Below are 50,865 nucleotides of genomic sequence, written 5' to 3' on the forward strand. Positions count from 1 at the left end.
TGTTAGTATTATTTTACCAGGATTTGTTGGTCTCGTCATCCATCCGCCCACTCCTCAAAGCTATGCTTTGAGATTGTGAACAGATGGAATCCTCACCTCACACGCCTTTCATCCCACACTAACCGAGACGGTATAGTGTGGGGATTCCCGTCTGTCTAGCTAAAGTTTAATGGTTAAAGCGGATATCAACAACCACAAAAAGCGCTTTTTGCATGGAATTGATTAAATTTATCGAATTTATCCATGAACAGACCGATCGCCCATCTGCCACAATAGCGAACTCAGCCTGACTAGCCATGCTATCACAGCAATTATCTATTAAAAAATTAATAGGTTTTTTTAATGATGTAACTTAAATTTTTGTATTATAACTTATGACTTTCTTGCTAAAGTAAAGAAATGTATGGCTACTCTTGATTTACTTAAGGTTTTATGTTAATTGCACCCGCTGCGGAATCGGAAAACGCTCAGTACAAGGTACATTCAGAGGCGGAATCGTCGGCCCCAATGACTGTATTTTGCGATTTAGACGGACCGATCGTCGATGTATCCGATCGCTACTACACCACATATAAACAGGGATTAGCAGACACTCAGGCGGTGTATCTGATCCGGGGCATCAACCTCAACCTGGAAATACTCAGCAAACAGCAGTTTTGGCAAATGAAGCAAAATCGGGTGCCGGATACTGAAATTGCCAAAAGTTCGGGTTTGAGTGGAGAAGAAATTGCAGTTTTTCTCGGATGCGTCAGTCGCATTGTCAATCAGCCGGACTTGTTGCACTTAGATCGTATCCAGCCGGGAGTGCAATGGGCGATCGCCCTGCTTCATTCTCGTGGTGTCAGACTGGTATTAGTCACTTTGCGGCCAAAACATCAAGCCGTTCAAATTTTACAGAATTACGGTTTAGCCAGACTGTTTACCAGTATTTGCGGAACTCAGATGGCCGATGCAGCTTATCACAACTATACCGCCTTAAAAACCGAATTATTGGCTGAAGTTGCCGAAGAATTTCAGTCATCTCTAGGTAGTGCTTGGATGATCGGAGATACCGAAGCAGATATCCTGGCAGGACAAGCATTGGGAATACCGACAATTGCCGTTACCTGTGGCATTCGCAGTCGTCATCAACTACAACAATACCAGCCCAGTTTTATCCTCAGCGACTTGATTATTGCCGTTCATCACTTATTAGGTTCCAGAGGACGGGTTTAAGCGCAACTGATATCTCAGGCTGCAACACTAAACCGGGTTTTTTGCGTCCAGGAATGTTGATAAAACCCCGATTTATTAAATAAATCGGGGTTTTGGAGATTTTATTTTTTTTAGCCGTTGTTCACGATTTTTCTAAATTCCTGGTCATTTCCCACAAACGATTCAGGGGAAAATAAAGCACGGGAGCCCAGAGACTGCTGAGAATAGCAGAACACAACGCAATTCGTTGATGATCCATCCAAATGTCCATTAAAGCCCGATCGCCCATGGCAAAAAATTGAATCCCCATCACCGTTTCCGCCAACAAAGCCATCCCAAACACAATTAAGGCGATCGGAATCGGATCTCTCTCCACAATATCCGCCGGAATCGACCAAGTTTTCAGCAAAACAACCGTGAGTACCGCTACAATCACCAAACTCACAGCGTGGCTGGGATGAGGAGCAGTCATCCCATCTTGCAAAAATCCCAAAACCAGCCCCATACAGGCAGCGCCCCAAATTGTGCGTTTCCGCTTAATACTCCAAGCTACCACCCACATTAACAGCCAGTTTGGACTAATACCCAAAAGTTCCATTCCCGGCATACGGGTGGGCAAAATTAGCAAACACAGAAGCACAGAAGTAAAAGTGACGGTGAAGTTAAGAAATTGACGCGATCGCGAAGACATCCGACGTAAAGACTTCATTTTTTCTCAACTCCCCCTTGCGGTGTAGAAGTTGGAGATTCCGAAGCATTTTTGTCTGGTTTCTCTGTTTCCTTAGAATGAGGATACACCACCGCCCACTCCAGAGAATTTATCGGTGCAGAAAACTCAATCATAGCTTCAGGAGCCGGAGTTTTATTCATATCCACCGAAACCACTTTTCCCACCGGCAAACTAGCAGGAAACAACTGACTAAAAGAAGAAGTTGAAACCACATCCCCAGGTTTAACATTAGGAACATTATCAAAAAATTCCATCACAGCTTTATTTTTTCCCTTACCCCGCAGAAAACCCATATGGCGAGTCCGAGTAACTGCCACACCTAATTGACTCGTAGGGTCACTGATTAAAAGTACCAAGCTAGTATTAGGAGTAACGCTCACAACGCGGCCGACCAAGCCACCTGGACCCATCACAGTAAAATCAGTTTTAATACCATCATTACTGCCCCTACCCAAAGTGACCTGTTGCCACCAATGGTCGGCACTACGGCCAATAATAGGAGCTACGACCCCTTTCTTTTTCTGACCAGAAACATAGTTTAAAAGCTCTTTTAGTTTCTGGTTTTGAGTTTCTAATTCTAATAACTGTGCTTGCAATTCCTGAGTGCGGGCCAAGATTAACTGTTCTTGCCCAGAGCCGTTGGCATGAAAGGGGCGAGTCACAAAATTGTAGACTTCAAACATTGCCGTACCTTGTGTTTGCCGAACTCCCCAAGCAGCAGTTACAGCTAAACCTAAAAGTGCAATTGGCAATCGCAGATCCCACCACCTGCGGAGTGTGTTTTTTAGCATAATTTCAAACTTTAAAATTGTTTTGTCAGGATTTTAGAGTTTAGATGGCAGCCAAATTCCTAAATCCAAAATCCCAAATTTGTTAACTACAATTACCGCGACTGCCCGCTAAAGACCCGTTCCAACATTTTGTTTTCCAATACCCGACCAGCTCCCAAAACCACGCAGCACAGAGGGTCTGCTGCAACGTGAGTCACAATTCCTGTTTCGTGACTGATCAGAGTATCTAAACCTTTCATCAGAGCCCCACCGCCTGCCAGCATAATTCCCCTGTCAATAATATCTGCCGCTAATTCCGGGGGTGTCCGCTCCAAAGTACGCTTCACAGCTTCCACAATTACTGAAAGCGGTTCCGACATACTTTCGCGAATTTCAGGACCTTTAATGGTAACAGTTCGTGGCAAACCAGACAGTAAGTGCAAACCCCGCACTTCCATCACCACTTCGTTATCCTCAGCCGTTGGATATGCTGAACCCACCTGAATTTTAATTTCTTCAGCAGTACGTTCGCCGATGACCAAATTGTGAACTTTTTTGACGTATTGGATAATCGCCTCGTTGAGTTCATCACCGGCAACCCGGACTGACTCGCTGATGACGGTACCTTGCAAACTCAAAACCGCAACTTCCGTCGTGCCCCCGCCGATGTCTATAATCATATTGCCCGTCGCCTCCGCCACAGGCAATCCGGCTCCGATCGCTGCTGCGATGGGTTCGTCAATTAAGCGGACCTCGCTAGCACCAGCTTGAGTTGCCGCTTCAATCACCGCCCGCCTCTCAACACCGGTGACACCGCTGGGGATGCCAATGATGATCCGAGGCTGAGATAAAGTTTTACCACGAACCCGACCAATAAAAGTCTTGAGCATGAGTTCCGCCGTATCGAAGTCAGCAATCACTCCATCGCGGAGTGGTCGAACAGCGATCACATTCCCAGGCGTTCGCCCAAGCATTTTTTTCGCCTCTTCTCCCACAGCCAACGGTATTTTCAGGTCTTGATCGATCGCAACTACAGAAGGTTCTTGGAGAACTATACCTTTGCCAGATACATAAACGAGCGTGTTAGCAGTACCGAGGTCGATACCCATATCGTTTCTAGATAAGGAAAATCGATTGAGAAGACCCACTGATTTGTACCCCCCCAAACTAAAATACTATTGTGTGCAATAATGTTGTTACAAAAGTGTAACCGAGGTGGATTCTATTACGTTTTTCATCCTGAGTCTAGTCAAAGCTGTACATTGTTGCACTTAAACTCCCTGGTGCCACTACACGGTTGAGTCAGCGTAGTCGAAGGAGATCGACCACTCTGTTACCGCTACCGTTACCATCAATGTGTTCTGGTAAGTGGGTGTAAAATCAGGATGAAGCTTGTATCAGTGCTGTTACCATTGTCATTCCCAGGGGTGTTTGGATGTAAGTACAGAGATAACGGGTAACAGATATAAGATTTTGACCAAGAAAATGGGATACAAGCCCCGTGCTTTTAGGACGGCTTTAATTTTGATTTTTTCCTGTTGATGGTTCAGTTTAAAAGTATTATTATACTTTATATGGTCACAGACCCGCCCGGATCAAAGATACTCCGAAACAAATAGCAAGGTTGAAAGTCCTGTCAGAGTTGAGATTAGAAACAGGGGAAGCAAAAGGGCAATGGAAATCCAACCCAGAAATGCAAAACAAGTATTTTGTACTTGCGGAAACAACAAAAAAGTCGCCCTAGGGCATTGGGAGACTCTAAACGGACACGGATCGACCGTAAGACTAATTCGTTAGCAAGTTGAAATGATGTGTCAAGAATCACCGCACTTATGACGGGCGGTGAGTATGTCAATACAGTATGGATAGACCTCATTCCTGAAAAATTTTATGAGCATTAATGTTGTAACTTTGGTCGGCCGCGTCGGTGGCGACCCGGACGTGAAATATTTTGAATCGGGTACAGTTAAGTGCAGTTTAACTCTGGCAGTGAGACGGCGATCGCGCAACCCAGACGAACAAACAGACTGGTTCAATCTGGAAATCTGGGGCAAAACAGCCCAGATTGCTGCTGACTATGTTCGCAAAGGCTCTTTAATTGGAGTCACAGGCTCTTTAAAGTTCGATCGCTGGCAGGATCGTAATAGCGGAGCAAATCGCTCCAAACCCGTAATTAGGGTAGACCAGTTAGACCTGCTCGGTTCCAAACGCGACAACGAGTCCAGTATGTCGCAAAACAACAGCGAATTCTAGTATTTGGCGGATGTGGGTAGTAAAATTTGGGGATTGGGTGGAATCAGGTGACTTCAGAAAAGCTAGAAATTGTTCAGAATGAATACCAAACTGGCAAAGTCGCCTTTGAGAGTGGTCGATATGCTCAAGCTGTCAAAAGTTTGGAAACAGCCAGAGGTTTAGTCGATCGCGGTTCCCGTCTAGGTGGCGAAGTGCAAATGTGGCTAGTGACAGCCTACGAAGCCTCTGGTAACACAGAAGATGCGATCGGGCTTTGTCGCCAACTCACCCGCCATCCGCGCCTAGAAACCCGCCAACAAGCAAAACGGCTGCTATTCATACTCGAAGCACCCAAACTCAGCATTCCTCCCGAATGGATGGTAAAAATTCCCGATCTCACAGCACTAGAAGAAAACGAATCTTCAAGTTTTCAAGTAGGGCCGAATGTCTCTTTTGTCAAGCCGACAATTCCGAAACGAAATGCCATAGATGAACCTGTGGATTTTAGTCAGGTGAATACGCAGGATAATCGATTTATTTGGGTGGCTTTAATTGCCATATTTTTGATTTTAGGTGGCTTGTTTATTAGTTATTAACCAGTTAACCAATGGCTTTTAGCAATTATAAAAGTATCAGCGCCGTCGCCAAGGAATTCCAGATTAATTACCTGCGGGATAACTTCATTGTCGAAACAGAATTTGCAGTCAGCGACATTTTTCGGAATGAATTAGAACTGATTTTCAATGAAGGAGTATTTGACAACTCAGAAATCGCCATTTGTGAAAATATCATTTATCCTGTATTAAAAGAAGTTTGGAAAATTTATCGCAGTAATTTCCTCCTCTGGAGTCACCAAACCTTAATCTACAATGAAAATTTGTCAGTGATTCCAGATTATATATTGGCGAAGCGCTCCACCCTTGGTACTGTAGTTTTTGATAAGCCATATTTCATCTTAGTTGAAGCTAAGAAAGAGAGCGCCTTTGATGAAGGATGGGGGCAGTGTTTGGCAGAAATGATCGCCGTACAGCGACTGAACAATGAACCAGAGCAAACTATCTTTGGGATTGTTTCTAATGGGGCAATGTGGCAGTTTGGCAAGCTCAAGTTAGAAATGTTTACTCAAAATAAAGTTTTCTATACAATTCAGGATTTAGAGCGATTGTTTGGAGCAGTTAACTATGTTTTCAAACAGTGCGAATTACAATTATAGACGATAGTGCGAGATATGAGTTATAATGGAATTTAAAAAGCTCCATATCTCGATCGCACGCGATCGCGACAAAAGTACAGAATTAAAACGCATTCAGTCGCAGTCAGAAAATGAATATCGAGTAATTTATATAGAGGCAGATCAGGAACTGGATATTAATGATGCTGAATATACCGATCTATATTTGCTATTTATCAAAAAAGTAGCTGATGATTTATTTTACTGATTGTTGATAACTTAGATCGTATTCCTCCAAAAGTTGGTAATCATTTGTTTTTTGATTATGCCCCTCAACTTCAGGGATTACACTGTACAATTATTTACACAGTCCCGATTTCGGTAATTTATTCATATAAAAATGTCAGCAATTTGTTTGGCAATCCCAACATCGTGCCAATGGTGAATATTTATGAATTTAACCGCAGTGAGTGCGATTTAAATTACAATCAGCAAAGATTAGAGGGAGTTGCCAGCTTGATCGAGCAGCGGGTTGATGTTAGTGCCGTATTTGACGATCGACAACAGTTGCTAGATTTGGCAAAAGCTAGTGGCGGTCATGTGCGACAATTGATGCAGACGACTCGATCATCTTGTCTGACAGCTACAACTCGCAAACACAGTAAAATCCTGGCTGAAGATGTCACTTACGCTTTAAATCAACAGCAATTTGACTTTGAAAGGTCTACTCCTACACCAGAATATTATACAATACTAGCGCGAGTTTGCATCGACAAAGATATTGCTAAAGAAGAAATCGGACAAAATTTATTATTCAATCTTTCCGTCTTAGAATACAACGGCAATAGTCGGTGGAATTATGTCAACCCACTCGTAAAACAAAGCTATGCTTTCCAACAAGCCCTTAGATCAATTCAAGGAAATCCCTGAAATATACCGACAAAGGATTGTTGAACTCAATCAAGAATCTTTTGACCAATTGCTGACATTTGTCGATATTGTTCCCGACGATGCTTTTGATTTGGGATTTATCCAAAGTAATTTTGCTAGGGATAGAGATGCGATTATTCAGGCTTTAATTAGTCATCCCGATTGTCAAGAGATGCAGTTTGAGATTTGGGATTTTCCCGATCCTGAGATGCGCTTTTTGCTGGACGAAATTCTGAAGATTTTGCCAACAGTTAAGGTTGAAGCAGACAAGAAGTTGATTTTCATGGTGCGGGGAGTCGAAAATGCGATCGGGATGACGGGGGAATATCCGCCGATGTTGGTGGATTTCAATTGGGTGCGAGATGCTTATCCGGTTATGGTGCCGCATCTCATGCTGTTTTGTTTGCCAGATTATGCGATTACGCGAGTTGCTAATTATGCGCCGGATTTCTGGGCCTGGAATTCGGGAACTTTTGTGTTTAAAACTCCCGTAAATACTAGAGATGATGCGATTTCTCAAACTCTGGATGCTAGCAAAGGAATTACAAATTGCGAGGTTCCAGAAAAGCAGGAACGGATTGATTTATTAAAACGGTTATTGATGGAATACACTCCCTCGAATGGGCGCGAGGAAACTCAAGAGGATTTGAAAACTCGTATTAGGGTTTTGAATGATTTGGCAATTGCCTATCGCAGTCGGAGTGAATACTCGACAGCAACATACTATCTGAAACAAGCGTTAGATTTGGCGAAAGATGATGAAGATTTCATATCTTTAAAGGCAAATACTTTATATGAACTAGGATGGATTCAGGACGATTGGGGAAATAAAAAAGAAGCGATCGCATTTTATCAACAATCTCTCGAAATTTACGAAAAAATTGGCGATGTTCAAGGGAAAGCAGCTACTTTGCACTGTCTAGCAATAATCTATGCCAATCAAGGGGATGTAGAAAAGGCGATCGCATTTTATCAACAATCTCTCGAAATTTACGAAAAAATTGGCAATGTTCAAGGGAAAGCTGCTACTTTGCACCAACTAGCAATAATCTATGCCAATCAAGGGGAAGTAGAAAAGGCGATCGCATTTTATCAACAATCACTCGAACTTAAGGAAAAAATTGGCGATGTTCAAGGGAAAGCTGCTACTTTGCACCAACTAGCAATAATCTATGCCAATCAAGGGGATGTAGAACAGGCGATCGCATTTTATCAACAATCTCTCGAACTTAAGGAAAAAATTGGCGATGTTCAAGGGAAAGCAGCTACTTTCGCAATGTTAGGACAGTTGTTAGCGGCGCAGGGAGATTTTGACCAAGCTTTGAATTATTTACAGCAATCTTTGGAGATTTTACAGCATTTGAAATCTCCTGATGCAGAGATAGTGAGGCGAATTATTGCTGCTGTTCAGCAGATGGCTGGAGATCGATCGTAAGTTGGCGCGCGGGATTTAGAAACCGGGTTTCTCACGAATATCTCGTGAGGATGCGTAAAATCTCGTAGAAACCCGGTTTCTGGCCACGCATAAAACTAAAGAAACCGGGTTTTTCGCAGTTTTTGGGCGGTGTATCGATGTTATTGGAAAAAACCCGGTTTCTTGCCACGCCCAAAATCTAATAAACCGGGTTCTCAGCAGTTTTTTGGTGTGTATTGATGTTGTCTGAAGGTCAGTCAGACCTGCAATGTTACAATTAAAAAAACGTTAGGCTAAAAAATTGGAGGTTGGCTCGCCCATGATTGAGTTGCAATCAGATTTAGAGTATGTGATGACCGATCGCTTAAAAGTCTCTCTAGATGCGATCGCCCAATTTTGCCAGCGCTGGAACATTGTCGAATTTGCCTTGTTTGGCTCAGTGCTCCGGGATGATTTTCGTTCTGATAGTGATGTGGATGTACTGGTGACCTATGAGCCATCACATCGCCTCACGTTTGCTCATTTATTGAGTATGGAGGAGGAGATCGAGGATTTATTTCACCGTTCTGTGGATTTGGTAGAAAAAAAATTGTTAAAAAATCCCTATCTACGATCGAACATTTTGAAAACCTATCGAGTGATTTATGCAAACGGGCGATCGAGATAGTGCTTCACTTTGGGATATGGCGCAAGCAATCCGTCGGATTCAAGAGTTTACGGCGGATGCTTCATGCGACACTTATCTTGAAAATGTTTTTATGCAAAGTGCCGTAGAGCGACAGTTGGGGATTTTGGGGGAGGCCGCTCGGAGAGTTTCTATGGAGTTTCAGCAGTTCCATCCCGAAATTGATTGGCGAAATGCGATTAACTTACGAAATATTTTGGTTCATCGTTATGACCAAGTAAGCTCGGAAGTTATTTGGAATATTGTTACGAGTGTTTTGCCTAGTTTACTGGTACAAGTAGAGGCATTATTGCCACCGTTACCTGATGATAGTTGATCGATCGCACAAACACAGAATGCGCGATCGTCTTCTACAGTTGACCCTTTAAATCGTTCGCTTTAAATCGAAGCGAACGATTTAAAGCGAACGGCTACGCTCAGGGCACCGCAGTTGACAGAGGTAGTGCGAGGTTTTACCCGGTTTCTGGTCACGCATAAAACTACCAGGATTTAGAAACCGGGTTTCTCACGAATATCTCATGAGGATGCGTAAAATCTCGTAGAAACCCGGTTTCTGGCCACACACACAAAAACCCGGTTTCTGGCCACACCCAAAATCGCTAAAATAGAACAAAGACCAACCTCAAAGGCGATTATCGTGAGCGATTCCACCATAGAACAGATATTGAAACTGGCATCTGGGCGCGCCGATAGCGCTGAAGTATACTACCTATCCAGCCAAGATACGCCGATCGAATTTGAAAACAATCGCCTCAAATCCCTCCAAACCAAAGCCCTACAAGGTGTCGCACTCCGACTGATTCACAACGGCAAAATCGGCTTTGCTAGTTCCACCGATTTAACGCGGATAGACGATTTAGTCGATGCAGCCATTCAAACTGCCGAAATCGGCGATGCAGCCGAATTTGAACTAGCCTCCAACTACCACCTAACCACCCCGGAAACCACCTACATTCCGCCCACAACCGCCGAATTAGTCGAAAACGGCAAAAACCTCATCGAGCAAGTTCACGCCTACAATCCCGATATAATCGTGGATGTCGGCTTCCACGTCCGCAGCGGCCGCGTCAAAATTGCCACCACCCAAGATGTCTATGCCGAAAGATGCAGCCAAATAGTCAGTGGCACTATTGCCGGCAACTTGGTGCAAGGAGAAGATTTTATGCAAGCATACAGTTACGATGTAGCGTGCGATCGCCCCCTCGACACCAACAACATCCTGCAAACACTCCTGGAAAAATACCGCCTCGCCGAAAATGCAGCCAGCATCACCAGCGGTTCCTACCCCGTATTATTCACCCCCAACGCCGCCGCTAGCACCCTCGGTGGCCTATTTGACACCATCCTGTCGGGCCAAGCCGTCGTTCAAAAAGCCTCTCCCCTAGCCGACAAAATCGGCGAAACCTTATTTGACGAACGCTTTACCTTTTTAGAAGACCCCACTTTAGGACCCTATGCTCGTCCCTTTGACGACGAAGGCACTCCCACCACTCGCAAAGTCTTAATTGACAAAGGTACTGTAACCGGATTTTATTGGGATCGTAGATGGGCTGCTCGTGGAGGTGTAGAATCTACAGGCAACGGTTTTCGGGGGGGACTGTCTCGCCCCGGCCCAGATTTGAGTAACTTTTGCATTCTCCCCGGAAATACTCCAACTCAAGAATTGATTGCTAGCATGGACGAAGGCTTGATAGTAGAGCAGGTTCTAGGTGCCGGTCAGTCCAATCAATTAGCCGGCGAATTTTCAGTCAATTTGGCTTTAGGCTATAAAGTAGAAAAAGGCAAAATAGTAGGCCGCGTCAAGAATACAATGGTAGCGGGCAGCATTTTTGAAGCCTTTAAAAATTTGGTAGATTTGAGTAGCGAATCCGAATGGGTAGGCGGCGGGGCTTATTTACCGAGTATGCTGTTTAAACAGTTGGGCGTTGCCTCTAGACAATAAACAGTGGATGGGGAGGGTAGGCACGGGGGCACTACCCCTACAAAATGATGAGTTACTCGTTACCAGGCTCTGCCTGGTAATGAACATCCAGAGGCTCTGCCTCGAATTTGCATCAAAGCTGGCGAGGCAGAGCAAGAGTGACATGGGTTCCCAGGCTCTACCTGGGAACCAGTTAAACAGGGAAAAAACAACAATGAAGCAGCAAATGGTCAAGGATGAAACAGGGAAAAGGAAACAACACTTCTTGTTTCTTTTTCCTTTTGTATTGTGCCTTTTAACTTTGGTAACAGGCTGCGTTCAGTACGATGTCGGAGTTAACTTTGAAAGCCAAACTCGTGGCGAAATTGTGCAGCACATTAAGCTGGGGGAACGGCTGACGAGCTTCAGCAGCGAGATTCTTGGAGATTGGTTGGATAGTGTGGAACTTAGAGTGCGCTCTTTGGATGGGAAAACTAAACGGCTTTCAGAGGGAGAGATTTTAGTGAGGATTCCTTTTAATAATGGTGCAGAGCTAGAGGAAAAGTTTAACCAATTTTACAATCCCGTACCCACCAAAAAATCTAGGGTTGCTACTCCCTTAGAAACGGATTTGCCGAAGTTTGAATCTCACCTAAAGGTCAAGCAAAATAATTTGTTGCTGGTGCTGCGAAATCGGTTAAGTTTGGAGTTGGATTTGCGATCGATTTCTTTGCTGTCGGCTAACGGTAATCTGATTGTCAGTCCTGGGGGACTTTTAGAGCTAGACTTTAGCTTGAACACCCCTTGGGGAGCCGAAAGTATTCAAACTGTCCCCGGTGCGATCGCACCGGAAATCTCTGACCAGGGAAAACAGTTGGTTTGGAAGCTGAAACCGGGGGAAATTAATTATTTAGAGGCTGTATTTTGGGTTCCCAGTCCGGTAGGCATTGGTGCAGTGATTATTGCTTTATTCGTTCTTGCTGGTATTGGTTTGAAATATCAACTCTTGCCAGCCATGGGCATCGGTCACAAAACTCAGAAAATCCCCCAAACCTAAAGCAGTTGCTCAGTCACAGCTAAAAAACAGAAGCTCTAGCACCAGGACTCCTGGAAAAATTCGGAAATCTAATAGTTTATCGAGACACAAAAAATTGTACAGTTTGAGAATTAGGAACAGAGAAAATGCGGGTACTAAACTTCTTCTTCATCTTTCTGATTTGTTTGGCTTTAGTCTTGTTCAGCATAGAGAATACAGAGCCGACAACTATTCAAATTATCAAAGGCTTCCAAGTTAAAGCTCCTTTGTCAGTAGAATTAATTATGGCAACTGGATTGGGGGCAGTTTTAGCGTGGCTGTTTAGTTTGTGGTCCAGAATGCAGCGAATGCTCGCCTCTCGTGATGAGACTCGTCAAGTTCGCGAAAAGGAGCAGCAAATTCAAGCTTTAGAACAGGATATCGAACGGTATAAAGCAGAAGTTGAAGCGAAACAACTTTTGTTAGAAAGTACAGAACCGTCCACCGTGGAAGATATCAAGAATGCGGTGGCGATCGCTAATTAAATCAAATATAGCAATCCTAAATCATTTGTGAATTTCTTACTCCCGGACCTTAGTAAGGTCCGGGTTGGGTTTGGGTAAAAATATTTACGACTCCTACAAGGATTGCTATATAGGCTCGATCATCTAAAATCTAACATCAACATCGAATGACCATTGCCAAAGCCCAAGATGGTTTACAGACGATTTCCGAGGGGATCGCAATTTTAATTGACTTAGCAGAACGGGGAGAAATCAATCCTTGGGACGTTAAGGTGATTGAAGTGTTCGATCGATGTTTGAACAAGCTAAACGAGGCGCGTGACGCAGATCAGAGTGGGGATTTCTCCGATTTGTCCCACTCCGGTCAGGCATTTTTGTATGCTTCGATGCTGGTTTTGCTCAAAGCAGAAAGTATAGTCCTCTCGGAACCCCCCGTGAATGACTCTACAGATGAGGTGCCACTGGAAGAGGCAGAAAACTCAGGAGGGCGACATTTGCCGCAGCATTTGGAGCGGCAACTGCGGCGTCGTGGTGTGGCTAAACTACCCCAAAAACGCCCGGTGACGCTTCCAGAACTGATCGAGCAGTTGCAGCTAATGAAAGCGGCAATGGAGGAGACAGTTGTTCCCCGGCGACGCAGTAGCTCCAAAATGCGGTCTCAAGCGGCGCGGGCTATATTTGAGCTAGCTCACCAAGAAAATCTGGTGGAAACTGCTAGTGAACTGGAGCGGTTTTTGGGAGAACGCAATTCTGAAATTGATGAGGGTTGGCTGGACTTGGAACAACTGCTGGAACTCTGGCCTCATCACGATTTGCACTCTCCTGCTGAGTCGCAAATTACGGTCTCTATGGAGGAAACGGAGGAAACAAATTCGCCCAATCATGACCGCGTTGGTATTTTTTGGGCGCTGTTGCTACTGTCGGCTCAGTCTAAAGTAGAGTTGGTTCAAGAAGAGTTTTATCGAGACCTCAAAATCCGAGTTCTCTAAACTTAAACGGAAATGAGACTGACTGCTCCGAAACTAATAACTATGTTACTCCGTCGGTTAATATTCCAGGCAGAAGCTCCCTAGCCGGAATTTTCTGGCTCAGTTTGGGAGTAAGACACTCACTCCAGTGCTAACTGAGTCGTGATTCCTGAGTGCTGAAATTCAGGGAAATCCCGAATCAGTGATTGATAGCCTGGTACTGTGTGGAAAATAAACAGGTCAGGATTTTAGTGCGATCGACAAATATAGATCGTAACCGCTAGCATCTAAGTGTTGAGTTGATATCAATTAACAAAGGGTTGAGGAAGTTAATAATGAAAGCGATGATTCTGGCGGCCGGTAAAGGTACTCGTGTCCGTCCCATTACTCAGACAATACCGAAACCAATGATTCCCATCCTACAAAAGCCTGTGATGGAATTTTTGGTTGAATTGCTCCGTCAGCATGGATTTGACGAGATTATGGTCAATGTTTCCCACCTAGCGGACGTGATTGAAAATTACTTCCGCGATGGTCAAAAATTTGGGGTACAAATTGGCTATTCTTTTGAGGGACGGATTGAAGAGGGACAAATGATCGGAGAAGCCGTCGGCTCGGCTGGCGGTATGAAGCGGATTCAGGAATTCTCGCCATTTTTTGATGATACTTTTGTGGTGCTGTGCGGAGACGCTTTGATTGACCTGGATTTGACGGCTGCTGTCAAGTGGCACCGGGAAAAAGGAGCGATCGCTACTATTGTGATGAAATCTGTTCCCCGCGAAGAAGTTTCGAGTTACGGAGTTGTGGTAACAGACGACTCTGGTAAAGTTAAAGCATTCCAAGAAAAACCCTCTGTCGAAGAAGCTCTGAGTACCGATATCAACACTGGTATTTACATTTTTGAGCCTGAAATATTCAATTATATTCCATCTGATACAGAGTACGATATCGGTTCGCAATTATTTCCTAAGCTAGTAGCAGCAGGCGCGCCTTTTTATGGGATTAGCATGGACTTTGAGTGGGTGGATATCGGCAAAGTTCCTGACTATTGGCGGGCGATTCAAAGTGTACTATTGGGAGAAGTTAAAAATGTTTCGATTCCGGGAATTGAAGTTCGTCCCGGCGTTTATGCTGGTTTAAATGTAGCTGTGAATTGGGACAAGGTTGATATTACCGGACCTGTTTATATTGGCGGGATGACGATCATTGAAGATGGAGCAAAAATTGTTGGGCCGACGATGATCGGCCCCAATTGTTGGCTTTGCAGTGGGGCGACAGTGGAAAATAGCGTGATTTTTGAGTATTCCCGTTTGGGGCCAGAAGTACGCTTAGTTGACAAACTGGTGTTCGGGCGCTACTGCGTTGATAAAACGGGGGCTGCGATCGATTTGCAAGCGGCGGCTCTCGATTGGCTGATTACTGATGCTCGTCAAGTTTTGCCAACTCAACAACGAGAAGAACGGCGGGCGATCGCAGACATTCTCAGCAACACTAACTAAGATTGAAGATAAGTATACTGGCTAAGACTCCTTTCATAATTTTGCAGCAAAAGTTGTGACTCCGAAAGAGTTATTTTATTTTGCTGCAACGCTTCCTCTGTCTGACGGCGGATGCTTTCAACCAAACTTTCTGCATCGTACTGTACATAGCTGAGAACTTCTTTCATCGTGTCTCCTTTCACAACGTGTTCGATATGATAGCCAGAAGGCGTTAGCTGAATGTGTACTGCATTTGCATCGCCAAATAAGTTGTGAAGGTTCCCCATGATTTCTTGATAAGCACCTCCCAAAAATAGGGCTAAATAGTAAGGTTGTCCGGGCTTCATGGGATGCAGTTCCAAAACAGACTTGACATCTCGCAAATCGATAAATTGGTCGATTTTACCATCACTATCGCAGGTGAGATCTGCCAAAGTTCCTCGCTGAGTTGGTTCTTCATCAAGTCGGTGGATTGGCATAATAGGGAACAATTGGTTAATTGCCCAACTGTCTGGCACTGACTGAAAAACAGATAAGTTGATGTAATAAATTGAGGCCATCACCTTTTCTAAGTCTTCCAAATCGTCGGATACATATTCTTTTTCCCGCGCGATCGCCTGGATTTTTTCGCAGCAAGCCCAATACAATTGCTCAGTTTTAGCCCGTTCGGCAATTCCCAAATAGCCTAAGTTAAATAAACTGATTGCTTCTTCCTTAAATTGGATAGCATCGTGATAGACTTCTTGGTAATTTTCTGGACTAATAGATTGGTAGATTTCGTAGAGATTACGCGGAATTTGGTGGGCGTTTGGGTCTACTGGTTCTGGTACTTCCCTCAGAACTTCGCTGGTACCAAGTACATCAAAAATTAACACTGATTGGTGAGAAGCGATCGCCCGTCCGCTTTCACTAATGATAATTGGCACTGGTACTTTTCGCTCGTCACAGGCATCCTTTACTCCGGCTACTACGTCGTTGGCGTAGTTTTGCATATTGTAATTTTTAGAGGCATGAAAATTAGTTTTAGAACCATCATAGTCAACGCCCAGTCCACCACCTACGTCCAAGTAGTTCATATTAGCTCCCAACTTAGCTAATTCTACATAAATGTGGCTGGCTTCTCGGATGGCATCTTTGATGACGCTAATCGATGAAATTTGAGAGCCGATATGGAAGTGCAACAGTTGCAAACAGTCTAGCATTCCTGCTTTTTTCAGCTCCTCGACAGCGCGGACAATTTCAGGAATAGTCAAGCCAAATTTTGCTCGATCGCCTGTGGAACCTCCCCAGCGGCCAACACCGGTGGTACTGAGTTTGGCTCGCACTCCCAAAACCGGTTTAATTCCTAATGCTTTGCCCGCGGCGATCGCCAGTTGCACTTCCTCTATTTGCTCAAGCACAACTACTGAAGTTTGCCCTAACCGCTGAGCTAAAATTGCCGTTTCTATATATTCGCGGTCTTTGTAACCATTGCAAATTAATAAAGCGCCTGGGTTTTTTAAAGTGGCTAAAGCTATCATTAATTCCGGTTTAGATCCAGCTTCCAAACCGAAGTGATGCGGTTGACCGAAACGCACCAAATCTTCAACTAATTGGCGGTGCTGGTTGCATTTGACCGGAAAGACACCGCGATAGACATTTTTGTAATTGTAGCGGGCGATCGCTCTGGCAAAACAAGAATTTAACCGCTCAATCCGGTCTTCCAAAATATCAGAAAATCGAATCAGTAGTGGCAGTGCCAAGTTTCGCTGTTTGAGAGATTCTACCAGTTCGCACAAGTCTAAGGAGCCACCACGATCGCCCTTGGGAGATACTGTAACGTGACCGGCTGCATTGATCGAGAAATAGGGTTCCCCCCAACCTTGAATTCGGTATAGTTTTTCGCTATCTTCGATTGTCCAAGATTTCTGTGGAATTGGAGCAGTCGTTGACAAAGTAGTGTCTGGTGTCACCAAATTTGGGATAGTTGGTGGCTGAGTCGATAGTGGCTCCATCGGGGAGGAAGCAGCAGTGGCAGGGGAACTCATCTTCTCGGAAACCTTAAAATGACTGGTCGAGTAGTTAGTTTATCGCAGATATCGGGTTTCCTGATGTACTGGAAAATTCACTTTGTGACTGTGGGGCGATCGACCTCAAGGTTAGATCGATGAAAATTGCGATCGGGTATTTTCCACTAACAGATTTTAGGCCCAAATCATTTCAGGTGGTGCCATATCAGCCCCCATAATCATGCCCCCATGAGTGGGAGACTTTTTCACACCAGGTTTAGGTGCGGGGGTGTCGCGGGCCGCCGCTGGCGCAACGGACGCAGGTGGTGTCACCAAATTTGCCGGTACTGGCTGCCCCCCTGGCACAACGGGTTGTTGCGATAGCCAAGCCACACCCCCCACAGCCCCAGCCATTAAAGCTGTATACCCGATGTACAAATGGGCTGAATTCATTTGAAAGCCATCGTCTGATTCCGATTCGGAAACCGACAAATAGGAGTTGAGATTGCCACTGGCATCTAGTTGGGGCAAAGCATCTGCCATTGCACTACCGTTGAGTCCCACGGCATCGCCGATCCGACGGATGAAACCTCTAACGTAGATGTCTTGGGGGAGTTTCTCAATTTCCCCATTTTCGATCGCTTCGATGTGGTGCAGCGGCACCAGAGTTTGACTGTGGATGTGTTGGATAGATAAGGCTCTAAGTTCCCTTCCCAGGCGCAATTCTCTCCCCAACTCGCACAAACAATCTTTCCGTTGTTGAATAGCCAAAGCTAGTGCTTCTTCCTTAGTAAGTTTCTTGTGTTTCTGAAGAAAAGAAAATCCTGGGAAGGAGTTTCCTTTAACTACCACAGCACCGGGTGTAGCTGACTCAACTTGACCTTCGTCTGGGGGAAATTGTTGCTGTGCTTCGTGAGTTTCAGTATCTCGAAGATCGGCATTTTCAGTGTCCGACTCTGTTTTGGGCGACAATTCTAAAGTAGTGCTACGACGATAAAAGATGGGAACAGATACTTGTGACGGTTCTAATTCTCTGACTGCCGTAAATTCTGTAGCCTTGCTCAGCAGCGGACTTGTCAGGGCAGAACTTCCCATAGTAGAACTTGCCATGACGAGACTTTCTGGGGCTAGTTGTAGTTCAGTTTTTTGTGATTTGGGGAACCGCTGAAATGCTAGTTTGACCGCTTCTCGGCTAACAGCTCTAATTAAAATTTCCGCTGCCGATGCCGCTTCGCCCAACATAGTTTGCAAGCTAGCTAGAGCGTGGCTGTAGGTGTCGCTACAAAGTAGTTCAGCTTCTATTTGACCAAGGACAGAGCGAAAACTTTCTTGAGAAACTTCAATAGTTGTGTGATCTGTTACCCCAAAATAAGCATCGGGTTTCAGTGCCATGATATTTATGTTGTTTTACTACAAGGTATCTGAGTAACTTATTCGACAAGTTGGTACTGATTCCGGATGCCATTAGGGGGAGAGTCGAGTAGGGCTAACGGCAGTTGACACAATATCTATATTTACCTATATTTTAAATAGGTAATTCAAGGGTTAGCAGTGGACAGACTAATTAGTATAGGCGAGCTAGCGGAACTCAAAGCTGTTAGTGTAGACACCATCAGGCGTTGGGAGAACGAGGGAAAAATTAAATCAGTCAGAACTAATGGCGGACACAGGCGTTACAGACTGGCTGACTTCGTAGAGCAAAAACTAGGTAATATCAAATCCGGTAACATCGGAATTATTCATCTCTCTTATCTCCCTCTGTGTTCTCTGCGTTCTAGTAAGGTTAAATCATTCCGATGCAGCCGGAAACGATATCATCTCATCAGCCAAGGGTGCTGTAGATAGTGCTAAGGAGTGCCGTATTTCACATATAAAAACCTTGGAAGGTAAAGCTAAGTCTTGCTAGGTTTACCTAGATTTTTAAAAGCGGCTAAGCTCCCTTGATTTGCTATTGATGCAGTGGTCGCTGGGGATTGGTAACTGGTGATTCATGCTTGGGATCTTGCCTCACCAATAACTAATAACCAATCACTAACAACCCTTCGACTACGCTCAGGAAGCGCGAAGTCGAAGGGCAGGGCGACGCCAATAACTAATAACTAATAACTACTGCTTGTTGATGCGATCGAGCAACCACAGAGCTCCGACAATCCCGACAAAGTGAGCTAAAGTAGCGTGAATGTTTGCCAGCACTACAAATATATCTAGGGGCTGAATGAACCGACTGAAATCGACGGCTGCACCGAACAAAACTTGGGGCTGAGATATAGATTTGACGAACAAGGTACCACCGATCGCTTCTGCTCCCAGCAGCGTCAGCAGCATTCCCGACAAATTACTCATCAATGTCAATCGTACTTCTTGAATCGTCTGTGCCCTTTTGGGGCGGACACCCGTGGCGGGCGATCGCAATTCTTTAGACAAGCGAGTAAACCGAAAAGCCCGATAGGCGCTGTAGCCGAGGGCTAACAGCCCGCACACAGCCAACAATACACCTCCGCCGGTTCCAGCACTGGTCTGGCTCGTAGCGGAGGCACCACTCGACAGGGCAGACGGGACTGCCAGCAGCAAAATTAGCCCCGCCACCACGCCCAGCACTGCTTGGACCCAGAAGCAAGTCCAGCCCGCAGTCTGCAGGGCAAAGGCAACTCGCTGTGCCGCTAGGGGAAGGTTATCTGTATCTAACTGATTTGTCATATATGCAAGCAGTGTAACTGGTTAGGTTTAGCTAGGAGTTTTTGGTAGCAGGGACTGGGGACCAAAAGAGTTTAGGGTATCAAGCCGTGGGAGCAATTCTTTAATTCTTCAATCTCAAATCTTAAATCTCAAATTGATTTATGGCGGGTTAACCCCTTCTAAAAATCTAGGTATTTGTCAACTTTCACAAACCCTCTTTACAATGGGAGAAGAAACGTTTAAGAATTGTAACTAACTAACATTGGATTTCACATTTAGATACTAGGCACTGAGGCAATTAAAGCAATGACACCAATACAACCCACCATAACTCCGAAACTGTCACAGCCAAAATTTGGCTTCAACAACTACGCCGAAAGGCTCAACGGTAGAGCTGCGATGATCGGCTTTATCCTCACTTTGGCGATCGAGTATGCCACAGGGCAGGGGTTACTGTCCTGGTTAGGCCTCAACTAATTTTAGCGTGCTGTCAGCCTCACATCGGCTCGATCGCCAGGGAATAGTCGGTGTGAGTTCTCTGTTGAGTGTCACCAGTTCTCGAATTGATTAGAATATGCACAAGAAACAATATCAGAGACTTTTCGGTCTTGGGATACTTGTTATCAAAACGGTAGAGCTGGATTATGATGTGTCGATCGGGCAAAAAATTGATTTGACGAGGTTGGCAATTTGACCGGACTCCCGTACAATGCCCCACAGGCGAGAATGTTAATCTAGGTTAAGCTAGTATTTGAGCTAGAAATCCCGAATGTTCCGCCAGCTCTGAGCTTTAGCGGGCTGTTAAGAAGCCCACATCATAATCTGTACTCAGATTTGATGTGGGAGTATGTCACAGATTGTAGATAAATATAGAAAAGAGTAAACAGCAATGAATGCTTCATGGACGCGACTTTTAAGGTCTGCTTACCGTAGAGATCCTATTACCAGCTTTGTTGTGACAGTGGGCGTTGTCGATGCAGCGATCGGCAGTATTGGTGCTAGTGGCTCTTTATTGGCTTTTGGGCTAGGTACCGCTGGGGTGGCGATCGCCCTGAGATTCTGGCAGATTTACCGCTCAGGAGCCGAACAGCCGGCACCTGCTCCCGAATACTATCTCCCCCCTCAGTCTTCTCGACCTCAGTTACCCACACTCAACAACCTATCTAAAAAAAATCCTCCCTATATCCACGGCGACTAAAGTCCCTTGAGTCTTGTTTCCTCTCAGCGCTGAAGCGACTGAGTTTCCACACATCCCATGAGGTTTTATGAGTTCTGATTGAGAGCGACTTCTGAACGCGATTGCCACAACTTGAACAATCCTGGGAAGTGTACTGAGGGGCAACAGCAACTACTGTTTTACCGTACACTTTTCCCAAATATTGCAACCATTGAGCAAACTGCGACCATGCTGCATCGCTAATTGATTTAGCGAGCTTATGGTTTTTCACCATGTTCCGCACTTGAAGGTTTTCATAAGCTACAAAATCGCTAGATTTCACTACGCCGGGCGCCGTCTTAATGGCGAAGTCTTTACGTTGCCTACTAACCTTTAAATGTTTTCTTCCTACCTTAGATGATTCTATCATGCTTACAAGCAATTGTAGCTATCAACTTGTAGCTTGCAAGACATCTTTACACTTGAATTAAAGCCGTCCTATAAGGCGATGTGCTGAGCGTAGTCGAAGTAACGGGGCTTTAAACCCAAGTATTTGGTAATCGGAATGAGCTGAGGCAAATATCACAAAAGGGAAGGAAATGTGAGTTTCCTTCCCTTTGTTTTTGTTGTTTTGTGTGTAGTTTTGGCGATCGCCTGATTGATGGTTTTGGGCTTTTAATTTTTTCCGCAAAGTTTGCTGTTGTTTTTTTAGCTGTCGAACTCTGGCGGAGCCACCTTTTCCTTTGGAGTTTCTGCCTTCGCTGCGGGGAGACTCCCAACTCTTCAGTCTCATGTTGTTATTTTTGTATACTACTTTTATATTACACTCTGGCAATTTCACTGTCAAGTAGTTTCAGTATCTGGGAAACCAAAACTAAAAAGCGTAGTGGCACGGATTTATCCATTAGTATCAACTTAACGTCAAACCCTGTCACAGACTGCTGTTTGACTATTAAGGCCAGATCCCCCCTAGCCCCCCTTAAGAAGGGGGGGACAGGAGTCTTCTCTTTCGTCCCCCTTCCCCCATCCCCCCTTGGGGGGGCAGGGGGGGGGTGGGGATTTAGAGGGGGATCTAGACTTGGCTATGAACGAGAGATACCAAGGGTTTCAGGCGATTGTTGACACCAATGGGATTTATCCTGCCACTACGCAACAGTTTAGAATCCCCGTGTCTTTAGACCGGGGAAATGTCAAACCCCAACCAAAACCCCTGACTGCTGCTGACTTTCACTCACCAATTCCTCTAAATCAGCGGAGTAAATTTCACAACTATTATTGGGGCTTTCAGTCAGCTTAATTTTGTACAACTCGGCTCCCAATTCACGCACTGGCGATCGTAATAATTGGCAAATACGAACCGCAATATTTTCCGCCGTCGGTACAACATTTTCAAAATAAGAAATATCCTTATTTAAAAAAGTATGATCCAACGGTTCAACAACATAATCATCAATAGCCTTTTGCAAAGCTCCCAAATCCGCAATCATACCAGTCCGCTCATCAATTTCCCCTTTCACCGTCACATCTAAATGATAGTTGTGACCGTGACCATGAGGACGAGCGCACTTGCCGTAAATTTCCGAATTTTCTTCCAAGCTCAAATCTGGACGAGCTAACCGGTGGGCGGCGCTAAAATGAGTAGACACAGTAAGATAAGCTTCCATTCCGTTTCCTAAATATTCGGCCCAAAGTTCTGGGTGTTCAAACAATTGAATTTTGCTCACAGGTAAATGAGGAGCTAGCCTCCGCCAGATTTCCCGTGCGATGTTTTCGGTAGTTGGCAAAGTCTGCTGAAATTCCGGCCATGCTTCGTTAAGGTAGGAAAAATCGAGATGGTTGGTAACTTCCCGCTTAATGACGTGCTTGACATCAGACAGGTTCAACACCATGCCGTACTCATCAAGTTCTCCTATCATAGAAACATACAGGACGTAATTGTGTCCATGTCCCGGTGCGCGGGCTGTTGGGCCAAACCGCTCAAAATTTTCGGCTTCGCTCAACTCCGGTAGCCAGTAACGATGACTCGCCGAAAACTGTGCCCGACGATTGATGATGCACTGCATAAAAGTCAAGTAGGGTAAGCTTGTAAAGTTCTGTAAAGGACTTACTTCTTAAGGATAAACTAATTTTTGCTGGAATTTTTCGATACTTTGAGGGTGCTGTACATGAATTGCGACCAATTTTCCAGATATGGGCAAGGGGCGGGCTCTCCCGCCGAGTCCACAATCAAATTTACTCTTTGGGGAACAGGCATCTTGACTGTTCTTGAGCATAGTGCAAGATTTTACATTAATTCTATAAACAGATATCAGATATCAAGTACCCCTAGCAAACATCTTCTCCCCATCAGTTGCTAGCCCATCGGTTAGGAATCTTTGACATAAAAAGTGCGATCGACTTTTTTGCAACACAGGACACTCTCAAGTAGAAGTTTTTCGGATAAACTCTGCAATAATTAGCCGTTTGCAGTTCCATGACAACCAAAACTAATCACCTGTTCCCAACCATCTATTACCCCTTACCCAATATTAATGAATTGGATTACTGTAAAAGCCAAACATTTTTTTGAACAACTATCTGGTGCGATGATGACCCCACTATTTTATGTGGGCGATGCTCATCTTTCCATTGCTGCCATCCTCAAACTAATTTTACTAGCTATAGTTTCCTTTTTTGTAGCTCGCATCATTAGTGAAGGAATCAAGCGTAGCGTCCTAGTTAGGATGGGATTAGATCGAGGTAGTCAAGAAGCAATTTCTACCATAATTGGCTATATTTTGGCAACTTTCGGTTGCATCATCGTCCTGCAAGGCGCAGGCATCAATCTCACTTCTTTAACTGTCCTAGCCGGGGTTGTGGGTATTGGTTTTGGCTTTGGCTTGCAAAATCTAGCCACTAACTTTATCAGCGGTCTCACTTTACTATTTGAACACCAAATTAGAGTGGGAGATTTTATTGAAATAGACAATTTATTAGGAACAGTCGAAAATATTTCGATTCGTTCCACGATTATTAAAACCATAGACGGTCTTTTTGTTATTATCCCCAATATTAAATTTGTTGAAACTAACATTATTAACTGGAGTTATAGAGACCCTAGATGTCGCCTACATATCCCCGTTGGCGTTGCTTACGGCACCGATCCAGTTTTAGTTACGGAAGCACTCTTAGTCGCTGCGAGGAAGGAACCAAATGTTTTGTCACATCCTTCTCCGAAAGTTTGGTTTCGCGGATTTGGAGATAATGCTTTAAACTTTGACCTTTTGGTTTGGACTGACCAGCCCCAGGAAAGTGATGCCATCAAAAGTGCCGTCAATTTTTTAATTGACTACGAATTTCGCAACCGCAACATCGAAATTCCTTTTCCTCAACAGGATTTATGGCTGCGAAATCCGCAAGAATTAACTAAAATACTTGAAAATCACAAAAATGATATTTCTTCCAATGGCAACGTTTTTCCGCACCATGTCCCAAACTCAGCAGAATCCAATGGTCATGTTACTCCTCCCAAACAATCTGTACCGAAGTCTCTAAATAATTGGAATTTGCGCGATTTGTTGCGACGAGTAACTTATTTTGAACAATGTACAGATTTAGAACTACGACAATTAATTGAATATGGCTACCGACAACTGTTTCCAGCAGAACAGGTTGTATGCAAAGAAAACGATCCAGGCGATTCTTTCTATATTATTCTTTCGGGTTCTGTAGAAGTTCTTTCTCAAAAAACTGGTAAGTATATTGCTACCCTTCACGAGGGGGAGTTTTTTGGGGAAATATCTTTGCTGTTGGGAACTCCGAGAACCGCGACTGTTAAAACTAGCGCGGATTCAATTTTGTTTGTAGTGGAACGCCATGATTTGAAAAAATTATTAGTAGAACAGCCAAATTTAGCCGATCAAATTGCTCTCAAATTGTCGGAACGTCAACAAGCTTTGAGAGATTTGGGATTGTTGGATGACGATTCTTTGGAACAAACTCCTTTTCTTAAAGTTCGGAAACGAATTCAAGTTCTTTTTGGAATTTGAAACCAGGAAAACGATTTTATGGGCAGTTGTGGGACTTGGAGGGCCGGCACTCTTGGCACTGCCCCTACCAAGAATGAAACCGCCGTGCCCCAAGGGGGGAAGAAGAAAGCAGGAAGCAGACAGAAGGATGGAAAATTAAATTTTTTAAGATTTTATTTTTAATTCAGCTTGTGCTTCCCGTCGCAGTCTAGTGGCAATTCTAAACAGTTCTTGACCTGTATGCAAGTGCCGATCGTCGTAGTTTAAGGTAAATAAATGTAATTCTTCTATGCCATCTCCGACTTGATTGATGCAGTAGTAAAGATGAGCGGCTACTCCGGCCACGTTAGAGGGATTAGGCATGGAACGAAAAAACTTTTGAGCTTGTTTGAGAAACTCGCGACTGGCTTCGAGATAGGTTTGAAAATTTTCTATCAATTCGTCATCAAAAGGGTCTGCTGATAATTGGTCAATTTCTTTTTTGAGTGGTTTCAATATGTTGTTGAGAAATCGATTCACGGGTTTGTATACTTTAATCAGCCACTGTTCCATGTGTTCGTCGGCATCCCGTGCAGCGGCTCTTTGTTGGCGGCTGATGTTTTCGTTGGAAACTGGTTGTGCTTGCTGTACGGTGCGATCGGAAATTTGGCGATCGTAGGATTGTCTGTGCTGGGCATCTCCTAGTATTTCGTAGGCTGCATTCAGCCGGACAATTTGTTCGTGACCGGCGGTTTGACTGTTACTATCTGGATGAAATAATTTGACTAAACGGCGGTAGGCTTGTTTAATCTCGGCTTGTGTTGCGGTTGGGGTGACGTTTAGGGTTTGGTAGTGATTGCTAGGCTCAGACACGCTTTTATTTCCTTGAAATTTGATAATTTACGCAAAAATCATTGACAATAGTTTCATGTTTTGCTAGAGTTTTAAGTATTTACTTGAAACACAATAAATTTTCAGTGTAAGTAAAAAACCTAAGTTTTCCAATTATTATAAATCTGTTTGAAAAAAACAGCGGCTGTTGAGAAATTTGTAGTGCAAAGCGGCGACTTCTTGAAGAAGTCGCCGCTTGCGGTTTTGGGTTTTTCCGGCAAAATCAATGGAATCTGTTTAGCTAAAACTCTTACTTGTGGCCAGATTTGGGAATCTCCACCACGGGTGCATCCACTCCCAGGAGCAAATCGTTAGGATTAATAATCTCGACCACAGGCTCGTTTAATGCCACCACCAAACCGTCATACTCAGGATTAACGGGGGATTGAGCAAACTGGGGAGCGAACAATTGGCGACTACCACTGACACCAGACACTACCGCGACCAACAAAGCTGCGATCGCGCATCCACCCCAGACTATCATCCGTTTCGGCTTGCGTTCAACTCGCTGCAACACCTTCGCAGCCAACTCCTGGGCCGATTGTGCCGAAGGCGGTACCGGAAGAGACTGAAAACTCTGCTGCATAGTTAGCAGTCGCGAGTACAAAGCTTTAGTGGCGGGGTCCGTTGCCAGCCATTCTTCAACTTGCCGCCGTTCGGCAGCAGTGACTTCGCCATCGAGGTAGGCGCTGAGCATTTCAAAGCGATCGCAAGTCATAGTAGTTACAGTCCCCTGAGCATGATGGTGTTGAGCTTGATTTCTAGCGAGTGCATCCCCGCCACCTTGGTGATGCTGATTGTGTTCCGATTCAAAGTTAGATTTCATAATTTATAGCTGGTAAAAGTATAGGCATTTATGACATGACATGGGAGGCGTTGAGTCCCTCCCCCTTCGCTTTTACTTCGAGCGGATTGACCCGCCTCGGCTGAACTACACAGCTCCCTATCCCATTGCTGAACGCATTTGGGATTGCTTTTCTCAAAATATTATAAGACCCGTTAACATCAGCGTTAATCAATCGACCCGACGATGTTCTGTACAATCCTCTCTTAATTCGCTGACCACTAAATGTGACATCGAAGGTTCCAATATACCCGTACACAGGAATTCGATCTAAATTCAGGAAGTTCGATTTGGAAGTATAGGATTCTTCTTGTTCTATTATCTTTATTCCCATCAATTCAGCTTTGTACTTCAACATTTCAATTAGTCGAGCATGAGGAATGTTTACAAAGCTTTGATTAGTTTTCCTTCCTAAATCAAGCTCGTTTTTCCATTGTGCATTTTTACCAATTACTAGCGTTCCGATATTTTGTGAGCCGAGAACATTGATGATATACCGACTAGCAGAGTGCAAGTAATTATCGACTTTTTGATGGCGACAACGGGTTAAACGCTGAATCCGTGATGAAGTTTTACGCAGACTTTTTAACTGAGATTGTAGTCGTGCCTTACGCTTGTTGTAGAATTGATTAATCGATTTCAGTGGTCGCCCGTTAATCAGTAAAGGGACAAATCCCGGCTGATTTGAAGTTAACGCCACTAAATTATTCAGCCCTAAGTCGATACTAGCTACTAATTCTTTGGGGTTTTCATCAAGCTCAAGGGTGGACTCCGGCTCAGTACAGGCATTGTAAATCACCTCAATTATATAGCAATCGCATTTTGGCACCAATCTAATTTGACAAATTCGCTCTGGTTTAATTTGGGTTTTAATTAAAATATTAGTACCCGACAGCTTGATAATTCCTTTCTTTAGTTCCTTGCTACTAATCGCCTGAATTGTATAGACGAGAATATTCCGACCCTTGACTTTATCTTTATACTTCGGTAATTTCGGGCGGCCTGTGAATCTCGTGGGTTCATTTTTGTAAGCTTTGACTGCTTCAAAAAAAGACTTCCAATTCTTGTCTAATATCATTAATATTTGTTGACTTACCTTGGCTGGTAATTCCTTGTATGCTGAATGAGATTTCATCAAACGATTCATTTCGTTGTAATTTATATAACCCCATCCATAGACAAAACTCTGACGAATCACGTAGTTAGCGGCATTGTAGAGATTTTTGGATTTAAAGGCTAATCCGTCTATTTCAACAAAACGATGTTCTGTGGATTTAATGATGTGTCTCTCTGCTAGTTGCATTCAGCATCTCCATTTTTTAACGCTCGCTATAATTCTCGCTTCTTGACCATTATGACTATATAATACTACCATTGCTTACTACTGCTTACAAACTTAATGAATTTTTACAATACTGCTTCTTGTCCCTTAACATTATTTACAGCTTATTTATATTGACAAATAGAAGTTTTGATGTTAGCTAAAACTTCACCAAATCTTCTGTTGTTACCTGGGAAATCACTAGACTAATTACCGTCTAGATATTTTTGCAATTGCAACTGCAATCTTTGGCGAGCTCTGGCAATTCTCGACTTGACAGTGCCGAGAGAAACTCCTGTCATTTCAGCTATTTCTTCATAGGCTAAACCTTGGATTTCTCTCAAAACAATGGTCGTGCGGAATACTTCTGGTAAATCCGCGATCGCCTCCCGCAACTGGTCGTAAAATTCTCTGGTCGTCAAATCTTCCTCCGGTCCCGGACAATCTGCCGGAATCTCCCAATCCACTTCCCCATCTTCGAGAGTACGAGGTACGTCCAGGGAGAGGGGAGTTCGGATGCGCTTGCGCTTCCGCAGCTCATCGTAAAATAAATTTGTGGCAATGCGACTCAGCCAGCCCCTAAATTTGACAGGCTCTTGTAAGCGATTGATATTTCGATAAACTCGAATCCAGACTTCCTGAGCCAAATCAGCGCGGTCTTGCCAGTCAGGGGCCAAGTGATAGAGAACGCGATCGACATGGGATTGATATCGCTTCAACAGTTCTGAAAAAGCAGCGCTTTCAGGTAGATTTCCTTCCTGACACCGCAACACTAAGTCATAGTTAGAGAGTTTTTCCGCTGGCAATTGCACTCTTTGAACGGTCGCCACAACCGCAGACCAGGACACTGAAATAAAGTCACTCATGGGTGGAATCGGGTCATCGAACATTCCATGATTTTTGACGTTGCGCTATCTTCCGAAGTTCCCAAATAGGCCAAGACAGACGGGAGAGTGCGGGATCACTCGGAGGGCCGGCACTCTTGGCACTGCCCCTACCAAGAATGAAACAGCCCTGGGGCTAGGGGGGGGTGACTTCTTCTTCCTTCTAACCAGCAACTTCGCACGAGCCAATATTAACCCAACTACTAGAACCATCAGCCCAATGTTCCTTTTTCCAAATAGGAACATTATGTTTGAGCGTGTCTATCCCGTACTGACAAGCTGCAAAGGCCTCCCGTCGGTGGGGACAGCCCACGGCTACCAACACGCTGATTTCCCCCACCTCCAAGCGTCCGACGCGGTGATGAATGACTACTCGATTGACATCAGCCCACTGGCGACGAATTTCCGTGGCGATTTGCTGGAATACTCTCACCGCCATTGGTTCGTAAGCTTGGTACTCTAGGGCAATTACAGGTTTACCGTCAGTTTGGTTGCGGACAGTGCCGCTCATTAATACCACCGCTCCGTTGGCTTTGTCATCTGCCAAAGTGTAGATTTCTTCTACAGATAAAGGGGCAAAAGTAATGGCAAAACTGTCTTGAGGATTGCGTTGAGGAACTGTGTCAATGGAAAGAGCAGCGCCTGAATTCATGGTGTGGAAATAGTGCTGGAGAACTTAATTTATCTTGACATAATGCCAGTGGCGATCGCTCGATGTCGATCGAATCTAGATTATTATCGATCGCACTGTAACCAATCAATCAGCAAATTGTAGGCGATCGACAGTATCATTTATCTATCGTAGAATCAATCTTGAACCCCAAGCCATCTGTTGATTCCTTACGCAATGATACAAATACCTAAAATCAGAGCGTCCGAGCATTCCCCCCCCACCCAAGATTTTCAGCAGCCGATGTAAACTTTATTGATTTTTTTGCCATACAAGCTGCTGACATGGCATCATATACCTGTGCAGGATTCAGGCAAATAGTCTAAGATTCGGTAACAGCAAGACCCTAACAGTTCTGTGTGCCTTCTCTGACACATAAGTTAATAATTAGAGCTTGTAATCGATTTTTTGATCTGAGTCTCCAGCGACAACAGTTAATAACAATCACGAGGAAACTATGGAAGCACTAGCATTGAGCCACTCTTTTGTTGCTTATGAATCTCCAGAGTCTGAACTCCAGCTCAAGTCCTTAGACGAACTGGGTTTAAAAATTCCTAATTCTGCATGGGTAGGGGTTGTAGGTATGGCAGTAGCCTTATCTGTTGTGAGTATTCCTGGGGAAGCCCAGGCAAATTGTGGATATCGCAAATGCGGTGGTCATCACGAGTATCACAGCTCTACCCAAGTTGTGACCAACGGCAGCCGACTGAATATCCGCCACCGACCCACTGAATGTTCTCATGTCATTGGCAAGTTATATGATGGAGATTATGTAGCATTGAGTGGTCGTTATAAACATGGCTGGGCCGAACTGGCTGACGGTGGCTGGGTATCTGCTTCCTGGATTCAATAAGTATTAACTAGAAAAAATAGTTTTTCTAGAAATATTTTTAATCGTTACCAGGCTCGACTTGGTAACGATTATTTTCCATAGCAACCGCAAGTTTAAACTTTACCGCCACCGATCAGGTAAAGTAAGGCCATCCGCACCGCCACCCCGCTGGTAACTTGCTGAGAAATGAGACTAAATTGGGGATCGTCCATCAAATCGGAACTAATTTCCACGCCACGATTCACCGGGCCTGGGTGTAAAACCTTGACATCGGGTTTGCAGAGTTGGAGTCGATCGCGCGTAATCCCATACAGAGAATGATACTCTCGTAAACTCGGTAGCAAATTCTGGCTCATCCGTTCCTTTTGCAGGCGCAAAGTCATCACAAAATCAGCATCGGCCAAAGCAGGTTCGAGATGCCAGTGCAAATATAACTTGCCTTCCCTACCTTGGCCGCACTCAGCGAACAAAAGTGGCAGTAAAGTAGGCGGTCCGGCGAGGTGAACTTGAGCGCCGGAAGCCGTTAAACTCCAGATATTAGACCGGGCTACCCGCGAATGCAAAATATCCCCAACCACAGCAATTTTTTTGCCTGCTAAAAGTTTCAGTCTCGGACGTTCGGGATCTAAAAGAGAACAGATAGTAAAGAGGTCTAACAAACCTTGGGAGGGGTGTTCGTGCTGACCATCTCCAGCATTGAGAACACTGACTCTCGAACCCAATCGGTCCATTTCCGAGGCAATGGTGCTAGGCACTCCCGCCTGTCCGTGGCGGATTACCATCAAATCCGTGCCCATGGCCAGATAAGTCTTAGCCGTATCGAGAATCGTCTCTCCCTTGGTGAGAGAAGAACTACCGGGGGTAAAATTGAGGGTATCGGCTGAAAGTCGCTTCGCTGCCAACTCAAAACTATTGCGAGTCCGGGTAGAAGGCTCAAAAAACAAATTCGCCACGACTTGACCCTGCAAAGCTGGCACTTTCTTGGTGCGACGGCCGAGTACCTCCCGAAAACTCGCCGCCGTTTGCAGCACTGTATCGTATTCGTCGGAAGTAAAATCAGCCAGAGTGAGAATGTGGCGCCGAGTCCAAGTCATAGAGTTAAGTCGAGAGTAGCAAGTTTCAAGTGAACAAACCTGACGGTCAACTGAGTACAGTTAGACCGCAGGCTTCTTTTTCCTTTTTTGCAAAGGCTTTTTTGAGTGACGGAGTTCCCCCGCCACTTTCTTAAAAGACTCCTGAATGCGGATTTGTGTACTGCCGCCCAGAATGTTCGATCGAGATTTAGTGATAATCTTGACATCCACCCCGGCGTAAACGCACGGGGATTCCTAAGACTCACGACTTAGGTTTCTGCTTCCGTCCTCAGAGGGGATTTCGCACCAGCCTTAACAGATTTACTCTGTTCGGGTCTTACAGTCGCTCCACAGACTGCCACGGCAAGCCCTGCCGCCAAAATATTCTTTGCCGCGTTGATGTCTCGGTCATGGTGCGTCCCGCAATTAGGACAATCCCATTCCCGGATATTCAACGGCATCTTGTCAACGATATGTCCGCAATTGCCACACCGTTTTGAACTCGGAAACCATCGGTCAATCTTAATTAAAGTACGACCGTACCCATCGCACTTGTAATCTAGTTGTCTGACTAATTCCCCCCAACTTGCATCACTTATAGCTAGAGCAAGTTTCCGGTTTTTAACCAGATTCTTCACAGCTAAGTCTTCTACGGCGATGGTTTGGTTTTCACGCACCAACCGTGTTGTTAACTTGTGAAGATGATCTTTCCTTGCATCAGTAATTTCTTGATGCACTTTCGCTACTTTAAGCCGTGCTTTGTGACGGTTGTTTGACCCTTTTTGCTTGCGACTTAAGGCTTTCTGCGCTCTTCTAAGCTTGCGATACTTTGCCTTGAATCCTTTGGGATTGGCAATCTTTTCGCCAGTGCTTAGAGTGAGCAAGCTTGTAACTCCCAGGTCGATGCCGACTTGATTATCTGTTTTGGGTAGTGTTTCAATTTCAACATCTACCAGCAGAGAAACCGACCACCTACCTGATGGTGCAAGCTTCACGCTTAAGGTTGATGGTATGGCACCATCAGGTAGTGTCCGGCTCCAGCGAATTGGTAAAGCTTGTGTGCTTTTTGCTAGGTAGACTTGTCCATCTCTGAACTTAAATGCTGACTTGGTAAATTCTGCACTACCACCATTGCGTTTCTTTTTGAAGTTAGGATATTTTGCCCGCCCATCAAAAAAGTTGGTATAAGCCGTTTGTAAATGTCTCAAGCATTGCTGTAATGGCACACAGCTAACTTTGTTCAGAAAATCTAGTTCTTCGGTTTTCTTCCATTCAGTTAACATTGAAGAAGTCTCAGCATAGCCTACCCGTTTCTGTTCTGCGTACCAAGCTTCCGTTCTTGTGGCTAAAGCACGGTTGTAGACCAAACGAACACAACCCAAAGTACGTCGCAACAAACCTTCTTGTTCCGGCGTTGGGTAGAATCGATAGCTGAAGGCTTTTAGTGTCATGCTGACCTTAAGTACGCTTCACATACTAGCACGTCTTGTGTGAAATGGTAGATATTAACAAAAATTCATGTAAAGCCGTCCTAAAAGGACGGGGTTTCAGACCCATTTTTTTGATGAACAGTATCCAACAAATTTTGACAACCTTTGCCGCCAGTACAGTTATAATGGGTTTGTATAGCTGTAGTATGCTGCCCCCTAACCGCATCCAGTCTCGCACATTACACGATAACAGTGTACCTATCGCAGCCTCGCTCAAAGTCGAGTCAGCAGCAGCCAGCCAAACACCTTCGCTCCTGGGAGCGAGTCCAGGGATGCAGCTATCAGAGACAGCAAAGATAGTCACAGTTACAGTCTACGAACCAGACTCTGAGTGCAAAACACTGATTGCCCAGGAAATTTCCCTCCCTGCTGAAAACTCGCTGTTAGCAGCAGTGTCTAAGATTCTGGAAAGACAATATGGCGGTGACTTGAACTTTGCTTATCGGGTAAGTGTCGATCGAAACACTGGCAAGGCTATAATAGATTTGCGAGTCTCCCCCGACTCCAAACGTACTTTGACTTCCATGTCAACCTGCGAACAGCTAGCTATCTTCGGCAGTTTGCGCAAAACTCTCATCGCTAACCCAATGTGGAACGTGAAACAAGTGCAGTTCACATCGCGGGGAGAAGACATTTCGCTGTAGCAGCATCTAGCTGTAGTTGCAGGAAGTTGCCAAATCTTGTCAAAAACTGGACTCCGGCAGTCATCGCACCTAGAAAAAGCTAGAAATAGTCAAGACCACCCACAACCAGTCGCTAATCAACAGCAGATAGCGGTGGCACTTAAAGATGATCAATTCTTTAGAGTCAGTCTTGACTATTAAGTCTTGCTTATAGCCCCTTGTCAAAACCAACGATGTTAAGATATAAGTTGAAGATGTAGCTTCCCGAAAAAAATCTACACGTATCTTGGTGAAACTGTTCTTGGCGAAACTGCGACAAAAAGTGAGAGCCGGGAAGTTGTAATTACAAACAAGATTTAAACAATTCAAGAGGTATTATGAACCAGCAGGTTATACAGCCGATGGTTAAGTTCCAGCGTCAGGTGCAATCTCTCGTCACGTCTGACATCATCAAACCGACAGACAGCATTTGGAAGATTGCTCTGCTATACGGGGACGAATGGCCCTACTGGAAGCAGCAACTCACAGAGTTTGACTTTTCCATGCAAGACCCCGTGAGCGAGTTGTTAGCTGTAGAAGCTTGGGACGAAGAATAAGAGCAAGGACAAGCAAGACTGGGGTGTTTAGAAATAGGGGGTTTCCAAACATCCTCAGAGGTGATACTAAATAACGGCTTTTTTGAGTGACTTTTGCTGACATTAAAGAAATCATGAACAAAAAATAGAGCTTCTAACTACTGCCTGCCCTCATAGGCAAGCTGCTAAAGCTTGAGCTAATTGTTTAGCAGTTTGAAACCTGTCCCCAGGTTTAGCTGCGGTGGTTTTTAAGATAATTTCTCGCAATTTTGGGGTAATAGTGGGAATATTTTCGAGCTTAAAACCATAACCTCCAGCTATCTTGCCGTAATACTTTTGCGGGCCGTTGGCGGTGAGCAAAAAAATCAAAGTAGGGCCAATAGCATATAAATCCGACTGAGGAAGAGGCTGTCCCCGGTCTTGTTCAGGCGCTGTGTAACCTTCAACGCCGATGCGAGTACCCGGAGGAGTGCCAATTTCTTTAACAGCGCCAAAATCGAGGACTGAAATGCCATTGTCTCGATGTCGGACTAGCAAATTAGCAGGTTTAATATCCCGGTGGACGATGGGAGGTTTTTGAGAGTGAATGTATTCCAAAACTTCACAGCTTTGAATCATCCACTCTATAGCCTGCTGCGGAGTAACAGGGCCGCGGTTATAGATGCGTTTTTCTAAATCCTCGCCGTGGAGCATTTCCATCACCAAGTATTTTTTGCCCCCTTCGACAAAAAAGTCAAAAAACTGAGGAATTCCGGGATGATGGAGAGATTTGAGGGTTTTAGCTTCCCGTTCAAAAAGTTCTTGAGCTTTGGCGATTTGAGCCATGTCAGCATTCATTTCCTTGAGAACTACCAAAGAAGCTGCGGGGGAACTTCCTGGTTGTTGAGCTTTTGCTTTGTCTCGATCCCAGGCTAAGGTGGTTGTGCCCATACCGCCTTGACCCAAAGTTCGCAGCACTTGGTAGTTTCGCACCGTGCGCTCGACTTTAATCGGTTCGCCACAGTGGATGCAGAATAAATTACCAGGGGGGTTTCCCGCGTGGGTGCATAGGGGAGAGGGACGAGCGATGGGAGGCATGGTTTCGATTTTGCCACCACAGGCAATGGTGGTGACTTGGAAATGTAGCAGTGGGCCGCCCCGCGCCAACTGGATTAAAGCACCGTCGGATATCCATCCCTGAGATAAAAGCATACCGTTAACAAAAGTCCCATTAGTCCCAGAATTGACTAAATACCACTGACTGGATGCACCACTTTTAATTCTTTGCAATTCCAGGTGCTGCCGGGAGACTAGAGCATTGGGGATCACAACGTGATTTTCAGGAGAACGGCCGATGCGAACAATGGATTCGCTTTCAAAACTCCACTGTTGCAGAGGGGTATTTTGTTCTGGATCTAAAAGGGTCAGCAGCATTTTCAATTGATGTGGTTGAGATCCGTTGTTTGGCAGTGGCGGGCAAAAGATAATTTACAGGTTGAGAGTATGGGGCATCAAGTAAGGAAATTTTAAGGATTAATAACAACTAAAAATTAAACATAATTAACTTTTGTAAGATTCAAGGGGGAATTTTTGGTTTTGAATCAGAAACAACTAACAACAGATGCGCTGATTTTCCTAGGAGTTGTAGCCATAAGTTTGATTAAATCTTCATAATAGCGTAATTTTTATTAAAGATTTGATAAACATGATTATTGGAGATGTTTCTGGTGGGTATTCATGTGTAAAATTACGGAGCGGTAAGTGCGCCGGATTAAAGGTCACAGATGCCGATCGGGGATTGTCGATCGCTTAAAGAAGTCGGCAATTGGGGTATTTGGTATTTTTAATTGACCTACTTTAGCAGAGGAAGTTCAAAAACAAAACTCCTCGATCCAATACTTGACAATACAAAAATTAGGTGAACAATGACTAATATTTTACGTAAATTTGCTGTTGCTGTGACAGGTACTGTTCTGGGATTTGCCTTGACTGGGGTCAACTCAGCACAGGCCGCCTCACTTAATTTTAGTTTAAGTTTTTTTGATTCGAGTAATTCTTTAGTAGGTGAAGGGTCTTTCAGCTATGATGGCTCGACTCCTTATCAAGACACTATTTTGGCTAGCTTCTCATTGCCGCCCCTAGAAATAAAAGCCAGCAATCAATGGTTCGCCCTGACAAGCTTTTCGGCAACGGTATGGGGGAAATCCTGGGATTTGTCTAAAGCGAGTTCAGGAGACAGGGGTGAACTACTTACTCCTTTGCTGTGGGCCCCCTTCGATACGGTGAAAACACGGTTTGTGTTTGATGCTAAGGTCATAGGCAGTGGAGTTATCCCTCAATTAGCAAGTCAATGGGCTTTTGGTAATTATCGCATTCTGCCAGCTTTGGGGATATTTGGCGAAGGTTTCGGTACAGGGGGAGGAAAGATTAGTTGGATGCAATCGGGTGGGGGACAATCCAATGGAAAATCTGTCAACACTGGATATTTGATAGTAGAGGAAATCCAGCCCTGCCATGAAAATTCGGAGGCTGTTCCCGAACCTGCGACTGTTGCAGGTTTAGGTCTGGCGGCCGCTGGCTTGGGAGCGGCCAAGAAAAAGTGGGCAGCCTCCAAAGTCTAAAATCGGGATGGCCCGACTAGGGCGCGAATCACAATGGCTGTGATATTGTCATGACCATTGTGTTTGTTGCCTAGTTCTATTAACTTTGCCACTCCTTGCTCCAAATTAGCTTGTGGGTGCAAGAGTGGTTCGAGACAGGTCTGCCAGTAGGTTTCCAAAACATTATTGTCTGTCAGACCGTCAGAAGCCAAAATCAATAAAGTATCTTCAGACAATTCTAAAAACTGGACATCAGGTTTGAGAAAATTACTGTCTCGTGGGCCGATGGCTTGAGTCAGTTGATAGGCATCGGGGCGAGAATATGCTGTTTCTGGGTCAACCCCGCGCTTAATTTCCCGCTGGCCTACTTCATGGTCTGAGGTGAGTTTTTCTAGGGTTTGTCCTTTTCGGAGTTGGTAGAGGCGGCTGTCGCCTACATGGGCAAAGGCAACTTGGGTGTCTTGAACTAAGACTGTGACTAGAGTTGTACCCATGCGACCACTGCCGGAACGGCTTTCCTTTTGGTTGATTTCAAATATGGCTTTGTTGGCTAATAAAATTCCCTTGCGGATGGTTTCTGCGGAAGGGAGTTGATTGTCCCAACTGGTTTGAAAGAATTCTCTGAGGGTTTCAGCGGCTAGTTGACTGGCGACTTCGCCACTGTCGTGTCCGCCCATGCCGTCACAGAGAATGTACACTCCTTTGCTTTGGAAGGTTCTACCGAAGGATGTTTCGAGCTTGTTGATTTGAGTCCAGATGCTGAAGAAGTCTTCGTTGTGGGCGCGCTGGAGTCCGACATCGGTGATACCTGCGTCTTCCAAGCTGTAAATCTGCACTGGCATGGGCTGGGTTAAGACTTCCCCTGGGTCGGGACAGGGTTCTTCGGGTTTGCCAAATTGGAAGCGTGTCGGAGTGGAAGTTTTTGCTGGTGCGGGTTGGAGTTCTAGGGGGACGGTCTCTAGGCGCGATCGCAATTCGTCTATGGTATGAATTTCGCCCCTGTACATTTCTTGCAGGAGTTCGAGCAAGGCGCCAAACTGGGTGCGATCGGACTGGTTAAATATGGTCTGCCACAATTGCCCCAAATCTAGCAGTTGCAGGTTGGAGTCGGGGGCTTCGGGATAGAGACGTTGCACCCGCAAAGAAGCTAATGCAAAGGAAGAGTCGGGGTTGACTCGCAAATTTGTCAGTTCCAACAAACTTTGGCGACAGCGCCAGGGTTCTAGGGCGGCCCACAGTTCTGTCATTTCGTGGAGCCAGTACAGAATTTGTTGGGTGGAGGTTTCGGGTTGACTCCAGCGTTCTATGAGTAGTGGCCACTGGGAGCAGTCTTCTAACAGCAGCACTGCTTGTTGGTTTTCTAGCCAGCTATCGTGAATGACTGGGAGGTTTTGGGAGAATTGCCATCGGAGAGCTAGATAAGGTTCGGCTATGCCTTGGCACAGGTTTTCTAGGGCGGAGTCGGTGAAGTTGGCTCTGGGTTCTAGGGCTCCTCTGTAGGGGGATGCTCGTTTGGCGACGGTGGCAGAATTGGCTGCTAGGAGGGCTTTGAGGGGTGACATTTGCAGTGGCTGACAGTCTAATACTGTTACGGTTACTGTGTCTGAGGGTTTTCTTGCTGGTAGGGTTTCTAAGAGTTGGTAGCGCTGCTGGTTGTCGAGATAGGCTCCTGCTGGCTGGGAAGGGATTAAGTTTTGGGGGTTGGAAGTGGGGACTTCGGATGCTTGGGGGGGGATGTTGGTGATGGTTGGGCGATCGCGATTTTCTGTGGATTCCTGGTGGGGTTCAGGGTCTGTAGTGGTGTCCAAATTGCTTTGGGATGGGGTTATTTGGCTGTCTAGTGGTGCATTAGTGCTTTTTTGGTCTGTTTGAAAGGATTCGGGGACGATCGCACTCACGCCGACTACAGCATCGATTGGTGATTCAACTGCTGCTGGGACTAATGCTGGGTCTTGGGCTGGGGTGATGATTTCTGTTGGAGTTGCGTCTGTTGGGGGTTCAACGGAGTTGGCGATGGGGGTGCTTTGGGGCACAGTGTCTGGTTGTGGTGGCTGTTCCTCTGTCTCGACTGCTGGCAAATTCGATCGACCGCAAATAATTGCTTGCCACACTTGACCTGTTGCGGTGCCACAATTCTGACATTCTTTGGCGCTCACAGCGACTTGGACGCCGCATTGGGGACAAGATTTGTAAGTTAGGGAATTTCCGCATTGTTGACAAAACTTGTTTTGATTGGGATTTTCAAACTGGCAGCGGGGACAGAGGAGCATAGGGGTTAAAAATTTGAAGATGTGCGATCGAATTTGAGAGGGAGGGAGTTTTGGGTTCTTCTGAGTTTTGGGCAAGAGTTGCAACGGATAACTCCCATTGTCCTATGACCTATTTTATCGGCATGAATTGAGAACGAAGATATTTCTGGGAATCGAGATGTCAGAGATGCTGTTCCTGAGAATTTGGTTTTTGGTTGAGTTAGAAAGGAATTGCTGGGGAATCTTCTTGGAAAAAAGTCTCTCTGGCGATGGATTGAATGGTGGACAGGGGTACTTGACAGAAATATTGGCGCCGGAATTGTTCTTCGGAGACTGCTGCTAGGAATTTTGCTGTCCAGTGGGCTAGTTGTCGAGAATTAGAAGTGGAAAATTGGGTGGATTGGCTAGCTAATAAGGATTTGGAGATGTTATTTCCTCTGTTTTCCGTTTCTGCTTGTCTGGTGATGTAAAAGGCTCGATCGCGATAATTGACTTTGAAACCAAGATGGGTTAAGGTTTTGAACCCCAATTGCAGGGATGTGTCGCTGATTCCGAGTTTGTGGCCTAGTTGCTGTCTGGTGACAGGTTTTTGGGTGCGGCTGAGATATTTGGCGATACCGATTAGCTGTTGCCAGATTTGCTCAGGGGGGACTGCTGGGGGTAAGCTGTAGGCGATCGCCAGTTTTTGTTGATTGTGCTGTGCTTTTCTCAACCAAATCCGCATTTCATCCCAACTTGTGGGGCATTTTTGGAGGATGAGGCAGTTTGGTCGATCGAATATTTCGGAGGAATCAACTCGATGTTCTGCGGATAGGGGAGAGGCTAAGTTGTGGCTGGCTGCTAATAATTCTGCCTCTAGATTTCCACTCCGCCAGTCTAATATCCAATCTATTTGATGGGTCGGCTGGATGGGGTTTGATTCCTGGCGAGAACGCAATGCTATCAGTCGCACTTCATATTGTTCTTCATAAGTATTGAAGTCTAGTTCCACTATAGCATCGCATCGGCCTTCAGGAATCTCGTCTCGGTAGTGTCCCCACCAAATACCGGGAAATCCTGTATTGACAGATTCATCCCAAATTTTAAATCTGGTTTTGATATATTTAATTTCTTGTCCTTTCCCATCTTTGATATTTTTATTCCAAACATTGTCAAACCAGCAGTTAAGAATCAGTAATTTGGGTGCGGGATTTCCCATACCGCAGGGTTCGAGTAATTTTAATTCTTGAAATAGGTTTTTTCCTAACTCAGCAACAGTAATTGTGAGGTCTGCTTGAACGGGAGATGGTGTCAAACTTTCGGTGCTGTACTTCTGCCGTAGTTGCTGGTTTATAGCATCGGTAAATAGGGGGATATTTTCCACGGGCAGACTCAATCCAGCGGCGAAGGGATGACCGCCAAATCTATCTAATAAATGTGCTTGGTCTTTGACTAATTGATAAAGGTCGATTTGATTGGTGGAACGGGCAGAACCTCTGGCAATTTGGGATTGGGGGACTGTGGGTATTTCTGAGTCTAAAGACTGGATCGATTGTGTTTCTGGCAGAGTTTCGTTGATTTCTGGTGTGGTTTCGGTGCTGAATAAAATTACGGGGCGGCCGTATTCTTGGGCGATTTGTCCGGCTACCAATCCTAATACTCCTAGGGCCCATTGGGGGTCAGAGAGGACGATGACGCTGGTAGTGGACAGGTCGAGTTTGGCTAATTTTTGGGCTGCATCTTTGGCTACAGATGTTTGTAAAGATTTGCGCCTGGAGTTGGCTATTTCGGTTGAGAGTGCTAGTTCTTCGCAGCGTTTTTTGTCGCGGCTGGTGAGGAGTTCTACGCAGAAACTGGCATCGCCTTGGATGCGGCTAACGGCGTTGATGCGGGGGCCTAGTCCGAAGGAAATGTCTGTGGGGCGATCGCCATTTTTGTTGCACAATTGTAGTAATTTGGCCACCCCCGGACGAGTGGGATGTTTGAGTTGTTTTTGTAGTTGTTGTATGCCCAGTTGAGCTAGGTAGCGACTGTCTCCTGTGAGTTGGACTAAATCGGCGATTAATCCGATGGCTACTAATTCTAATAACTCTGTTAAAGCAACCTGGGGAATATCTGGCAGTGTTTGATATAGTGCTTCGATTAATTTGTAGGCGACGGCGACACCGGATAGGTGAAAAAGTTGATGATTTGAGGGGAGGTATCGGGGATTGATAATGGCTACTGCGTCAGGGCGATCGTCCGGGAGGGTATGATGATCTGTAATGATTATATCTATGCCTAGACTTGTGGCATATTTGATTTCGGCGATATTTGTACTGCCGGTATCGCAGGTAATAATTAGGCTAACGCCCGATGTTTTTAAGGTGTTTATGCCTGGAATATTGAGACCGTGAGATTCTGTTAAACGATTGGGAATATAATAAATTAGTTGGTCATTTTGGGAAAATATTTTGCCCAGTCCATCCCACAGTACGGAGGTTGAAGTGATACCGTCGGCATCGAAGTCTCCCCAAATTGCGACTTTTTCACCCTGGTTTTTTGCTTGATGGATTCTGTCTATTGCCCAGTTCATTTCTTGCCCGAATTCCCAGGGACTTGCGGGCTGGTAAAGTTGGGGATTTAAGAATCCGGGTATTTGTTCTGGGTTTTTAAGGCCTCGATACCACAGGAGTGCTGCGGCATAGTTTCCGGGGAGTTCCGGTGCGTGTTTGTTGACAGCTTGGATTAGCCAAGCTGGGACTTGAGTTGAGGGTTGAGTTTGCCAGTTTTGATGGGGTTCTGTCATAGGATAATTTTAACAGAATTGATTGCCAATCAAAGTATCAATATCAGAAACCCGGTTGTTGAAAATAACCGGGTTTCGAGAGAAAGTCATCATAACTTTCTCGTTCAAGTCTCAAAATACAAGAATTAAGAGCCTCTTTTGAGAGCCATTTCTACCTGCTGAAATTCTGCTTCAAGACGCTTTTTCAACTTTTCAGGAACGGGACGATTTGGATAGGAACTGTAATGTCCTGCCAAAGAGTTTAAAGCTGTTCGCATTGTTGTGAAAGATGAAAGCTTGGTAAGAGCGGGATCGCGACGGTAAGCAGCAGCAAAGTCATTGATTTTTGTGCGAGAATCTGCTTGAGCTGCTGCTTTTTCCGGCGTACCCTCTGGTAAAGTCAGCGAGGTTCTCAAGCTGGTTACTAAGTCTAATGTGTCTTGGCGGTAGTCTCCGCTGAGAGTGGCTGGAACATTGGTACAGCCACTGATGCCTAGGACAACAACTAAGACTAGGGCTAACAGACGGGAAATGTAATGCTTCATAAGGGTTGAAAGAAATGGCAGCCAAATTCGCGATCGAATATTAACCTTTATCCTATCTCGAATCAGGATACCCATGTCAATTTACCCAAAAATATGTCCATACCATGAAATATATATTTTGTCAATCTCAAACTCAAAATTCCCTATCTAAAATTGATGGATTTGTCCTGCAACAACGGTCAGAATTTGAGTTTGTTGCAGCCATTGAGAGTCAAAAGCGCCTAAATGGGTAGTAGTAATTAGAGTTTGAAATCGTTCTTGAATGGTTTCTAAAAGTTGATTTTGGCGGTTGAGATCGAGTTCTGCAAGTACGTCGTCTAGCAACAGCAAAGGTGGTTCGCCAACGACTTCTTCAATAAGCTGCAATTCGGCTAATTTTAAGGCTAATACCAGAGTTCGTTGCTGACCTTGAGAGCCGTATTGACGAGCAGGTGTATTGTTAATGGTAAATGTAATATCATCACGGTGGGGACCGACTAAAGTAGTACCTTGAAATTTTTCGGCGATCGCCCTTTGTTGAATTTTATCTAAAAATGCTTGCCGCACTCCTTCTAGATTGTCTTTAGCGATGAATTCTTGCCCTACTTCAATATTAGCAGCATATTTCATATCCAAAACTTCTGTAGAACCGCTAATGGAAGAGTGCCAATTGCGAGCTAAAGGTATCAATCGCTCTAAAATGCGATCGCGCCTCCGGATCACACGAGCACCCGCCGTTGCTAATTGTGCATCCCACAAAGCTAATTCTGTATTGGGAATGGGGGATTGGGCAACCCCCCCCTCACCCCCCCCAAGGGGGGAAAAAATTGGGAATTGTTCTCTATTTGGTGAGAAGGGAGTTTCGTTTCCCATAAATTGCATTTTGTCAATAGTTTCGGAAACATCGATTTTTCTAATTTCCTTAGAGCTTTTTAATAGAGCGTTGCGTTGGCGCAAAATTTGGTTATATTGCTGCAAAATATGAGCGTAAATTGGTTCTAATTGGATTACCAGGCGATCGATCCAATGTCGCCTTATTTCTGGGCCACCGCGCACTAAGTCCAAATCTAAACAAGAAAATTGCACGACATTTAAGACGCTCAAAAAATCCAAATGACGGCGCAGAGGTTCACTGTTGATTTTGCATACACGGCGCGCCTGAGAGCGCATAGTTAATGCTAATTCTATCGAGCCGGTTTGACGCTCCAGGGTGGCATCTATTTGCCCCATGGGTTTGGAGTCGAGGATTAAATCGCGATCGCGCGTGGCCCTATGACTTTTTAATGTGGAAAGCAATTCTACTGCTTCTAATAAGTTCGATTTTCCCTGAGCGTTATTGCCGACTAAAATTGTTTTTGGAGCGTCAAATACTACTTTTTGGTCTAGGTAATTGCGAAATTGTCTGAGGTGAATATTTTTGAGATACATAATAATATCAATTCCGGTTGTATCGGAATGATTTAACCGCGAAGGCGCGAAGGACGCGAAGGAAGAGAGAAGAGAGATTAATAATTCCGATGAAGAGAGGATTTGATATAAAATCCAAAATATGTAGGTTGGGTAGAGGGCGAGCGAAACCCAACCTACTTCTGACTATCGGCTGGGTTTGTAGAAGCGTATAAACAATTTTTCCATTTCAATCCAGACAAACATTAGGGCGCTGAAACCGAAGCAAACCATTAATTCAAATAAGCTCAAATAGTGAGTGCCAAAAAATGTTCTGAGTGGGGGAACGTAAATTAGTAGCAATTGCATAAAAGTTGTAACTATCACCGCACCCCACACAAAAATATTGGTGAAGGGATTTAATTCAATAGTTAGCTGAGTGTGGGAACGACAGGCGATCGCGTGACCCATTTGTGCTAGACAGAGAGTGGTGAATACCATCGTTTTCCAAGCTTCTCGATCGCCCTGATAATTGGCGGCATGAGTGTATCCGTAAGCCCAGGACATCATGGTTATGGTCAAAATTGCAAAAATAATCCCGATCCGAATCATGTAAGAACCCAAACCCCGCGCAAAAATACTTTCTCGCGGACTAAAAGGAGGCTTCTTCATCACATTCGGTTCGGCTGGTTCTACCGCTAAAGCTAACGCCGGAACTCCGTCAGTAACTAAGTTCATCCACAAAATTTGTAGGGGGGTCAGCGGTACTCCTCCCAAACCCATTAAAGGGGCGGCGGCGATGGTCAAAACTTCGCCAATATTACTGCCCAAAATGTACTTAATAAAACGGCGAATATTAGTATAAACTACTCTTCCTTCTTCAGCGGCTGCGACAATAGTGGCAAAGTTGTCATCTAGCAGCACCATATCACTAGCTTCTTTGCTGACATCGGTGCCGGTAATGCCCATGGCGATGCCGATATCGGCTTGTTTTAAAGCAGGTGCATCGTTAACGCCGTCACCTGTCATGGCGACAAATTTCCCCCAACTTTGCAAGGCTTGGACTATTCGTAATTTGTGCTCTGGGGAGACGCGGGCGTAAACGCTAACTTGCTCTACTTGCTGTTTGAGTTCTTCTTGGCTGAGTTTTTCCAATTCTTGACCGGTGAGGACTCGATCGCCTACACTGGCAATTCCCAAATCTTGGGCGATCGCCTTTGCAGTCAGTTGGTGATCCCCGGTAATCATCACCACCCGAATCCCTGCATCCCGGCATTTCACCACAGCTTCCCGTACTTCCGGGCGCGGTGCATCCAGCATACTCACCAACCCCAACCAAATCATGTCTTGTTCGCTGGTTTCCTCAGAACCTGATGGTGGTAAGTTTTCCCACAGTTTGTAAGCAAAGCCGAGGACTCGCAAACCGCTACTTGCCATATCGTTGTTTTCGGCAAGGATGCGATCACGCATGGACTGTGTTATGGGTTGAATTCGATCGCCCACAATCATGCCCTGACAGCGCTCCAAAGTCAACTCTGGAGAACCTTTGGTCAACATTAAATAATTGGGTTCTTCTCCTTCGGGTTTGGGAAATCCGCAATTGTGAGATCGCCCTGGTAGTTGGCAAATTACGCTCATCCGCTTGCGTTCGGAAGAAAACGGAAATTCTGCCGTCCGTGGCAGTAATTGAGACTGTATATCCTTATATATGCCTGCTTTGGCCGCAAAAGATAGCAGGGCTCCCTCGGTGGGATCTCCCAAAATTGTCCATTCTTGCTGTTGGTGCTGCAAAAATGCGTCGTTGCAAACTGCACAGGCTATTAATAAGGCTTCTAGTTCTGGATATGCTTCTAAGTTATCAATTTGGGCAGATTTTTGGCGATCGGTAAAAATGCCGATCGGGTTATAACCCGATCCGTCGATGCCGACATCAGAATTGCCTGTGTGTACTCGCTGAACTACCATTTTATTTTGGGTCAGGGTACCGGTTTTGTCGGAACAAATAGTAGTCACTGAACCCAAGGTTTCTACGGCTGGTAGTTTGCGAATCAGGGCCTGCCGCTTCACCATCCGCTTGGTTCCCAGGGCTAAAGTGACTGTGACAACTGCTGCGAGTCCTTCGGGGACAACGGCTACAGCCATACTCAGAGATACTTCTAAGAGTTCTTCAAATTTCCTGGTATCGAACCCAAGGCTGCCATTTTGGAAGGTAATCATGCCGCCGATGACGACGATCAGGACTAAAATCATCGCACCGGAGACTAGAACATTCGCCAACTGGCTCATGCGTCGTTGCAGGGGAGTTGGTTCGGTTTCTACGGAGGCAAGCATGGTGGCGATTTTGCCTAGTTCAGTTTGCATTCCGGTGTTGGTGACGATCGCCTTGGCGCGTCCTTGTACAACTTCTGTGCCCTGAAAAATCAAGTTCAGGCGATCGCCCAAGGAAGCATTTTCTGCAAGTTCCAGATCCGCTTCTTTGGTGACTGCTAAGGCTTCTCCGGTTAAAGCAGATTCTCTGACTTGCAGGTTGGATGCTTCGATCAATCGCGCATCTGCGGCTATTTTCACCCCGGCTTCGAGGAGCATGATGTCTCCAGGTACGACATCTTTAGCTGTTATTTCTGAAGTTGTGCCGTCTCGCACCACTCTGACGAGGGGGGATGAGAGGTTTTTGAGGGCTGCGAGGGCTTTTTCGGCTCTGCTTTCTTGAAGATAGCCGAGAATGCCGTTGAGGATGACGATCGCAAAAATGGCGATCGCATCTTTGGGAAAATTGTTGGATTTGATATCTAAAAAACCGGAAATTATGGCTACCGCCATCAGCATCAACAACATGATGTTGGTGAATTGATCGACAAAAATCGACCAAGGGCTGCGGCCTGCTGTTTCTTCTAGTTCGTTGTGGCCGTATTGCTGTAGTCGTTCTGATACCTGTTGAGCCCTTAAGCCAGTGTCTTTGTTGCTACTGAGCTGTTTCAGGGTTGTGTCGATCGCTACGGTGTGCCAAGAAGACGGAGGATTTGAAGACATAAATTACCATCGAGCATGGGGCATAAAGGTGGCTGTGGCGCGACAGCTACAGCCAGTGGATGCGGCGATCGGGCATGGGGAAGAGTTAAGAGGAAGGAGGAAGCTAGAAACCTCTCTCTGGCTCTGTCTGTATAGCTACCGCTGATTGCACTAATCCACCTTACCAAACTTACCAAAAATCAGGAATTGCTGGGAAGTTTAAGTTGCTCGGCAATCGGGATTTGCATTTCTCGGCGCCAGATGAGATTAAACGAATCAGAGTTGTGCGTCGTGCCGATGGGTACTACGCTCAGTTTTGTATCAACGTGGAGCGAAAAGAGGAGCTTATTTCTACTGGTAAAGCGATGGGAATAGACGTGGGATTAAACCACTTCTATACCGACAGCGATGGTGAGACAGTCGCCAATCCACGCTATCTCCGCAAGAGTGAAAAAGCTTTGAAAAGATTACAGAAGCGGATTTCTCGAAAGAAGAAAGGCTCTGGCAATCGTAAAGGCGCGATTAATAAGTTAGGAAGAAAAAACCTGAAAGTCAGTCGGCAGCGTAAAGACTTCGCCATCAAGACAGCGTTGTGCGCAGTAAAATCTAACGATTTTGTAGCCTAGGTCGACCTTCAGGTTAAGAATATGGTGAAAAACCATAAGCTAGCCAAATCAATTAGCGATGCAGCTTGGTCACTGTTTGCTCAATGGTTAGAATATTTTGGAAAAGTGTATGACAAAACAGTGATTGCTGTTGCACCTCAATACACATCTCAAGACTGCTCACACTGTGGCAATCTCGTTAAGAAAACACTTTCAACTCGAACCCATATTTGCGGTTGCGGTACGACATTGGATCGAGATCATAATGCCGCAAAAAGTTGATTTGTTGTGCGAGCGGGTTAAGTCTACCTAGAACATGAGTCGCTCCCTCCTCCTCATATCAAATCCGTTGACATCGGAATTATTATTTCTCTCTTCTCTTTCTCTGTGTCCTCTGTGTTCTCTGTGGTTAAATCATTCCGATACAACCGGAATTGAGATCATCCGTTAGGGGTTGGGACTCGAAACCATCGCCATCTGAGGCACACATCCCGGAATCTGAGCCATAACAGGATCGGGTACAAGGCGATCGAGCGGGCTATCAAAGCGAGCGGTCTTCATTTGAGGGATTTCCTTCAAATGAAGACCGCTTCGCTACCGCTAACTGGCGATCGGGTTGAATGTGTCGCTTTTTTTTGCTTCCCCAACCTTCTTTTCGCAAAAGTTTAATTATCTTAACTTTTTTTAACAATAGGCTCAAACCCCAGACATCAGGAAGGTCTGCTCCTGAGAAGGCCTTGGGGATTTGGCAAAACATACCAGAAAATTCTGGGCATCGGAGGCGATCGCAAGGCTCTAACCATTACCACATTAGCCTCCCAGTCTCACCCTCTGTTAACAGATAAATTCCTGTAATAATTTGTAATAAACAAACACTCGTGAGCATTGTATAAAGAGTAGGAGAGGGTTGAAGGGGCAGGCTAAAGTTAACAAAAACACTGTTTAACAAGGTTTGTCGCATCTCATAAAAGATGTAAAATATTCTAAGGTTTCTTAAACGTCCGTTGCAATGTAACAATGGTACAGGTAGCGGAAAGGGAGAGATCGAGCCGCTCAGCTAATTAGCTGGTGTCAACCCTCAACCCTTACAGGCGATCGGCCTGAACAAATTTAACTTAACGGTTTTATACCGCAACCAAACTCAATTAACTCAAGTAGGAGAGTTGTTTCATGTTAGACGCATTTACAAAAGTAGTTTCCCAAGCTGACGCTCGTGGCGAATTCTTGGCAGCAGGTCAACTAGATGCCCTCAGCAGCATGGTTGCAGAGAGCAACAAGCGCATTGATGCAGTTAACCGCATCACCAGCAACGCTTCCACCATCGTTGCCAATGCAGCTCGCTCTTTGTTTGCTGAGCAACCTCAATTGATCGCCCCAGGCGGCAACGCTTACACCAGCCGTCGCATGGCAGCTTGCTTGCGCGACATGGAAATCATCTTGCGCTATGTCACCTATGCAACTTTCGCAGGTGATGCCAGCGTTCTTGATGACCGTTGCTTGAACGGCTTGCGGGAAACCTACCTGGCATTGGGCACTCCTGGTGCTTCAGTAGCAGCAGGCGTCCAAAAAATGAAGGAAGCTGCGATCGCGATCGCCAACGATCCTAACGGTATCACTCGTGGCGATTGCAGCTCGCTGATGTCCGAAATCGGTGGCTACTTCGACCGTGCAGCTAGTGCAGTCGGCTAAAAATAGCTCAGCGACGATTAATTGAATGTAAAAAAAGCGATCCATCGCATTTTTACAAATATTCTGTGCCAAAACAACACAACATTATTAGGGAGAAAACAAGACAATGAAAACCCCGTTGACCGAAGCAGTAACAGCAGCCGATTCTCAAGGCCGTTTCCTCAGCAGCACCGAACTTCAAGTCGCCTTCGGCCGCTTCCGCCAAGCTGCTGCTGGCTTAGAAGCAGCAAAAGCTCTGACAGCTAACTCTCAGCGCTTGATCGACGGTGCAGCCCAAGCAGTGTACAACAAATTCCCGTACACCCAACAAATGCAAGGCCCTAACTATGCTTCTACCGCAACAGGTAAAGCAAAGTGCGCTCGCGACATCGGCTACTACCTGCGTATGGTCACCTACTGCTTGGTTGCAGGCGGCACAGGCCCAATGGATGAGTACCTGATTGCAGGTATCGATGAAATCAACCGGACTTTTGAATTGTCCCCTAGCTGGTACGTTGAAGCTCTCAAGTACATCAAAGCCAACCACGGTTTGAGTGGCGATGCTGCTACTGAAGCTACCTCCTACCTAGACTACGCAATCAACGCCCTGAGCTAGATTTGCGTGATGCCCGGAAATGTAAGCTGCTGTTAGCTTGAGTGTTAGCGGTTGTTTACAATTCCGGGCATCTCCATTGGAGGGTAAGTTTTCCAAACAATTTTAAAAAGTTTTCAGTTTTTAAAGTAAAAACGGAGAAGTAAAAATGTCTGGATTGAGTGCTACATAACTCTGTTTCGGGTGGTTCGAGCGCTCAAATCTTTCGTAGTCGGAAAAAGTCGCATTAAAGTAAGTTGAAGGGATGATTACAGAAACCAGACAATTAAAGATTGTGCGGTGGATTTTATAAAATCAACTTACTACAAAATAACTGTTTTTGCCTAAGTCGCAAAACACTCAAGTACCACAAAGCTTTCAATTCACACTCATACATTTAGGAGAAATTCTGGTGGCTATTACAACAGCAGCGTCCAGACTGGGGACATCAGCATTGAGCGATGCGCCGAAGGTGGAATTGCGTCCGAATTACACAAAAGATGACGTAGAAATGGTAATTCGCGCTACTTACCGCCAGTTGTTAGGCAACGATTATTTGATGAAATCCGAGCGCTTGAAAAGTGCTGAATCTTTGCTGCAAGACGGCAGTTTAACAGTACGAGAATTTGTGCGCACAGTAGCTAAATCAGAACTGTACAAAACCAAGTTTTTCTACAGCAGCTTCCAAACTCGGACGATCGAACTAAACTACAAACACCTGCTCGGTCGCGCTATTTATGACGAATCTGAAGTAGTTTATCACTTAGATTTGTACGAAAACAAAGGATACGATGCTGATATTGATTCCTATATCGATTCCGTAGAATATCAAGAAAGCTTTGGCGAAAGTATCGTCCCTTACTACCGTGGTTTTGATAATCAGCGGGGACAAAAAACCGTTGGTTTTACCCGGATGTTCCGCTTGTATCGGGGCTACGCAAATAGCGATACAGCTCAACTAGAAGGCAATAACTCTCGCCTAGCCGTGGAAGTTGGTAGCAACACTGCTACCGCAGTAGTTGGCCCCTCCGGTGGCAGCGAAGGTTGGGCTTATCGCCCTTCGGCACAAAACGTAACTCCCAGCAGCGGTTTCGGCGGCGCGGCAGCTTACGGCAAAGAAGGACGACTTTTCCGGGTGGAAGTTTCCGGCATTCGCACGGGCGGATATCCTAACGTGCGTCGCAGCAGCAAAGCGTTTATCGTACCTGTTGATGATTTGTCCTCGCAAATGCAGAAATTTCAGCGTTTGGGCGGGAAAATCGCCAGCATTACTCCAATTTAGTCATTAGTCATTAGTTATTGGTTATTGTTAAGTTACCATAACCAATAACAATGCCCGATCGCACAATCAGCGCCACAATCACCAAAAAACGAGCGAGAAGCCCCTGGCTTTAGACATGGGGAGGAAAGTGGCTGCGGTTTCAACCGCCTTCAATATTTCCCGCTCTAACTGATTGAAAAGTTGAGTTAGAATAGATTGTAAGTAA

Annotated in this window: 45 protein-coding genes and 2 pseudogenes; 26 read left to right on the plus strand and 21 right to left on the minus strand. The window is 45.2% G+C overall.

What is annotated here, in order from left to right:
- Nucleotides 1-432: 432 nt before the first annotated feature.
- Nucleotides 433-1,215 (plus strand): HAD family hydrolase, encoded by a 783-nt coding sequence (locus ACBR23_RS17890; protein ID WP_371115976.1) that lies wholly within the window; start codon nt 433-435, stop codon nt 1,213-1,215.
- A gap of 121 nt (nt 1,216-1,336) precedes the next feature.
- On the opposite strand, the gene mreD is transcribed toward ACBR23_RS17890, so the two are convergent.
- From mreD to ACBR23_RS17905, 3 genes are all read right to left on the minus strand, one after another.
- Nucleotides 1,337-1,903 (minus strand): rod shape-determining protein MreD, encoded by a 567-nt coding sequence (gene mreD / locus ACBR23_RS17895; RefSeq protein WP_341740203.1) that lies wholly within the window; start codon nt 1,901-1,903, stop codon nt 1,337-1,339.
- Nucleotides 1,900-2,715 (minus strand): rod shape-determining protein MreC, encoded by an 816-nt coding sequence (mreC, locus tag ACBR23_RS17900; RefSeq protein WP_371115974.1) that lies wholly within the window; start codon nt 2,713-2,715, stop codon nt 1,900-1,902. The genes mreD and mreC overlap by 4 nt, the downstream gene beginning before the upstream one ends.
- Before the next feature lie 92 nt (nt 2,716-2,807).
- Nucleotides 2,808-3,842: a rod shape-determining protein gene (locus tag ACBR23_RS17905; protein ID WP_341737783.1), complete on the minus strand. Its 1,035-nt coding sequence runs from the start codon at nt 3,840-3,842 to the stop codon at nt 2,808-2,810.
- Nucleotides 3,843-4,584: 742 nt separating this feature from the next.
- On the opposite strand from ACBR23_RS17905, the gene ACBR23_RS17910 reads away from it, so the two are divergent.
- The 13 genes from ACBR23_RS17910 (at nt 4,585) to ACBR23_RS17970 (ending at nt 15,032) form a co-directional block, all read left to right on the plus strand.
- Complete coding sequence (locus tag ACBR23_RS17910) at nt 4,585-4,947, plus strand: single-stranded DNA-binding protein (protein ID WP_340523420.1); 363 nt, start codon at nt 4,585-4,587, stop codon at nt 4,945-4,947.
- 47 nt (nt 4,948-4,994) lie between these two features.
- On the plus strand, nt 4,995-5,522 hold the full coding sequence (locus tag ACBR23_RS17915; protein WP_371115973.1) for a hypothetical protein: 528 nt from the start codon (nt 4,995-4,997) through the stop codon (nt 5,520-5,522).
- An 11-nt stretch (nt 5,523-5,533) separates the two neighbouring features.
- Complete coding sequence (locus tag ACBR23_RS17920; RefSeq protein ID WP_371115972.1) at nt 5,534-6,139, plus strand: hypothetical protein; 606 nt, start codon at nt 5,534-5,536, stop codon at nt 6,137-6,139.
- A 25-nt stretch (nt 6,140-6,164) separates the two neighbouring features.
- Nucleotides 6,165-6,365, plus strand: a complete 201-nt coding sequence (locus ACBR23_RS17925; protein ID WP_371115971.1) for a hypothetical protein — start codon at nt 6,165-6,167, stop codon at nt 6,363-6,365.
- Nucleotides 6,366-6,409: 44 nt separating this feature from the next.
- Nucleotides 6,410-7,027: a hypothetical protein gene (locus ACBR23_RS17930; protein WP_371115970.1), complete on the plus strand. Its 618-nt coding sequence runs from the start codon at nt 6,410-6,412 to the stop codon at nt 7,025-7,027.
- Nucleotides 6,984-8,462 (plus strand): tetratricopeptide repeat protein, encoded by a 1,479-nt coding sequence (locus ACBR23_RS17935; RefSeq protein WP_371120080.1) that lies wholly within the window; start codon nt 6,984-6,986, stop codon nt 8,460-8,462. The genes ACBR23_RS17930 and ACBR23_RS17935 overlap by 44 nt, the downstream gene beginning before the upstream one ends.
- Nucleotides 8,463-8,760: 298 nt before the next feature.
- Entirely contained in the window at nt 8,761-9,108 is a 348-nt protein-coding gene (locus ACBR23_RS17940) for a nucleotidyltransferase domain-containing protein (RefSeq protein WP_341737789.1), read from the plus strand.
- Nucleotides 9,086-9,442, plus strand: a complete 357-nt coding sequence (locus tag ACBR23_RS17945) for a DUF86 domain-containing protein (RefSeq protein WP_371120079.1) — start codon at nt 9,086-9,088, stop codon at nt 9,440-9,442. Before ACBR23_RS17940 ends, ACBR23_RS17945 begins: the two co-directional genes overlap by 23 nt.
- 321 nt (nt 9,443-9,763) lie before the next feature.
- Nucleotides 9,764-11,068, plus strand: a complete 1,305-nt coding sequence (locus ACBR23_RS17950; RefSeq protein ID WP_371120078.1) for a TldD/PmbA family protein — start codon at nt 9,764-9,766, stop codon at nt 11,066-11,068.
- A 193-nt stretch (nt 11,069-11,261) separates the two neighbouring features.
- Entirely contained in the window at nt 11,262-12,083 is an 822-nt protein-coding gene (locus ACBR23_RS17955; RefSeq protein ID WP_371115965.1) for a DUF3153 domain-containing protein, read from the plus strand.
- Between the two features lie 125 nt (nt 12,084-12,208).
- The gene (locus ACBR23_RS17960; protein ID WP_341737793.1) at nt 12,209-12,586 is read left to right on the plus strand and encodes a LapA family protein; all 378 of its coding nucleotides are present in this window, start codon (nt 12,209-12,211) and stop codon (nt 12,584-12,586) included.
- Between the two features lie 146 nt (nt 12,587-12,732).
- The gene (locus ACBR23_RS17965; protein WP_341737794.1) at nt 12,733-13,554 is read left to right on the plus strand and encodes a segregation/condensation protein A; all 822 of its coding nucleotides are present in this window, start codon (nt 12,733-12,735) and stop codon (nt 13,552-13,554) included.
- A 314-nt stretch (nt 13,555-13,868) separates the two neighbouring features.
- A complete protein-coding gene (locus tag ACBR23_RS17970) occupies nt 13,869-15,032 on the plus strand; it encodes an NDP-sugar synthase (protein WP_341737795.1) in 1,164 nt (387 codons plus the stop codon).
- On the opposite strand, the gene speA is transcribed toward ACBR23_RS17970, so the two are convergent.
- On the minus strand, nt 15,029-17,038 hold the full coding sequence (gene speA, locus ACBR23_RS17975) for a biosynthetic arginine decarboxylase (RefSeq protein ID WP_371115964.1): 2,010 nt from the start codon (nt 17,036-17,038) through the stop codon (nt 15,029-15,031). The genes ACBR23_RS17970 and speA overlap by 4 nt on opposite strands.
- A 156-nt stretch (nt 17,039-17,194) precedes the next feature.
- A complete protein-coding gene (locus ACBR23_RS17980) occupies nt 17,195-18,391 on the minus strand; it encodes a helix-turn-helix domain-containing protein (protein ID WP_371115963.1) in 1,197 nt (398 codons plus the stop codon).
- 159 nt (nt 18,392-18,550) lie between these two features.
- Here ACBR23_RS17980 and ACBR23_RS17985 point away from each other — a divergent pair, with 159 nt between their 5' ends.
- Nucleotides 18,551-18,844 carry a MerR family DNA-binding transcriptional regulator gene (locus ACBR23_RS17985; protein WP_371115962.1) on the plus strand — a complete coding sequence of 98 codons (294 nt, stop codon included), beginning with the start codon at nt 18,551-18,553 and terminating at the stop codon, nt 18,842-18,844.
- Nucleotides 18,845-19,105: 261 nt separating this feature from the next.
- Here the strand turns inward: ACBR23_RS17985 and ACBR23_RS17990 are convergent, their stop codons facing one another.
- Nucleotides 19,106-19,696, minus strand: coding sequence for a DUF3611 family protein (locus ACBR23_RS17990; protein ID WP_371115961.1), 591 nt, complete (start codon nt 19,694-19,696; stop codon nt 19,106-19,108).
- 285 nt (nt 19,697-19,981) lie between these two features.
- Here ACBR23_RS17990 and ACBR23_RS17995 point away from each other — a divergent pair, with 285 nt between their 5' ends.
- Nucleotides 19,982-20,152: a hypothetical protein gene (locus ACBR23_RS17995; protein ID WP_341730581.1), complete on the plus strand. Its 171-nt coding sequence runs from the start codon at nt 19,982-19,984 to the stop codon at nt 20,150-20,152.
- 412 nt (nt 20,153-20,564) lie between these two features.
- Nucleotides 20,565-20,873 carry a hypothetical protein gene (locus tag ACBR23_RS18000; protein ID WP_341737799.1) on the plus strand — a complete coding sequence of 103 codons (309 nt, stop codon included), beginning with the start codon at nt 20,565-20,567 and terminating at the stop codon, nt 20,871-20,873.
- Between the two features lie 67 nt (nt 20,874-20,940).
- Here the strand turns inward: ACBR23_RS18000 and ACBR23_RS18005 are convergent.
- Both ACBR23_RS18005 and ACBR23_RS18010 read right to left on the minus strand, forming a co-directional pair.
- Nucleotides 20,941-21,249 (minus strand): annotated as a pseudogene (locus ACBR23_RS18005) (RNA-guided endonuclease InsQ/TnpB family protein); the annotation flags it as partial.
- Nucleotides 21,250-22,021: 772 nt separating this feature from the next.
- A complete protein-coding gene (locus ACBR23_RS18010) occupies nt 22,022-22,894 on the minus strand; it encodes a 6-carboxytetrahydropterin synthase (RefSeq protein WP_341737800.1) in 873 nt (290 codons plus the stop codon).
- Nucleotides 22,895-23,362: 468 nt separating this feature from the next.
- On the opposite strand from ACBR23_RS18010, the gene ACBR23_RS18015 reads away from it, so the two are divergent.
- Entirely contained in the window at nt 23,363-24,859 is a 1,497-nt protein-coding gene (locus tag ACBR23_RS18015) for a cyclic nucleotide-binding domain-containing protein (protein ID WP_371115960.1), read from the plus strand.
- 144 nt (nt 24,860-25,003) lie between these two features.
- Here the strand turns inward: ACBR23_RS18015 and ACBR23_RS18020 are convergent, their stop codons facing one another.
- The 5 genes from ACBR23_RS18020 to ACBR23_RS18040 all read right to left on the minus strand — a co-directional run bounded on the left by ACBR23_RS18020 (nt 25,004) and on the right by ACBR23_RS18040 (nt 29,409).
- The gene (locus ACBR23_RS18020) at nt 25,004-25,690 is read right to left on the minus strand and encodes a J domain-containing protein (RefSeq protein ID WP_371115959.1); all 687 of its coding nucleotides are present in this window, start codon (nt 25,688-25,690) and stop codon (nt 25,004-25,006) included.
- Between the two features lie 268 nt (nt 25,691-25,958).
- The gene (locus ACBR23_RS18025) at nt 25,959-26,534 is read right to left on the minus strand and encodes an anti-sigma factor (protein WP_371115958.1); all 576 of its coding nucleotides are present in this window, start codon (nt 26,532-26,534) and stop codon (nt 25,959-25,961) included.
- A 28-nt stretch (nt 26,535-26,562) separates the two neighbouring features.
- The gene (locus ACBR23_RS18030) at nt 26,563-27,855 is read right to left on the minus strand and encodes a transposase (RefSeq protein WP_341737804.1); all 1,293 of its coding nucleotides are present in this window, start codon (nt 27,853-27,855) and stop codon (nt 26,563-26,565) included.
- Nucleotides 27,856-28,079: 224 nt separating this feature from the next.
- A complete protein-coding gene (locus ACBR23_RS18035; protein ID WP_341737844.1) occupies nt 28,080-28,739 on the minus strand; it encodes a sigma-70 family RNA polymerase sigma factor in 660 nt (219 codons plus the stop codon).
- A gap of 181 nt (nt 28,740-28,920) precedes the next feature.
- The gene (locus ACBR23_RS18040; RefSeq protein WP_371115957.1) at nt 28,921-29,409 is read right to left on the minus strand and encodes a molybdenum cofactor biosynthesis protein MoaE; all 489 of its coding nucleotides are present in this window, start codon (nt 29,407-29,409) and stop codon (nt 28,921-28,923) included.
- A 475-nt stretch (nt 29,410-29,884) separates the two neighbouring features.
- Here ACBR23_RS18040 and ACBR23_RS18045 point away from each other — a divergent pair, with 475 nt between their 5' ends.
- Nucleotides 29,885-30,280, plus strand: a complete 396-nt coding sequence (locus tag ACBR23_RS18045) for an SH3 domain-containing protein (protein WP_371115956.1) — start codon at nt 29,885-29,887, stop codon at nt 30,278-30,280.
- Nucleotides 30,281-30,372: 92 nt separating this feature from the next.
- Here ACBR23_RS18045 and ACBR23_RS18050 read toward each other — a convergent pair whose 3' ends face one another.
- Complete coding sequence (locus ACBR23_RS18050; protein WP_371115955.1) at nt 30,373-31,353, minus strand: aspartate carbamoyltransferase catalytic subunit; 981 nt, start codon at nt 31,351-31,353, stop codon at nt 30,373-30,375.
- A 248-nt stretch (nt 31,354-31,601) separates the two neighbouring features.
- Nucleotides 31,602-32,783 carry an RNA-guided endonuclease InsQ/TnpB family protein gene (locus tag ACBR23_RS18055; RefSeq protein ID WP_371115954.1) on the minus strand — a complete coding sequence of 394 codons (1,182 nt, stop codon included), beginning with the start codon at nt 32,781-32,783 and terminating at the stop codon, nt 31,602-31,604.
- A gap of 113 nt (nt 32,784-32,896) precedes the next feature.
- On the opposite strand from ACBR23_RS18055, the gene ACBR23_RS18060 reads away from it, so the two are divergent.
- Nucleotides 32,897-33,466, plus strand: a complete 570-nt coding sequence (locus tag ACBR23_RS18060) for a hypothetical protein (RefSeq protein WP_371120077.1) — start codon at nt 32,897-32,899, stop codon at nt 33,464-33,466.
- A 356-nt stretch (nt 33,467-33,822) separates the two neighbouring features.
- Nucleotides 33,823-34,041 (plus strand): DUF4327 family protein, encoded by a 219-nt coding sequence (locus ACBR23_RS18065; protein ID WP_341730593.1) that lies wholly within the window; start codon nt 33,823-33,825, stop codon nt 34,039-34,041.
- Nucleotides 34,042-34,191: 150 nt separating this feature from the next.
- Here ACBR23_RS18065 and ACBR23_RS18070 read toward each other — a convergent pair whose 3' ends face one another.
- Entirely contained in the window at nt 34,192-35,433 is a 1,242-nt protein-coding gene (locus ACBR23_RS18070; RefSeq protein ID WP_341730594.1) for an FHA domain-containing serine/threonine-protein kinase, read from the minus strand.
- A 491-nt stretch (nt 35,434-35,924) separates the two neighbouring features.
- On the opposite strand from ACBR23_RS18070, the gene ACBR23_RS18075 reads away from it, so the two are divergent.
- Entirely contained in the window at nt 35,925-36,620 is a 696-nt protein-coding gene (locus ACBR23_RS18075) for a PEP-CTERM sorting domain-containing protein (RefSeq protein WP_341737810.1), read from the plus strand.
- On the opposite strand, the gene ACBR23_RS18080 is transcribed toward ACBR23_RS18075, so the two are convergent.
- The 5 genes from ACBR23_RS18080 to ACBR23_RS18100 form a co-directional block, all read right to left on the minus strand.
- Nucleotides 36,617-38,869 (minus strand): serine/threonine phosphatase, encoded by a 2,253-nt coding sequence (locus tag ACBR23_RS18080; RefSeq protein WP_371120076.1) that lies wholly within the window; start codon nt 38,867-38,869, stop codon nt 36,617-36,619. The two genes, ACBR23_RS18075 and ACBR23_RS18080, sit on opposite strands and share 4 nt — an antisense overlap.
- Nucleotides 38,870-39,068: 199 nt before the next feature.
- Nucleotides 39,069-41,615 (minus strand): DHH family phosphoesterase, encoded by a 2,547-nt coding sequence (locus ACBR23_RS18085; RefSeq protein ID WP_371115951.1) that lies wholly within the window; start codon nt 41,613-41,615, stop codon nt 39,069-39,071.
- Between the two features lie 125 nt (nt 41,616-41,740).
- Nucleotides 41,741-42,139, minus strand: coding sequence for a photosystem II protein Psb27 (psb27, locus tag ACBR23_RS18090; RefSeq protein WP_341737813.1), 399 nt, complete (start codon nt 42,137-42,139; stop codon nt 41,741-41,743).
- A gap of 147 nt (nt 42,140-42,286) precedes the next feature.
- Entirely contained in the window at nt 42,287-43,546 is a 1,260-nt protein-coding gene (locus ACBR23_RS18095) for a DNA replication/repair protein RecF (RefSeq protein ID WP_371115950.1), read from the minus strand.
- Between the two features lie 165 nt (nt 43,547-43,711).
- A complete protein-coding gene (locus tag ACBR23_RS18100) occupies nt 43,712-46,534 on the minus strand; it encodes a cation-translocating P-type ATPase (RefSeq protein ID WP_371115948.1) in 2,823 nt (940 codons plus the stop codon).
- 176 nt (nt 46,535-46,710) lie between these two features.
- Here ACBR23_RS18100 and ACBR23_RS18105 point away from each other — a divergent pair.
- The 4 genes and pseudogenes from ACBR23_RS18105 to ACBR23_RS18120 all read left to right on the plus strand — a co-directional run.
- Nucleotides 46,711-47,400, plus strand: a pseudogene (locus ACBR23_RS18105) (RNA-guided endonuclease InsQ/TnpB family protein); the annotation flags it as partial.
- A gap of 888 nt (nt 47,401-48,288) precedes the next feature.
- Nucleotides 48,289-48,807, plus strand: a complete 519-nt coding sequence (locus tag ACBR23_RS18110; protein ID WP_341737817.1) for a phycocyanin subunit beta — start codon at nt 48,289-48,291, stop codon at nt 48,805-48,807.
- A gap of 106 nt (nt 48,808-48,913) precedes the next feature.
- Nucleotides 48,914-49,402, plus strand: a complete 489-nt coding sequence (gene cpcA, locus ACBR23_RS18115; RefSeq protein ID WP_340521912.1) for a phycocyanin subunit alpha — start codon at nt 48,914-48,916, stop codon at nt 49,400-49,402.
- Nucleotides 49,403-49,790: 388 nt separating this feature from the next.
- Nucleotides 49,791-50,660, plus strand: coding sequence for a phycobilisome rod-core linker polypeptide (locus ACBR23_RS18120; RefSeq protein ID WP_371115977.1), 870 nt, complete (start codon nt 49,791-49,793; stop codon nt 50,658-50,660).
- The last annotated feature ends 205 nt before the right edge of the window (nt 50,661-50,865 follow it).

It is taken from the genome of Microcoleus sp. (assembly GCF_041354475.1).
GTDB lineage: Bacteria > Cyanobacteriota > Cyanobacteriia > Cyanobacteriales > Microcoleaceae > Microcoleus.

What these genes read in the sequence shown, in the direction of transcription:
- ACBR23_RS17890 (WP_371115976.1), top strand. Translation starts at nt 433, where the DNA reads ATGTTAATTGCACCCGCTGCGGAATCGGAAAACGCTCAGTACAAGGTA.
- mreD (WP_341740203.1), bottom strand. Translation starts at nt 1,903, where the DNA reads ATGAAGTCTTTACGTCGGATGTCTTCGCGATCGCGTCAATTTCTTAAC.
- mreC (WP_371115974.1), bottom strand. Translation starts at nt 2,715, where the DNA reads ATGCTAAAAAACACACTCCGCAGGTGGTGGGATCTGCGATTGCCAATT.
- ACBR23_RS17910 (WP_340523420.1), top strand. Translation starts at nt 4,585, where the DNA reads ATGAGCATTAATGTTGTAACTTTGGTCGGCCGCGTCGGTGGCGACCCG.
- ACBR23_RS17920 (WP_371115972.1), top strand. Translation starts at nt 5,534, where the DNA reads ATGGCTTTTAGCAATTATAAAAGTATCAGCGCCGTCGCCAAGGAATTC.
- ACBR23_RS17925 (WP_371115971.1), top strand. Translation starts at nt 6,165, where the DNA reads ATGGAATTTAAAAAGCTCCATATCTCGATCGCACGCGATCGCGACAAA.
- ACBR23_RS17935 (WP_371120080.1), top strand. Translation starts at nt 6,984, where the DNA reads ATGCTTTCCAACAAGCCCTTAGATCAATTCAAGGAAATCCCTGAAATA.
- ACBR23_RS17940 (WP_341737789.1), top strand. Translation starts at nt 8,761, where the DNA reads ATGATTGAGTTGCAATCAGATTTAGAGTATGTGATGACCGATCGCTTA.
- ACBR23_RS17945 (WP_371120079.1), top strand. Translation starts at nt 9,086, where the DNA reads ATGCAAACGGGCGATCGAGATAGTGCTTCACTTTGGGATATGGCGCAA.
- ACBR23_RS17955 (WP_371115965.1), top strand. Translation starts at nt 11,262, where the DNA reads ATGAAGCAGCAAATGGTCAAGGATGAAACAGGGAAAAGGAAACAACAC.
- ACBR23_RS17960 (WP_341737793.1), top strand. Translation starts at nt 12,209, where the DNA reads ATGCGGGTACTAAACTTCTTCTTCATCTTTCTGATTTGTTTGGCTTTA.
- ACBR23_RS17965 (WP_341737794.1), top strand. Translation starts at nt 12,733, where the DNA reads ATGACCATTGCCAAAGCCCAAGATGGTTTACAGACGATTTCCGAGGGG.
- ACBR23_RS17970 (WP_341737795.1), top strand. Translation starts at nt 13,869, where the DNA reads ATGAAAGCGATGATTCTGGCGGCCGGTAAAGGTACTCGTGTCCGTCCC.
- speA (WP_371115964.1), bottom strand. Translation starts at nt 17,038, where the DNA reads ATGAGTTCCCCTGCCACTGCTGCTTCCTCCCCGATGGAGCCACTATCG.
- ACBR23_RS17980 (WP_371115963.1), bottom strand. Translation starts at nt 18,391, where the DNA reads ATGGCACTGAAACCCGATGCTTATTTTGGGGTAACAGATCACACAACT.
- ACBR23_RS17990 (WP_371115961.1), bottom strand. Translation starts at nt 19,696, where the DNA reads ATGACAAATCAGTTAGATACAGATAACCTTCCCCTAGCGGCACAGCGA.
- ACBR23_RS17995 (WP_341730581.1), top strand. Translation starts at nt 19,982, where the DNA reads ATGACACCAATACAACCCACCATAACTCCGAAACTGTCACAGCCAAAA.
- ACBR23_RS18000 (WP_341737799.1), top strand. Translation starts at nt 20,565, where the DNA reads ATGAATGCTTCATGGACGCGACTTTTAAGGTCTGCTTACCGTAGAGAT.
- ACBR23_RS18010 (WP_341737800.1), bottom strand. Translation starts at nt 22,894, where the DNA reads ATGCAGTGCATCATCAATCGTCGGGCACAGTTTTCGGCGAGTCATCGT.
- ACBR23_RS18015 (WP_371115960.1), top strand. Translation starts at nt 23,363, where the DNA reads ATGAATTGGATTACTGTAAAAGCCAAACATTTTTTTGAACAACTATCT.
- ACBR23_RS18025 (WP_371115958.1), bottom strand. Translation starts at nt 26,534, where the DNA reads ATGAAATCTAACTTTGAATCGGAACACAATCAGCATCACCAAGGTGGC.
- ACBR23_RS18030 (WP_341737804.1), bottom strand. Translation starts at nt 27,855, where the DNA reads ATGCAACTAGCAGAGAGACACATCATTAAATCCACAGAACATCGTTTT.
- ACBR23_RS18035 (WP_341737844.1), bottom strand. Translation starts at nt 28,739, where the DNA reads ATGAGTGACTTTATTTCAGTGTCCTGGTCTGCGGTTGTGGCGACCGTT.
- ACBR23_RS18040 (WP_371115957.1), bottom strand. Translation starts at nt 29,409, where the DNA reads ATGAATTCAGGCGCTGCTCTTTCCATTGACACAGTTCCTCAACGCAAT.
- ACBR23_RS18045 (WP_371115956.1), top strand. Translation starts at nt 29,885, where the DNA reads ATGGAAGCACTAGCATTGAGCCACTCTTTTGTTGCTTATGAATCTCCA.
- ACBR23_RS18050 (WP_371115955.1), bottom strand. Translation starts at nt 31,353, where the DNA reads ATGACTTGGACTCGGCGCCACATTCTCACTCTGGCTGATTTTACTTCC.
- ACBR23_RS18055 (WP_371115954.1), bottom strand. Translation starts at nt 32,783, where the DNA reads ATGACACTAAAAGCCTTCAGCTATCGATTCTACCCAACGCCGGAACAA.
- ACBR23_RS18060 (WP_371120077.1), top strand. Translation starts at nt 32,897, where the DNA reads ATGAACAGTATCCAACAAATTTTGACAACCTTTGCCGCCAGTACAGTT.
- ACBR23_RS18065 (WP_341730593.1), top strand. Translation starts at nt 33,823, where the DNA reads ATGAACCAGCAGGTTATACAGCCGATGGTTAAGTTCCAGCGTCAGGTG.
- ACBR23_RS18070 (WP_341730594.1), bottom strand. Translation starts at nt 35,433, where the DNA reads ATGCTGCTGACCCTTTTAGATCCAGAACAAAATACCCCTCTGCAACAG.
- ACBR23_RS18075 (WP_341737810.1), top strand. Translation starts at nt 35,925, where the DNA reads ATGACTAATATTTTACGTAAATTTGCTGTTGCTGTGACAGGTACTGTT.
- ACBR23_RS18080 (WP_371120076.1), bottom strand. Translation starts at nt 38,869, where the DNA reads ATGCTCCTCTGTCCCCGCTGCCAGTTTGAAAATCCCAATCAAAACAAG.
- ACBR23_RS18085 (WP_371115951.1), bottom strand. Translation starts at nt 41,615, where the DNA reads ATGACAGAACCCCATCAAAACTGGCAAACTCAACCCTCAACTCAAGTC.
- psb27 (WP_341737813.1), bottom strand. Translation starts at nt 42,139, where the DNA reads ATGAAGCATTACATTTCCCGTCTGTTAGCCCTAGTCTTAGTTGTTGTC.
- ACBR23_RS18095 (WP_371115950.1), bottom strand. Translation starts at nt 43,546, where the DNA reads ATGTATCTCAAAAATATTCACCTCAGACAATTTCGCAATTACCTAGAC.
- ACBR23_RS18100 (WP_371115948.1), bottom strand. Translation starts at nt 46,534, where the DNA reads ATGTCTTCAAATCCTCCGTCTTCTTGGCACACCGTAGCGATCGACACA.
- ACBR23_RS18110 (WP_341737817.1), top strand. Translation starts at nt 48,289, where the DNA reads ATGTTAGACGCATTTACAAAAGTAGTTTCCCAAGCTGACGCTCGTGGC.
- cpcA (WP_340521912.1), top strand. Translation starts at nt 48,914, where the DNA reads ATGAAAACCCCGTTGACCGAAGCAGTAACAGCAGCCGATTCTCAAGGC.